Here is a 54,243-nt window from a genome sequence, read left to right as displayed (position 1 = left end):
CAGGGCATTGACTTGCGGTTGCATGCACCGACATTCGGCCTATATCAGGGGACCTCTTTCAGGCAGCCGTTTTCATCCATGCCTTCCATCCTGTCCATTTCCGGGGTCTCCAAGACCTACGCCACCGGTTTTACCGCGCTCAAGGAAGTCAATCTCGACATTCAGCGCGGCGAGATCTTCGCGCTGCTTGGGCCCAATGGCGCCGGCAAGACGACGCTGATCTCGATCGTCTGCGGCATCGTCAACCGCTCGTCGGGCACCGTCACCGTCGACGGCCACGACATCAACAAGGATTATCGCGCCGCGCGCAGCCTGATCGGACTGGTGCCGCAGGAACTGACCATCGACGCCTTCGAGAGCGTCTGGGCGACGGTCAATTACAGCCGTGGCCTGTTCGGAAAGCCGGCCAACCCCGGCTTTGTCGAGAAGGTGCTGCGCGACCTGTCGCTGTGGGACAAGAAAGACGCCAAGGCGATCACCCTGTCGGGCGGCATGAAGCGCCGGCTGATGATCGCCAAGGCGCTGTCACATGAGCCGCGCATCCTGTTCCTCGACGAGCCGACCGCCGGCGTCGACGTCGAGCTGCGCCAGGACATGTGGGCCATGGTGCGCCGGCTGCGCGAGGACGGCGTCACCATCATCCTCACCACGCACTATATCGAGGAAGCCGAGGCGATGGCCGACCGCGTCGGCGTCATCAATCGCGGCGAGATCATCCTGGTCGAGAACAAGGCCGAACTGATGCGCAAGCTCGGCCGCAAGCGGCTGGTGCTGGAGCTGCGCAATCCGCTGACGGCCATTCCCGAGGCGTTCTCGCGCTATGCGCTGGACCTGTCGCCGGATGGCGGGCAGCTGACCTACACCTATGACAACCAGGCCGAGAGGCCCGGCGTCGCCTCGTTGATGCGCGACCTCGAGGCCGGCGGCATCCAGTTCCGCGATATCGACACGCAAAACTCTTCGCTCGAGGAGATTTTCGTCAATCTGGTGAGGAGGGAGCCATGAACCTTCGCGCAGTATGGGCGATCTACCGGATGGAAATGGCGCGCGCTTTCCGCACCGTGCTGCAGAGCATCGTCTCGCCGGTCATCTCGACGTCGCTGTATTTCGTCGTCTTCGGCTCGGCCATCGGCTCACGCATCACCGAGATCGACGGCATCAGCTACGGCGCCTTCATCGTGCCGGGTCTGATCATGCTGTCGCTGTTGACGCAGTCGATCTCCAACGCCTCCTTTGCCATCTATTTTCCGAAATTCGTCGGCTCGATCTACGAGCTTCTGTCGGCGCCGGTCTCCTATCTGGAGATCGTCATCGCCTATGTCGGCGGTGCCGCGACCAAGTCGATCATCCTCGGCCTGATCATCCTGGCCACCGCCTCGCTGTTCGTGCCGCTCACCATCCTGCACCCGTTCTGGATGCTCGCCTTCCTGGTGCTGACGGCGGTGACCTTCAGCCTGTTCGGCTTCATCATCGGCATCTGGGCCAAGAGCTTCGAGCAGCTGCAACTGGTGCCGCTGCTGATCATCACGCCGCTGACCTTCCTCGGCGGCAGCTTCTATTCGATCAACATGCTGCCCGAGATCTGGCGCACGATCACGCTGTTCAATCCGGTCGTCTATCTGATCAGCGGTTTCCGCTGGAGCTTCTACGGCAAGTCCGACGTCTCGGTCGGCGTCAGCCTCGGCATGACGGTCGTCTTCCTGCTGGTCTGCATAACCATCGTCGCCTGGATCTTCAGGACAGGGTATCGGCTGCGCAACTGACGCTGACAGGACCTGGCCACCTCTGCCCCGCTCCGCAGGGAGCGAGGAACCCAAGTTCTGCGAGCACCTCAAATGGCCTTGATCAACCGCAGCAGCCCCAGCATCTCGATATAGGTCCCCTTGCGGAAGGCGATGTAGACCGGCTCTTCCACACCGTGGAAGCGGCGTTTGAACGCCGCCTGGCCCTGCAGGTTGAACCTGCGGCGGTTGACCCAGGGCGAAGAGTAGGCGCGCTGGAAGGCATTGCGCCAGAAATCGCTTTCAGCAAATCCGCTTGGCCCGATATCGAGCATCGGCGACAGGCCGAGCGTGACCACCGAGATGCCCTCTTCGCGAAACCGGTCGACGGCGAATTTGGTCAGGCCGATCTCGGCATGCGGCGAGGCATCGATATGCTTGCGCTTGAAGGCGGTCGTGTAGCCGATGACCCTGCCGTCGCGACACAGCGGGTCGAAGTCGAGCAAAGCGACCAGTTCGCCGTCGGGCCCGTGCAGCACGAAGCGGCGCATGTCGGTGCCGAGATGGTCGGCAAAGTTGCGGTTGAGAAAGCCCATCTCCCAGCGCTTGACGATGCGGTCGCCACGCCAGTTTTCCGAAAGCCGGGCGATCTCGTCGAGATAGATCGTGCGCTTGTCCTCTTCGAATGAAAAGCCCTTCTTCAGCAGCCAGCGCTCGGAGTAGCGCACGGTCTCGTTGCGCTTCCCGGAAAAATCATGCTCCGGCAGGGCGAGGCGGGTGTCGATGCCGAGGCGATTGACCTTGTAGCCCAGTCCGGCCAGCACGCGTGCGGTCTCCTCGCCGATCTGCACGAACCACGGGCTGCCGGCAGTCTCGGCGAAACGTCTGATGTAATCGGCCCGACGTGCCGGAGCCGCTACCGGGTCGCCGAGCGCGAAATGGTGCTTCATCTTGGTGCCGAAGGCGATGTAGCCGTCGGCGTCGCCGAAATAGGAAAGCTTGCCTTGCACGGCGGTGGAATAGGCGAGCGAGAAGTCGCCATAGCGGCGCACCAGTGCCAGCCGTTCGACATGGGTCAGCGCCTGCCGCTCGACCTCGGGCGCGGCGGCCTCAAGGATCTTGTCGAAATAGAACCGCAAGGAGGGCATGGTCGAGATTCCGCGTGCCGCCTACAGCGCCGGCCGTCCAGGACGCGCCGAGGTGCTGTAACACTTTGATTCTGCGCACGACTCGAAAATCGGACTCGATTTCGGGCATGCGCGTGGGGGATAATCGAGACCCGCCAGCCACCCAGAGCCTCGAATCAATCACATTGCCGCGACCTGATTACCGTTGATATCGCGCATATGCCATATAGAGCGCAACCACGGCCCGGCGGATGGCTGGAAATCGCATGGCTCGAAAATCGGCAGCGGTTTGCAATATGGGTCCTGCGCGGGATCAAACGGTTACAGCGTCCTGCGAGCATTGTGGCAGGACGGTCGAATGGGATTCGAGTGAATGACTGATACGACAATCAGATCGGTTGCGGATCTGCCGACCACGGTCGAGCCAGCAATCGTCGTCGGCGCCGGTGCTGCCGGGCTGGCGGTCGCGCACGCCTTGATGAACGCCGGCGTGCCGACGGCGATCCTGGAACAGGAAAGCCGGCTGGCCGAGCCATGGCACCGGCGGCACCAGCAATTGCATCTCAACACCCATCGCGATCTGTCTTCGCTGCCTGGTCTCGCCTTTCCGCCTGGCACGCCTGCCTTTCCGCAAAGGATGGTCGTCATCCGTCACATGAATGATTTCCAGAAGGAGAACCGGCTGCCGGTACAGTTTGGCGTCGCGGTCGAAGAGATCACCTTCATGGGCGATCATTGGGCATTGCGCACCAGCGCCGGACCGCGCTTGGCCCGCAATGTCGTCATCGCCACCGGCCGCGACAGGCAGCCCTTCATTCCTGAATGGAAAGGCATGAAGGATTTCGTCGGGCGCATCATCCATTCGGCGGATTTCGGCGACGCGCAGGACTATGCGGGCCAGAAAGTGCTGGTCGTCGGCGCCGGCAATTCGGGCTTCGACGCGCTCAATCATCTGGCCGGCATAGACACGGCCGCCATCTGGCTGTCGGCCCGCAGCGGCCCCGCCCTGCTGCCCAAGCGGATTGCCAAGATCGCCGTGCACCGGCTTTCGCCGTTCATGGCGCGCCTGCCCTTGCGGGTCGCCGATGCGGTGATGGCGGCAACGCAGCGCCTGGTTTTCGGCGACCTGACCAAATTCGGCCTGCCGCCCGCGCCTGCGGGCGGCGCCAGCCGCCTGACCTCGGACTACACCGCGATCGCCGCCGACGACGGCGCCGTCAGCGCCATCAAGGCCGGCAAGATCACCGTCGTGCCCGGCATACGGGAATTCACCCGTGACGGCGTGATCCTGGCCAATGGCAGCCTGATCGATCCCGACATCGTCATTGCCGCGACAGGCTACCGCACCGGGCTGGAGCCCATGGTAGGCAAGCTTGGCGTGCTCGACGCCAAGGGCGTCCCGCTCTTCAACGGTGGCGAAGCCGATCCCAAATTGCCCGGTCTGTGGTTCACCGGCATGCGGCCAAGCATTCGCGGCTGCTTCGCCAATGCCGGTATCCTGGCCAAGGCGATCGCCAAACGGATTGCAGGGTCGGCCTCGCACCAACCCAGCGCATTACGCTGATTTCGGTTCCAGCCGCCGGAAACCGACGGCTTCCATCAGCATGTCCTCTTCCACCATGCCGGCATTGTGCAGGGCGAGCAGGTTAAGAGCGATTTCCCGCGCTTCGGCGGAATCGGCATGGGCCTCGCGCCGCCGGCAGGCCTCGTCGAACACGCGCTGCAGCTTGGCGATATCGGCTGGCTTGAGCAAGCCACGGTCATAGACGGACTTCGACATGGCGATCTCCTGATAAAGATCTAGGGCGCCACGTTTAAATTGCCAATCTTTCCCGAGGCTTGACCGGCTTCACCCCGTCGCCTCGTCGTCCTGAGGCGGAGCAAGGAGCGAAGCGACGCGGCGCGGACCCCTGGAGCTGCTCCGCAGCCCAAGGGATCCATGCCGCGGCTTCAAGGCACAGCAGCGGTGCAAATTCTGCCCCGCTGCACCCCATGCTGGTGGGCAATCAGACCGCGATCTTGCCGCCGCCCTGTCTGGTGATGGCGACCACCGACGGCCGCACCGGCATGTCGGGCTTGAAGTCGGGCCAGCGCGTCGACAGATCCTCATAGTAGGACGGACGGCCGAAGCCTTCCCAATCCTCGCCGCCGTCGCCCGGATGCTGGACGGCGACGAAGGCGGTCTGGTCGTCGGGCGCAAACAGCGGGCCGCACATTTCGGCGCCGATCGGCACGCGGAAGAACAGTTTCGAGGTCGCCCGCGCCGCCCCTTCCGTGTCGACCGCCCACAAGCCATCGGTGCGGCCGGTGGCTTTCGGGCCCTGGCCGTCGGTCGCGACCCAGAGACGCCCGGCCGAATCGACCGCGCAATTGTCGGGCATGCCGAACCAGCCATTGGCCGTCGTCGCCGTCGAGAAGGTGGCGCCGACATCGGCAACCGCCGGATCGCCGCATTTCAGCAGCACTTCCCACTTGCCCTTGGCGGCAGTGAAATCACCGCCGTCCTCGGCGATCTCGATGATGTGGCCGAAGGCGTTTTCGGCGCGCGGATTGGCGGCGTCGACCTGGTCGGCCTTGCGTTTCGAATTGTTGGTCAGCATGACATAGACCTTGCCGTTGACGGCATTGGGCTGGATGTCTTCGGGGCGGTCCATCTTGGTGGCACCGAGCAGGTCGGCGGCGCGGCGCGTCTCGATCAGCACGTCGGCCTGGCTGGCAAAACCGTTTTCGGCCGTCAGCGGCCCCTGGCCGAAGACGATCGGCAGCCATTCGACCGTGCCATCTTCGGCGAACTTGGCGACATGCAGCGTGCCCTCATCGAGCAGGTCCTTGTTGGCGGCATTGTCGTTGGGATTGAACGCGGCCTTGGTCACGAACTTGTAGACATAGTCGAAGCGCTCGTCGTCACCGAGATAGAAGACGACGCGGCCGTCCCTGGCGACAATCGATTCGGCGCCCTCATGCTTGAAGCGGCCCATGGCGGTGCGCTTCCTCGGCGTCGAGGTCGGGTCATTGACATCGACCTCGACGATCCAGCCGAAGCGGTTGGCCTCATTGGGTTCCTTGGCGAGGTCGAAACGCTCGTAATGCGCCGCCCATTCATAGGCGCCTTCGGGAATGCCGAGACGCTTGTAGTTCGCGGCTTCCTTGTGGCCTTCCGGCAGCTCGCCGGAAAAATAGCCATGGATGTTCTCCTCGGCCATCACATAGGTGCCCCAGGGCGTGACGCCGCCGGCGCAATTGTTGAACGTGCCGAACACCTTGGTGCCGGACGGATCGGCATTGGTCTTGACGCGGTCATGGCCGGCGACCGGACCGGACAGCGCCATTTCGGTGTTGGAGGTGATGCGGCGGTTGAGCTTGCCGTCGCGCACCACCTGCCATTTGCCACTATCCTTGCGGATCTCGACGATGGTGCCGCCATGGGCGGCCATCTCGACATCGACCTGCTCCTTCGAGAGGGGTGCGACTTCTGCCGACTTCTTGCCGTCCTTTTCGACGATCTTCACGATGCCCGGGAACATCAGATGCGGATTGGTGTATTCGTGGTTGACCACCAGCAGGCCATGTTCGGCCGAGCCGTCGATCGGGATGTAGCCGACATAATCGTTGTTGTAGCCGAACTGTTTCGCCTGGGCCTCGGCCGACTGTTTCGTCGGGTCGAAGTCGGGCGAATCGGCAAACAGCGGATCGCCCCAGCGCAGCAAGACATCGGCATCGTAACCCGGCGCGACATGGTGCTTGTCGTCGATGCCGGCCTGGAGTTCGTCGAAAATGAAGGCCGAGCCTTCCGCTGCCCGGGCCTCGTCGGCGCTGATCAGCGCCAGCGGGCTGACGGTGGCGGCGATGGCCGAGACAGCCAGCGAACCCTTGAGGAAGCCGCGACGCGAGAACCGCGCCGCGACGATCTCGCCCATGGTGCGGTTGTCGGAAGCGTTGACGGCCGGGCCGTCGTTTTCCTCGAGCAGGCTGGTGCGGAATCGGGTGTCGGGGGAGCGAAGGTCAGTCATGGTGGCTTGCCTCTGGCTTTTGGATTGGCTGGAGCGTGGGTACCTGTTTGACCCCCTTATAATCGCCGGGTCACATTTTCGTGACATCGGGAAAACCTTTTCAGACACGACAGGCATTGCGCGCAGCCCTGGCTAAGCATTCCCCGGAGACCGTGGAACTGCTCCAGAATTTCGATGAAGGAAATCTTCGGCGGCATGTTTCGCCGCGCATCCCGCAACGCGCTGACATCAGTCGTTTGCAAACAACGGATCAAGGGCCAGCTCGACAAGTCACCTCCGCCGCCCCCGGCGGAGGTGACTTGATGTTCGGCGTCTGCCGTCGTCAGGCGTCGGGAAAGCCAGTCTCCCGTTGAGCGACGGCGGTCGCGGCGCCGTTCATGCGAAGCTAATGTAGCATATGCTTGGGACTTTAGTCCAACCTTGCGCTTGCAATGGTCCTAGTTGACAACCGCAACGGTCGGAGGTCGCTTCCGGGCGCCGCGTCTTTCGGCAATTGTTGGTTGCACTGCAACGTTGGGGTGGGGCGCGCCGGGCTCAGTCGTCGGAGATCAGAATGCACAGATCGGTCACGACCCGTTGTTGCCGGCTGGCGCTCAAATCGGCAGCGGCGCTGGCGTTGACGATCGCGCCCTACCAAATTGTCCTGGACGGCTCCGTTTCCGGCATTCAGACCGCCAGCGCATACGCCGGCAAGGGTGGCAATGGCGGCGGCAACAGTGGCGGTGGAAACGGTAACGGCGGCAGTTCCGGCGGAGGCAATAGCGGGAACAGCGGCAATAGCGGCAACGGAAATGGGAATGGCAATAACGGCAACAACGGCAAATCAGGATCCAATCAGGGTAAGAGCGGCAGCCATGTCAATGCAAAGACCGGTGACAAGGTCGACGTGACCGGCAACAAGATCACGGTCCGGCACCCCGACGGCATAACGGAAAAGCTCGAAAACGGTCGTTTCAGCATGAAGGACGCGCTCGGTCGCACGATCATCGACCGTCAGGCCACGCCGGCCGATGCCAATCGTCTCAAGGCCTTGTGAAGCTGGCCAACAGGCAATGGTCAGCTTTGCACGTCACCTCCGCCGCCCCCCGGCGGAGGTGACCTCGTTTTCGGCGGCGTTCCGGTTTTCGGCGCAATGGCTGCAGTCCCGAGGCGCGACGCGCTTTTGCGCAATCCGGGACGGGAAACCGCTGCGCATTTTCCCCGGACCTGGCCTGGAGCAATTCTAGACTAGGAAGGTCTGTCGCGGTCGCGCCACTCACGCATCATCAAGGCCGCTTCGGTGCGGTTTCGCACATTGAGCTTCGACAGCACCCCTGTCATGTGATGCTTGACGGTCTTCTCCTGCAGCTCAAGCCGCAAGGCGACTTCCTTGTTGCTCAGCCCCTCCGCCACCAGCCGCAGGATTTCCGTCTGCCGCTCGGTGAGCTGCCGCAGCCGTTCCGCCATGCCGTCGGTCGGCTGCTGGGACTGGAGATCCGAAAGCAGCCGGGCCGACAGTGTCGGCGAGAGATAGCTTTCGCCGGCTGCGACATTGCGCAGGATGTCGGCGAGCCCGCGTGACCCGACGCCTTTGAGGACATAGCCATTCACCCCTGCGTTCAGCGCCTTGGTCACATCGGCATTGGCCTCCGAAACGGTCAGCATGACGATCTTCTGGGCGGGATGGCTGGCTAGGATGCTTGCGACCGCGGTCAGCCCGCCGCCCGGCATGGAGATATCGAGCAGCAAGATGTCGGGCCGCACCGTCGCGGCGAGGCGTTCGGCATCCTGCGCCGTGGCGCCCTCGCCAACGATCTCGAAGCCTCCGATCTCCGACAGGCTGCGCGTCACACCTTCGCGAAAGAGGGGATGATCGTCGACAATGGCGATGCGAATGGTCCCAGTCATGCTTGCTCCTCGACCGACAGACGGATCACCAAACGCGTACCTTGCGGCCCGGTCAAGGTTTCGAACTGTCCGCCAATGCTTTCAACCCGCTCCCTGAGGCCGGCGAGCCCGAGGCCCTCGACCCGTGCCGCCGGATCGAAACCCGGCCCACCATCCGACACTTCGACAAAAAGCCTGCCACCTTTCATCCCGGCGCTCACCGCCTGATCCTTGCCCAGCCCGTGGCGATAAGCGTTGTTCAGCCCTTCCTGAACGAAACGATAGATGCTGATCTTCTCGGAAGCGCCCGGTTCTGGCAACTGTCCGGCCAGCGTCAGCGTCACCGACGTTCCCGTCCTCTGCTCGTGCTCCTTGACGGCCAGCCGCAGAATGTCGGTTGCGGCAGCCGTCTCGATCTGCGGCAGCACAAGGCCGGTGCAGATGCCGCGTATTTCGCGCATCGCATCCTCCAGCGTCTTGCGGATCATCGCGACCTCGGTCGAACGGCTTTCGCCCGAATGGCTGTCGCTGGAAAATATCGGACTATCCATGCGCAGTGCCGCCAGGGCCACGAGTTGGGCCGGGCCGTCATGGAGGTCGGCGCCGATGCGGCGCAGATATCTTTCGTTGTGCGCGGTGGCGCGGCGAGAGGCCCGTTGCACGCGCAGTCGCAAGGCGCTGTTTTGCGCCACCAGACCCTGCAGCTCCGACACCTGGCGGCGCAGCGCCCCACGCTGGTCGTCGATGGTGCGGCTGCCGCGCAGGACGATGCCCGACAGGAGCAGGAATGCCGCCAGGGTCGCGCCGGCCACGATCAGCCAGCTCGACCACAGAGCGGACGCCAGGGTAGCCTGGAAATCGTCGGCGATCTCATAGAACTCGGTGACCGCCACCACCTCGCCCGACCAGGGCTCGCGCACGGGATTGTAGATCTCCAGCAATGGCAAGCCGGTAGCCTTCTCCTCGCGTTCATCATCATCGAATGTATTGAATTCAGCGACGACATTACCTTCGAAGGCGGAACGCAGATTGTCGCTCGGAGCGAAGCGGCGGCCAATCAGGGCCGTCTCCTTCGCGTAGAGAACCGTCCCGTCGCGGCGCCAGAGCACGAACGATTCGAGGCGCTTGCCGAGCGCGCCCTGGCCCAGCGTCTCGTCCAGCGCCTGCTTGACGGATTCGCTGAGTTCCTGCTCCTTGCGCAAGTCGGGAAGCAGTGGCGCAATCACGCTGTCGACATAGAGCGCCGTCGTGGCGGCCGAATTGCGGATGACGCCGTCCCTGATTTGCGCCGTCACCCAGGCGCCCACCACCAGCATGACGGCCAGCAGGCCAAAGCCGCCGGCAACGACGAACTGCAGGGCAAGGGAAAGCTCGCTCCAGCGTCGCGTCAAGTTCTGAAGAATACGAATCATGAACCCCTGACCGCCCTTCAATCGACAGGCTGGGCGATTACACACATTGAGCCTCCGTCATGCCATTGCCAAGAGCTTCGTTTGGGAGAGCGCTTGACGTCCCGGCGCGCTTCGGAAACAACGTCCGCGACACACGCGGCTGGAGCCGCTTCGAGAGGGGACGGAGCGTTGAGTTTTTCAGGATTGCTGCAGCTCGGCTTTTCGACGGTCATTTTCCTGCTGGCCGCGACAGCCGCCAAGCAATGGGGCCTGGCGCCGAGCCTTGGCAAGATCGCGCTGACGCTGGCGCTCTATTCGCTGGGCAATTTGATCATGCTGCGGCTGATCCGCGAATTCGGCATGTCGGTGTCGTTCAGCCTGTCTGCCGTCATCCAGCTGGTCTCGGTGAACGTCGTGGCACTGGTCTTCTTCGGCGAGCGCGTCAACGCGCTGCAGGCGACCGGCATCATGCTGGCGATCGCCGCAGTGGCGCTGATCACGCTCGGACCCTATCTGCAAGGCAGGCTGTAACGGGCAAATTGCCGATGAAGAACGCCGCGAACGCTTTGCTCAACCGGGTTGAATTCCCGGTGCTGCTGGCCGGCCTGGCGATCGCCGCCGGCCTGTGGGGCTTCGAGGAGCTGATGGAGATGGCGCGCGCCACCACGCCGCACGCTTTCGACACCGAGATCCTGCTCGCCTTCCGCCAGGCGGGGCGCCCTGACAGCCCAATCGGCCCGCTATGGCTGCAGGGGGCGATGCGCGACATCACAAGCCTTGGCAGCGGCAGCGTGCTGGTGCTGATCGTGACGGCGGTAATCGTCTATCTCCTGCTTATCCGCAGGCCGGCGACCGCCCTTTTCATCTTCGTGGCGGTGGCCGGGGGTCAGGTGCTATCGAGCCTGCTGAAAGCCGGCATCGACCGGCCGCGCCCCGAACTCGTCTCGCATCTCGTCAACGAAACGACGCTGTCTTTTCCGAGCGGCCACGCCATGCTGTCGGCGGTGACCTATCTGACGCTCGGCGCGCTGGCGGCACGCTTCCTGCCCGGTCGAACGACGAAGATCTATGTGCTGTCGCTGGCGGTGCTGACGACGCTGCTGGTTGGCATCAGCCGCATCTATCTCGGTGTGCACTGGCCGTCGGACGTGCTGGCCGGCTGGTGCGCCGGCTTTGTCTGGGCGATGCTTTGCTGGCTCGCTGCCCGCGTGTGGCAGCGATGGCGCGGGCAGCGCCCGGACGGCGACAGCCAGACTGAAGATTAGATCAGCCGGTTGATCAACCCGTGCCCGCAACCCGCCAACAGCAAAACCGCCGACAGCAAGGCTGCCGATGTCATCCAAGCCCTGGAAATCTTCAACTGCTCACCCCGATCGATGCTGAAAAGGGAAGGCTGCGTCGATATCTTCCCGGCAATGACCAGCCTAGCATGCCTGTCTTGACCCCGCCATCCGGTTTCCCGAGAGGGTACATGTTTCATATATACATTATGATGGTTGAAACATCACCATGACTGTACTATACGTTGATACCGCAGACTCAGACGGGGGTTTTGGCCGATGATCACTGCCGCGCAGATGCGCGCCGCAAGGGCGCTGGCCGGCATCGATCAAAAGACGCTCGCCGAGCGCGCCGGGGTCTCGCTTCCGACCATCCAACGCATGGAAGCGAGCGACGGTGTGGTCAGGGGCGTGGTCGATACGCTGATGAAGGTCATCCAGGCACTCGACGAGGCCGGGGTGGAATTGATCGGCGAGAACCAGGCCAGCGAGCGCGGTGGCAGGGGCGTGCGCCTCAAGCAAACCGTGCCGCGCTAAGCCTCTCCCGCAACCCGAGTCGGCACACATAAGTCGCGACGCGACCGCCGACGATCCTGCCGACGATCCCGCCGCCGTCACGGAGCGGAAGGCACATTCATGGACCAGAGCCATCCGGCAAGCCATCATCCGGCAAGGCCGACATTTTCCGAATTGTTCACGCCGAAACTGGTGACGGTCTGGCGCGAAGGTTACCGCCTGCCGCAGTTCAAGGCCGACTTCATGGCCGGCCTGACCGTCGCCATCGTCGCACTGCCGCTATCGATGGCGATCGCCATCGCGTCGGGGGTGACGCCGGAGCGCGGCCTGTTCACCGCCATCGTCGGCGGCTTCATCGTCTCGGCGCTTGGCGGCAGCCGTTTCCAGATCGGCGGACCCGCCGGCGCCTTCATCGTGCTGGTGGCGGCAACGGTTCAGCGCGAAGGTGTCGACGGGCTGCTGCTGGCGACGATGATGGCAGGGGTCTTCCTGCTCGCCATCGGCTACCTCCGTCTCGGCACCTACATCAAATTCATACCCTATCCGGTGACGGTCGGCTTCACCGCCGGCATCTCGATCATCATCTTCTCGGGACAGATCGTCGAACTGTTCGGGCTGAAGCTTGCCGGCAAGGAGCCGGGACCGCTGGTGCCGAAGTTGATCGCGGTCGGTGAGGCGGCCGGCACGCTCAACATCTCGGCGACGCTGGTGGCGGTGCTGACCATCGTTACCATTGTCACGGTGAAGCGCTGGCGGCCGGGCTGGCCGGGCATGCTGATCGCCGTCGGCCTGGCCTCGCTGGTGGTGGCGCTGCTGGCGCTGCCGGCGGAAACGATCGGCACGCGTTACGGCGGCATTCCGCGCAGCCTGCCGTTTCCGGCACTGCCGGCGCTCAGCCTCGACAAGGCGATCGCCGTGTTGCCTGACGGCGTCGCCTTTGCGCTGCTCGGCGCGATCGAATCGCTGCTGTCGGCGGTTGTCGCCGATGGCATGACGGGCCGGCGGCATCGTTCCAACTGCGAACTGGTGGCGCAAGGCTTCGCCAACATCGCGTCCGCCCTGTTCGGCGGCATCTGCGCCACAGGCACCATCGCCCGCACGGCGACCAATGTGCGGGCCGGCGCACATGGGCCGATCTCGGGCATGCTGCATTCGCTGTTCCTGCTCGTCTTCATGCTCGTGGCGGCACCGCTGGCCAGCTACATCCCACTCGCCGCCCTTGCCGGCGTGCTGGCGGTCGTCTGCTGGAACATGTTTGAAAAACAGGCCTTCGCCACCCTGTTGCGCGCTTCGCGCGGCGATGCGCTGGTGCTGATGGCAACCTTCCTGATCGTCGTCTTCCGCGACCTCACCGAAGGGATCGTCGTCGGCTTCGTGCTGGGGTCGATCCTGTTCATCGACCGCATGTCCAAGAGCATTGCGGTCGAGGTCGATCAGCCGCTGGTGCAGGAGGATGTCGCCGACAGCAGCAACGCCTACGATGCCAGCGAGGCGACCGACGCCGACACCGTCGTCTACCGCATCTCGGGCGCCTTCTTCTTCGGCGCCGCGTCGACCGTCGGCACCGTGCTCGACCGCATCGCCGACCAGCGTAAGAACTTCATCCTCGACTGTTCGGCCGTACCCTTCTTCGATTCGACGGCGGCCAATGTCATCGAGGGCGCCGCCCACAAGGCGAAGCGCGCCGGCGTCCGCTTCATCATATCAGGTGCCGCGCCGCAGATCCGGCGCATGCTGATCAACCACGGCGTCAAGCGTCCCCTGGTGACCTATGCCGCCTCGATCCGCGACGCACGTGCGCAGTTGAAAAGCGAAACCTGAGACGCAGTAGCAATCAGGATTTGCCGGTCGGTGGCCACTTTGTCAGCGCAGGACTGCGAACGGTGATATCAGATGTGCCTTTCGTAATTCAGACAATCATGGTCGATGGACCATTCTTACGGACAGCTCACGCAACGTGCGGAGCCTGCTCGAAACACTCGATCAGCAGTTCGGTAAGGACTCTTACCTTCCGTGCCGGATACTGACCTGATGGACGGATGACATATATGCCTGCCGGAGGTGGTGGATGGCGTGTCATCAACGGAACAAGCGCGCCGGAGGCCACATACTCGTCGATGAGGCAATCGGGAAGCCAAGCGATGCCGAGACCTGCCGCCGCGGCGGCAGCGAGGGCTGTGCCGTTGTCGGCCTTGAAGCGCCCCTGCGGTTTAACCGTGGTGATCTTGTCGCCATCCATGAGTTGCCAGGCTTCGGTTCCCTGCATGAGGGCCTGATGGGCGACGAGTTCCCGCGGCGTCTCAGGGGAACCATGCGCTTTAATATAGTCCGGGCTAGCGACGAACTTCCCATGGACCGGCCCGACGCGTCTTGCGATCAGGTTGGAGTCCGGAAGATACCCAACCCGGATTGAACAATCAAAACCCTCCGAGATGAGATCAACGAAGCGATCACTATAGGCGGTATGGATGTGGAGTTGCGGGTGGCGTCGCGCCATTTCCGCGAGCACGGGAGCAAATTGAGTGGGGCCGACGGAAAGCGGCACGGCAACTCGCAGACGGCCGCGAAGATCACCGGCGGGCAGGATCGTTTCCTTGGCCATTTCGATTTCCGCGACGACTTTGGCTGCATGGTCTCGAAACGCAACTCCGGCTTCCGTGAGAGCGGCGCCACGGGTGGTTCGTGCGAGAAGCTGGACGCCAAGCTCCGCTTCAAGCCGGAAAAGCCGCCGACTGACAATCGACTTGGATACGCCGAGCCGGCGCGCGGCGGGCGAAACGCCCCCGGCATCAGCAACTTCCACGAATGTCTGCAGCTCTTCGATATCCAATTCAGCGTTCCCCATTCCGCGACACAGCGGTGCACGAAGAAGCACTACCGTATCATGAATAGGAATGCCAGTTTCCATCCAGGCAATGCGCGGGCGGCGCATACCTCTCAGCAAACCAACCTCACTCACAACAGCACCAAAGGATAATCATGACCTTTCGTAACGGCCTTGCCTCGCTTCTTCGTCCCGAAGACTCCGTGCTCGTTCTGATCGACCACCAGCCTTATCAGCTCGCGAACCTGAACAGCCACGATCCGCAGATGGTAGTCAACAATTCGACGGCTCTGGCGAAGGCCGCTAAGGCCTTCGGCGTCCCCACCATCCTGACCAGCGTGATCGCTGATCGGGGCGGTCTTATCTTCCCCCAGATCACGGATGTGTTCCCCGGCCAGGAGGTGATCGACCGGACTTTCATCAACACCTGGGAGGACCAGAAGGTGGTGGACGCGGTCAAGGCGACGGGCCGCAAGCAGCTGATCATTGCTGGCCTGTGGACCGAGATATGCGTCGCGATGCCGGCGATCCAGGCCCTCGGCGAAGGTTGGGATGTGACGGTCATCACCGATGCCTCGGGCGGCACGTCGGTCGAAGCGCACGAGGTCGCCATCCAACGCATGATCGCTGCCGGCGCGCACATGATGACCTGGCTGGCGCTGGCGTCCGAATGGCAGCGCGACTGGGCCCGGACCGAGCACGCCGCGGAGTTGACGGAAGTGCTCAAGCAGCATGTCGCTGGCAGCGGCATCGCGTTTCTGTGGGAGCAGCAGCTGCTCAACACCCCGGTCCCGAGCGCCGCAGGCTGATCTGAGAAAATGGACGTCTCCTATCCGAACTTCCGGCAACAGTATCTTCGCCGTAAGCTGGCAGGAAAGGGACGGTGCGACAGTTACGAATGTTCAAGACTATGATCTTGGTCTGATCCACTCGCACGCCACGCTGCATAGCGGTCAGTTTATTCGAATGACCGGGACATTTTCGGTCATTCGGCCCGCGGATCGGATCTTCGACGATCGCCCGCAGCGCAACAAGGCGCTGGTCCTCAAGGCGATGACTTCACTGTTCCAGCGTCATGATGCGTCGGCAGTGGAGCGCCTCTACGCGCCAGACTTTCGATTTTTGGCGGAATTGGCAAAGGCGGCCATTGCGCCACGCCATGCAGGACGTTCAAATTTGAGCTTCCGCATTCATGCTCTGTCGAGCGTATCTCTTAGAGCCGCTTAAACCTTCTGCGCCGTAGGTTTTTGCCGTGCTGAATCGCCGTCAGCGACGATGACGACGAAATAGGAGAACGCAAATGGCTCGCAGTCACGTTGAACGTCTTGGAGAGTTCAGGGAAATCCTGGTCGCCACTCGACGCGAAGGAGTCCGTAACGTCCACCATACTCGCGACGCAATGCGGGCAAGTGGCTTTCAGATCGGGGACAGCGACGGCTCCAGCTACGGAGCCGAGCTGAAGGTGCTCCAAGAGGAAATCGAGGCGGTTGATCGCGCCATCGAAGACGAGAAACGGTTGGCCCTAGAGAGCGAGCCTCAATCCCGTCGACCGATTAAGCCGAGGATCGTGAAGGGAACGTAGAGGCACCTAACTTCGCACAATGCGGGTTGGCGGTCCTCGCCGAGGAATGACGGTCCACCTCACGACTGCTGGTGAAGGTTTTGTGGCTCGCCTCCAGGCCACCGGTTACATCTCTCAGTCGAGCTTCAGCGCTGCCACTTCGCCTTCGTTCATCAGCGGCACATAGATTGTCGACTTCCCATCCGTGCCGATGTCGGCGCTGCCCGGCTTGAAATGCGCCACCGATTCCGGCACGCTGCCGGCTTGATAGCGGTAGAGCGTGCCGGTCATGTAGGCGGTGGCGTAGATGGTGTCGCCGATGGCAATGACGCCGTCGAGGTCGGCGAATTTCTGGGCGCCCGGCGGCACCACCTTGCTTGAAAGGTCGACCGACAGCAGGCCGCCCGGCTCCGCCGTGCTGAAGTCGGGCTTGATGCCCTTGCCCCAGGAGGCGACGATCAGCCTGTTGCCGTCGGCGAAGACGCCGTTCGGCGACGCCAGCATCGGGTCCCTGACGAACAGCTCCGGCCGGTCGCCGTCGATGCGATAGATGGCGTCGGCCAGCATATCGGTGACGTAGACCTTGCCGGATTGATCCGATGTCATGTCGTTGAGGAAGACCGCGTTCGGCACCGCGATGCTGGCGACGAGTTTGCCGTTGGCCAGGTCGACGACGCGGACTTTCGTGATGTCGGCGACATAGAGCTTGCCGCCCGCTATCGCCATGCCCTTGGGTGCGTCCATGCCGTCGGTCCAGTGTTGGGTGACCGTCTTGCCGTCAACGGACAGCACGGAGAGATAGCCGTTGCCGTCGGCCTCGCCGGGGTTGCCAACGATGTTGGAGACGATGATGCGGTTATTGGCGGCGTCGAACAGCGCCGATTCCGGCTGTTCGAGGCCAGTGGCGCGCCAGAGTTCGCCGGCCTGGGCGGCAGGCACCGGCGCGCTGCCGATGACGGCGAGAAAGGCTGAGGTGATGAGGGTATTCATGACTGCTCTCCTGTGATGACGCGGCAGAGCTATGATTTTCGATACTTTTCCGAAAGGCTGATTAGCGATAGTATCGAAAGTTGATACGAAACCGCTGGCAAGAGGTGCATCCGATGAACGGTCTGATCTTCGAGGCGCTGAAGCGGACGCTGAAGGCGAAGGGCGTCACCTATCGCGAGCTCGCCGAACGCATGGGCGTTTCCGAACCGACGGTGAAGCGCATCTTCCATGAGAAGAACTGCAAGCTCGATCGGCTGATGGAGATCTGCGCTGCCGCCGGCGTCGAGCTGGAGAACGTGCTCGGCTCGATGAACAGGGGGCCGGGACCGGTCAACCGCATCGCGCCGGAGATCGAGCGCAGGCTTGCAGGGCGGCCGGCGCTGCTGTTCATCTTCGTCATGCTGTCGGAAAAGTTCACACCCGACGGCATCATGCGCTCGCAAGGCCTTAGCGAGGCCTCGATGTTCCTCTATCTGCGCGATCTCGAGGAGCTGGGCCTGGTCGCTCTCGGCCGGGGTCTCACGGCAAGGGTGCTGGTCGAGACGCCTATCCAGTGGAATTTCGAAGGGCCTCTCAGGCCGCTGTTCGAAATGACCAACAAGAATTTCATCGGCTGGGCGATCACCCATATCGACAACGAAGCGACCTTCGTCAGCTTCTCTAGGCGGATGCGGCCGGAGACGGCGGAGATGGTGCGGCGTGAGGCGGAGGATCTCGCCGACCGCGCCAAATTGCTGGCCCATCACGACCAGCACACCACGCCGGAGGATGGGCTGGTCGGCTACAAATTTACGTTTGCCTTTGGCGCGACGCCATTTCCCGCGATCATGCCGATCGGGCCGCATCCGCGAGATGCCGGTGCGTTCGATCGGCCCGCCGCTCCTGCAAAGGGACGCCGCCCGTTACCGGCCTGACACGGCCAATCATCCCGAGCAGGATACGCCGGGCGCTGCGGTTTTTGGTGACCTGAACAGGGAAGCCTCCGCCTGTCCTGCTTCGGTTTTCACCATGATCCTTTGTCCGGACATCTTTGCTCTTCGCAGCCGCGGTTCAAAAATGAAATCACATTCATGATAGAGTTCGCGCACTGATTTGCCAGACTGGAGAGGCGGGTTTGCCGAATGCTTGACACGTCCCCCGTGAAATCGAAGTGATCCCATGCCGACCGCGCCAACACTTGAACTTCGCCGCTATTCGCGCCTGAAAAATTTGCGGGCGCGCGCAGAACGCCAGGGCGCTGCATTGCAGTTCTGGGCCCGTACGGCATCGCTCGCTGTGATCTCCTGCTTCTTTTCATTGATCAGCCGCTGGGATGCTTCGCTGCTCTTCGTGCTGGCGGGCCTCGTGCTGTTCCAGCTCGTCGGCCTGATCCAGTTTCTCTTTGCACGCCGTCGCACGGCGCGATGGTGGATCGGCTATCTCGTCGGCACGCTGGACATCATTCTGTTGACCGTTCTGCTGGTAACGCCCAATCCGTTTTCCCAGGAGGTCGCGCCGGCCGCGATGCAACTGCGCGAGGGCAGCTTCAAATTCCTGCTGATTTTCGTATGCCTTGGCGCGCTGACCCTTTCGACACGATTGGCGCTCTATCTCGGCGCGCTCGCGGCCCTGACATGGGCGATCGGGGTGGGATGGGTGATTTCTCATCCGGGAACCGTCATTCCGGCGACGAACCTCTATTCGCTACCGGTGACAGAGCGACTGAACCTCTATCTCAACCCCCATTTCGTCGATACATTCGCGCAGGCGACCAACGTGTTGGTTGTGCTGATTATCGGCGCGATCATGGCGCTGGTCGTCTATCGTTCCCGACATCTGTCGGAAGACTATGTCAAGGCAGAGCGCGCCCGCGCCAATCTCGCCCGGCATTTTTCGCCCAATGTCGTCGACCAGCTCGCCACCGATGACGAGCCCTTCGGCCCGGTCCGCCGGCAGGATATCGCGGTGCTGTTCGCCGACATCGTCGGCTTCACACACTATTCCGAGGATCATCCGGCCGAAGCTGTGTTCGAACTTCTGCGTCAGTTCCACCGCCGCATGGAACAGGTCGTTTTCGATCATCATGGCACCGTCGATAACTATATCGGCGATTGCATCATGGCGACATTCGGGGTTCCGCAAGCCAGCCATGACGACGCGACTCGGGCCATCCAGTGCGCTGAAGCGATGGTCGCCGCTCTCGAAGACTGGAATGTCCAGCGGGTGTCCAGGGGGTACCCGCCGCTGGACGTTCGGATCGGTGCACAATATGGCGCAGTGGTCATCGGCGCGGTCGGCAGCGAGCGCAATCTGTCTTTCGCGGTGGTGGGCGACACCGTCAACGTCGCCAGCCGTTTGCAGTCGCTCTGCCGTGAGCTTCAGGCGAGTATTTGCTTTGGGTCACGACTGATTGAGGCCGCGAAGGTGGAATCGCCCACGACACAGTTGAATGCGCGCGATCATGGACCGGTGAGCATCCGCGGCCGGGACGAACCGGTCCATGTCTGGGTCGAACACAGATCTATTGCGGTTTCGGCGTGATACAGGCCGCCATGTGAAATGCCTGCACCTCGGCTGGATACCGGTAGGCCTCGCCATAGGGACATGTCCTGACCCAGGCCGAAAGCCATCACGTGTCTGAGGCGATCGCGCCAGCCTTTACAGCTGCGGCCTCTGTGTCTGCCTTGTCGTCCCAGGTCACCGCTCGGTAGTCAAAACCATATTCCAGTGTCGGCTTGACGATGCGGAAATAGGGCGACAGGTCGAAATCGCGCGGCGTGTACAGCGAGTGGTGGCGGATGTGCAGGATTTCCTTGCGCGAATAGTTAGACTGCGCCGAAGCGCGGCCGGGCGCACGGGTGATCTCGGGCAGGATCGGATAGCGGATCTGGCCATAGGCCTCTGCAATCAGTGTCGAGCAGATCGCCCGTGTCGGGTCGCCGGAGCCGAAGGCCAGCATGCGGCGCCGCCAGCGCACCGGCACCGGCGGCGTCGGGAAGAAAAAACGCAGCATATCGAAAATGTTCTTGAGGTCGTATTTCAGGCCGAGCCTGCCGATCATGAAGGCGACGACCTTGTCGCGATCCTCCGGCGCCAGCCCGCTCGCCCGGCAGATGCGGGTGTTGTAGGTGCGGTAGCGCGACAATGGCACGGCGACGCAGCCTTCGCCGATCGTGACCTCGATCAGGCGCGGCCGCTCTGAGCCGTCTGCCGGCGCGGGCAAGGCATCGCCGATATAGAAGGCCGCATGCGACCAGGTCGACTGGGTCAGGTACTTGATCGCCGCCGAGATCTTCTGGTTGCCCTCGATCAGCAGGATGTCGCCGGGCTCAAGCGTGCGGCGCAGCGTCTCGGCATCGGACGGTGTGTAGGGCTCGTAGCCGGATGATTCTTCCTGCAGCCGGCCGGCAAGCCAGCGGCCAAGTCGATCCAGAAGCGTGTCGCCGGGCTCGGTCATGCTCCATGGCGATTAGCATGGGCGGGTAATGAGGGCTAGCGCACGCCCTTACTCTCCCCCGTCCGGATCGAGAGGAAAAGCGCCAAGTCAGCCTACGATGCCGAGGCCTCTTCCGGCGGCGCAGCCAGATCGTCGCGCGCCTTGCGGGCCAGTTTGCGTGTCGAGCGTTTGGGACTGTCGCCGAACAGCTCGGCCGCCTCGGCCAGGCAGCTCTTCTTCAACTGCTTCTCCGACCGTTTCAACAGCTTGGCCAGAAGCTTCGTGTCCTTGGGGGGCCCGAGCGGCTGGTCGTCGGCCTCGAGCAGGGCGCGCATCACCAGTATATCGTGCAGGTCGCCCAGCCGCTCGCCCAGTTCGTCGACCGCCTTGCGCCGGGCCTTGATCGGCGTCGGCCACAGCCTGCCGAGCAGCGACAGATGCATGCCGTGGGTCTTGGCTGCCTTGCGTAAATCGTGGAAATCATTGGCCGCGCCGCGCGATCCGGCCTTGTCCAGCGCCTTCCTGGCACGACGCAGCGTGACGCGGGCGCCTTCGGCAAGCACGTCGGCCGCCTGTTCCGGCTGGTCGGGCAAGGCCAGCGCGTCGATGCGGTGCAGGCCCTCCTCGCAGGCGGCGGTCGCAGCACCGATTGCCGCTTCGAGCCCCGTGCCCTCGTGCAATTCATGCTGGCGCGCGATCAGCCTGTCGCGCGCAGCAGTAAGCCCATCGTCGGCGCTCTCCTTGGGGAAGCTTGCCGCCAGCCGGTCGATGGTTTCGATCAGCGCCGTCGCCTCGCGCGGCCCGGCAAGCAGGCCCGCCACGTTGCGATAGCACTGATTTTCGGTCTCGCAGAATGTTTCGTCACCGGAACGAACAAGGCGCAGCAAGGCGCGCGCACTCTTCAACCGCTTGCGGCATTTGTGCACCGCCTGTTCCGGACGGCTGCGCGCGGCGTCAAGATGGACCAATGCCTTGCCGATTTCCTCGGCAAGGATACGCCTGACCTCGCCGGTCAGCGGCAGGCGCGGATCGATGCGAAAGCTCATGCGGCGATCTCCGGTATCCCCCCGAGGGCGAGCGACGCGTTGTAGAATTTTGACTCGCCGGTGACCTCACGGCCGAGCCAATCAGGCAGCATTTCGTCCGGCACGTCCTCCGGCGTCTCAAGTTCGGCGATCACCAGTCCCGCAAGCGCACCGCCAAAGACATCGACTTCGTAGAGATAGCCACCGTGCCTAACATGGTGACGTGTCTTCTCGATGACACGTCCGATGGCGAAGTCCAGCATCTCCACCGCCTCCGCCAACGGGATCGGGTATTCGAATTCGTCGCGTTCGCGCGCCTTGCTGCCGAATTTGAGCGTAAGCTCGGCGGAAGTGCCATCGCTGATGCGGATGCGCACCGTGCGCCCGGGACCGGCCGCGAGGTAGAACTGCAGGATGCGGATATCCGCCTCGGCCAGCTCCTGCCATGCGGTGCTGGTGACCAGGAATTTTCGTTCGACTTCCTTGCCCATGGCCGCGCACTAAAGCGGTTGCCGCTCCCCATGGCAAGACGGTGACATACACGGATTGACGCTCGTGAATTGACTTTAATCAATCGATTGATTAAAGTCACGAGATGATCAAGCAGCCCGATGCCAAGAATCTTCGCCGCGAAACATCTCCCGCCGAGATGACGCGCGCTGCCCTTGTCCAGGCGGCACTGAAGCTGTTCGGAAGGCAGGGCTTCGACGGCACCTCGACGCGCGAGATCGCCGCCGAGGCGCAAGCCAATATCGGCTCGATTGCCTATCATTTCGGCGGCAAGGAGGGTCTTCGCACGGCGGCCGCCGACTTTATCGTCGAAACCATCCAGACGGTCGCCGGCCCGGCGCTCGGCAATGCGCAGGCGCCCGCGCCGGTCGGTCCTGAGGCAGCGCAGGCGCAGCTCTTCGCGGCGCTGGAGCGAATGGTCGGCTTTGTCGTGGCCAGTCCGCAGGCCGGCGAGATCGTGCAGTTCATCCTGCGCGAACTTTCCCATCCAACGGCGGCCCTCGATCGTATCTATGACGGCGTCTTCGAGCCGAGCCATCGCCGGCTGTGCCAGCTCTGGGAACAGGCAACCGGCGAGCCCGCCGAAAGCGAGGCCGCAAGGCTGACCGTGTTCACGCTGATCGGCCAGGTCATCTATTTCCGTATCGGCCGCGAGGCGGTGATGCGCCGCATGGGCTGGCCCGATATCGGTGCCGCGGAGGCCGCAAAGGTGGTGGCGGTCACTTCGGGCAATCTCAAGGCCATATTGGCCGTCAGAAAAGGGGCAAAGACAAAGGGGCCAAGACCATGAGCTTTCTGTGTTCGCTGCCGCTCGCCGCACAACTCTTCTCGGCCTGTGCCCCGGCAGCACCGCTGGCCGTCGGCTATGTCGAAGGCGACTACGTGCTTCTGGCGCCGATCGAGGTGGCGCAGGTCGAGACCGTGACCGTCAAGCGCGGCGACCGTGTCACGCCCGGCACCACCGTTGTGACGCTCGAGAGCGCCGATGCCAAGATCGCCGTGGCGCAGGCGCAGGCCGGCCTTGCCCAGGCGCAGGCGCAACTGGCCGACCTGCAGATCGGCAAGCGGCCGGAAGAGATCGCGGTGCTGAGGGCCGAGGTCGATATGGCCAGCGCCCAGGCCGCCGACGCCAAGCGCAAATACGACCGCGCCGCCGATCTGTTCAAGCGCGGTGCCGGCACGCAAGCGGATTTCGACACCGCGTCGGCCACGCTCGAAACGGCCAATGCGCAGGTCGGCCAGGCCACCGCCAATCTCGCCGTCGGCGGCCTGCCGGCGCGGCCTGAGACGATCAAGGCCGCCGACAACCAGGTCAAGCAGGCGCAGGCGGCCCTGGAGCAGGCGCAATGGCGGCTGTCGAAGCGTGTGCTGGCAGCGCCTTCTCCGGGCCGCGTCAACGATGTCATCCGCAATCCGGGCGACACGGCTGGCCCGACCGCACCGGTCATTTCGATCCTGCCCGACGGTGCGGTGAAGCTCAGCGTCTATATACCCGAAGCCGCCTTCTCCTCGGTCAAGGTCGGCACCTTGCTCGGCGTCCATTGCGACGGCTGCGGCCCGGATGTGAAGGCGCGGGTCAGCTACGTCTCGCCGGATCCGGAATTCACCCCGCCGGTGATCTATTCGCTCGAGAACCGGCAGAAGCTGGTTTACCTGGTCGAGGCGCGGCCGGAGGGCGATGCCGGCCCGCTGCAACCGGGCCAGATCGTCGATGTCGATCTGGCGGACAGCGTAAGATGAACGCCATCGACGTCCATGACCTGGTCAAGCGTTTTGGCGACAAGACCGTCGTCGACCATGTGACGATGTCGGTCGCCGAAGGCGAGATCGTCGGCTTTCTCGGGCCGAACGGTTCCGGCAAGACCACCACCATCCGCATCATGTGCGGACTGCTGACGCCGGACGAAGGCGAAGGCACGGTGCTCGGCTTCAACATCCGCACCGACAGCCTGCGCATCAAGCGTGAAGTCGGCTACATGACGCAGAAATTCTCGTTCTACGAGGATCTGACGATCGGCGAGAATCTCGAATTCGTGGCGCGGCTCTACCGGCTGAAGCCGGTCGAGGAGCATGTCGCGCGCACGCTGGAGGACCTCGGCCTGACGTCGCGCCGCAACCAGCTCGCCGGCACCTTGTCGGGCGGCTGGAAGCAGCGTCTGGCGCTCGCCGCCTGCATCATGCACAAGCCGAAGCTGCTGCTGCTCGACGAGCCCACGGCCGGCGTCGACCCGAAGGCGCGGCGCGAGTTCTGGGACGAGATCCATCGCCTCGCCAGCGGCGGGCTGACCGTGCTGGTCTCCACCCACTACATGGACGAGGCCGAGCGCTGCCATCGCATCAGCTACATCTCCTATGGCAAGATGCTGGCCACCGGCACCGTCGCCGAAGTGGTGAAAAATGCCGGGCTGACCACGTTTGTGCTGCAAGGTCCACGGCTCGATCAGGTCGCCGAAGCGCTGCAGGGCCGCCCCGGCGTCGACCAGGTGGCGCCGTTCGGCGCGACGCTGCATGTCGTAGGCTCCGACAGGAAGAAGCTCGAAGCCGCACTCGCGGATGTCGAGAGAGAGCACAAGGACGTGAAAGTTTCGCCCGGCGAAACCAGCCTCGAGGACGTCTTCATCCAGTTCATGTCCGGCTCGAAGGACAACATGGCATGAACAGCGTCTTTTCCTTCGCCCGGCTTGGCGCGCTGCTGATCAAGGAATTCATCCAGATGCGGCGCGACCGCATCACCTTCGCCATGATGCTGGGCGTGCCGCTGATACAGTTGGTGCTCTTCGGCTACGCCATCAACAACGACCCGAAAAGCCTGCCGGCAGCACTCGTGGCGACGAGCAACGATCCCTATACGCGGGCCATTGTCGCGGCGCTGCAGACCACCGGCTACTATCGTTTCGACCATGTCGCGCAAAGTGCCGCCGAGGCCGAGTTTCTGATATCGCGGGGCGACGTCGCCTTCGTCGTCACCATCCCCGCCGATTTCGCCAAGAGGGTGGAGAGCGGCAACAACCCGCAGATACTCATCGAGGCCGACGCCACCGACCCGGCGGTGGCCAGCGGCGCCATCTCGACGCTCGGCACCGTCGCCAGTCAGGCGCTGCTGAGGGCGCAAGGCACGCAGGAGGCCGCCGCCGAGGCCGCCAAGGGTCGGCTCGATGTCGTCGTACACCGGCGCTACAATCCCGAAGGCATCTCGCAATACAACATCGTGCCCGGCCTGCTCGGCGTCATCCTGCAGATGACCATGGTGATGATGACCTCGATCGCGCTGACGCGCGAGACCGAACGCGGCACGATGGAAAACCTTCTGGCGATGCCGTCCAGCCCGCTCGAGATCATGATGGGCAAGGTGCTGCCCTACCTGGCGGTCGGCGGCGTGCAGGTGGTGGTGGTGCTGGCGGCGGCGAAGCTTCTGTTCGCCATCCCCTTCACCGGATCGATGTCGCTGCTCCTGACCGCCGTGCTGATCTTCGTGCTGGCGCTGGTGCTGCTCGGCTATACGATTTCGACCATCGCCCGCACGCAGATGCAGGCGCTCCAGCTGACCTTCTTCTTTTTCCTGCCGTCGATCATGCTGTCGGGTTTCATGTTCCCCTATCGCGGCATGCCGGACTGGGCGCAGATCTTCGGCGAGATCTTCCCGCTGACGCATTTCCTGCGCATCACCCGCGCGGTGATGCTGAAGGGCGCGCAATTGCCAGCGGTGGCAACGGAGATCGGCTGGCTGGTGGTGTTCGTGGCTTTGTTTGCCGGCGTAGCATTGGTGCGGTTCAGGCGGACGCTGGATTAGACGCCGCACGACCTCCCCAGTCTTGGTACCAGCCTTTGCGGCGTCGTCATCCTCGGGTCTGCGCTGCGTCGCTTAGCTCCTTGCTACGCCCGTGGATGACGAAGGTAGAAATGCTTTCGCCAATCTCCATGGTTTGTACTGCCACTAACCGTTGAGCGATTTCGGGCCGCTGACGAAGGCGCTCCCCTTGACGTAAAACCGCAGCGGGCGATCGGCATCCTTTGTAATGCCGATCCGGATGCCTTGGGCGATGTCGCCGGTTTGATGCTCGTCGGTTGCCAGCCATAGCGGGCCTTTGCGGCAAAGATCGAGCCCGTCGAGCGAACGATCGATCCGCAACGCCTGGGCGAGCCTTCCCGGTCCCCGCGCCAGGTCGCGCAAGCGGTCGATGCCGCGATTGAGCCGCATGATCGCAATGCCTTCGAGCGGCTCGAGCGCCCTGATCAGCACGCCGGTTCCGACCCCCGGCATCTCGCTCGAGACATTGAGCATGTAGGAGATGCCGTAGGCGAGATAGACATAGGCGTGCCCAGCACCGAGAAACAGCGAACGGTTGCGCGGCGTCTGGCCCCGGTAGCCGTGCCCGGCGGCATCGCCGACGACGTAGGCCTCTGTCTCGACGATGCGGCCGCTGGCGATGCCTTCGGGCAGTTCGCGCACCACGATCTTGCCGATGAGGGTTCGGGCAAGGGATGCTGTATCGTCGGGCAGCTCGGAACGCGTGAGCGGGCGGTAGAGGACCATGCTCAGCGCGGCGACGATTTGGCGGCGGGCGAGGAGTGATCCAAGACGGAGCCTGTCTCCAGATACTCCATATCAGATCCCCTTGGACATCGCCGTCTCAAGCCGCCGCCATGATCCCGGCATAAGTGCCGAAATCGACATTGCCGCCGGACAGCACCACGCCAATGCATTTGCCGGACAGCTCGATCTCGCCCGATGACAGTGCCGCCAGCGCCACGCAGCCGCCGGGCTCGACCACCAGCTTGAGATAGGCCATGGCGTCGCGCACCGCCTGCGCCGCCGCCTGATCCGAGACGGCGATGGCCCCAGTGAGGTTCCTGCGGTTGATCTCGAAGGTGATCAGGCCGGGCTCGGCGGTCAGCAGCGCGTCGCAGATGGAGCTATGGCCGGGCTCGTTCGAAACCCTGGCGCCGGCGGCCAGCGACCGGCGGGTGTCGTCGAAATGCTCGGGCTCCACAGCCCAGACCGCAGTGTCAGGCGAGGCGTCCTTGACGGCTACCGAAATGCCGCTGGTCAGGCCGCCGCCGCCGCAGGGAACGACAACCGCGTCGAGGTCGACGCCAAGCACTTTTGCCTGGCGCATCAATTCGAGGCCGATCGTGCCCTGGCCGGCAATGATGGCCGGGTCGTCGAAAGGCGGCACCAGCACCATGCCTCTTTCCATGTAAGGGCGAACCACGGTCATGCGGTCGTCGCGAAAGCGGTCGAACGGCACCACCTCCGCCCCCATCTTGCGGACGTTGGCGATCTTCATCGCCGGCGCGTCTGAAGGCATGGCGATCACCGCCTTGACGCCGAACATCGCCGCCGACGCCGCGACGCCCTGCGCATGATTGCCCGACGAGAAGGCGACGACGCCTCGGCGGCGCTCCTCCTCGCTGAGCGACGACAGCTTGTTGTAGGCGCCACGGAACTTGAACGAGCCGGTGCGCTGCAGCGTCTCCGGCTTGAACAGGATGCGGCCGCCGAAGCGCTTGTTCAGCTCCTGCGATTCGATCAAGGGGGTTTCAACGATCAGGCCGGAGAGACGCGCGGCGGCAGCACGGATGTCGGCAATGCCGGGAGGTGTGGTGGCGGTCATGTGAGGTCCAGTGGACAGAGGTTTTTCCATGATGCCCGCAAACAGATGTGGCGCACCAATGAAAAAATGTGACCGTTACAAAGTTTGGCGGGGCGGTCGCCAACGGCACGGCTGCACGCTGTCCCGCCGACATCTCACCGCGATTTCCGCACTGCGCTCGAGTGAGCCAGCCGGGGGCTCGCTGCCTGCGGCAGCCCCCCGGTTCGAGCCCTTTGAAAGGTCCGCCGGATCTTTCAATTCGCCTGCGGCGAACCGGCTTCTCACCCCAGCAACGTCCGCTGCCTCTTGCTCCCACCCAGCTTGCGCCAGTTGTTGAACCGGTGGCTGGCGGCGGCAAAGGAGATTTTCATCTGCTGGGCGACCGAGTAGCGCGACTTGCCCTCGTCGAACATGCGGTAGCAGCACTCGACGCCTTCCTCGGTCAGTTTGCCATCCGGCGCCTTGTTGTGCGGATTGGCGGGGTCGAATTTCTCGACCTGCTGTTCGACCAGGCCCTTCAGGCGCTGCAGGTCGGCCTCGATGCTGGCGATGAGATCGAGAACGGGCTTTGGGTCATAGGGATGCGGAGGCTGTTTTGCCGTCATCTGCCGGTTCCTTGTTCTGGTTGGGTCAAATTATATAGGTGAACATTCACTGATAATGAAGGGCCAACCCGGCTTGCGAGCTTCAACAATTCTTGACCGCGGCCGCGCGCGCAATTGACCGGAGGCATATCTCGTCCTAGTTTAGAACTATTCTAAACTAGGGTGAATTCCTCATGCTTTCCCGTGTTTTCGGCTTCGGCCGCCGTCCCTTCGAATCGCTCTCCGAACAGGAGATCCTGGCGCTGGCCATTTCGTCCGAGGAGGATGACGGACGCATCTATCGGGCCTATGCCGACGGCCTGACGGAAAACTTCCCGCAATCGGCAAAAGTGTTCGAGGAGATGGCCGAGGAAGAGGATGGCCATCGCGATGCGCTGATCGCGCTTTTCCGCAAGCGTTTCGGCGAGCGCATTCCGCTGATCCGGCGCGAACATGTGAAGGGCTACTACGAGCGCAAGCCCGACTGGTTGGTGCGGCCGCTCGGCATCGAGCACGTGCGCAGCCAGGCCGAGGCAATGGAACGGCAGGCCTATCTTTTCTATGTCGAGGCGGCCAAGCGCACGGCAGATGCCTCGACGCGAAAACTGCTCGACGATCTGGCGGTGGCCGAACTGGGCCATGAGACCCTGGCGCAGCGGCTGGAGCAGAAACATGTGCCGGGCGAAGTGAAGGATGAAGAGACCGCCGCCGAGCAGCGCCAGTTCATCCTCACCTATGTGCAACCAGGGCTGGCCGGGCTGATGGACGGATCGGTGTCCACTCTGGCGCCGATCTTTGCTGCCGCCTTCGCCACGCATGACACCTGGCAGACGCTGTTGGTCGGGCTTGCCGCCTCGATCGGCGCCGGCATTTCCATGGGCTTCACCGAAGTCGCTTCAGACGACGGCAAGCTGTCGGGCCGCGGCTCGCCGATCAAGCGCGGTCTGACCGTCGGCATCATGACGACGCTGGGCGGTCTCGGACACGCACTCCCCTATCTCATTCCGCATTTCTGGACGGCGACCGGGGTTGCCGCGGTGGTGGTGTTCTTCGAATTGTGGGCAATCGCTTTTGTCCAGAACCGCTACATGCAGACGCCCTTCCTGCGTGCCGCCTTCCAGGTGGTGCTGGGCGGCGCCCTGGTGTTCGCGGCCGGCGTGCTGATCGGGAATGCGTAGTTTCTTCCTTCCCCCGCAAGGAGGGAAGGGGGAGCCTCACCCATTCACCGCCCGACTGTCGGCCGGCGCCTCTTCCCTCTCGGTCAGTCCATAGTCGCGCACCACATGGGCGATGCGCAGACGATAGCCGGCAAAGATGCCGCCACGACCGGCCTTCTGCGCCTGCCGGTGTTCCTCGGTGTTGCGCCAGGCCTTCACGGCTTCCTCGTCGCGCCAGAACGACAGCGACAGGATGCGGTTCGGATCGGCCAGGCTCTGAAAACGCTCGATGGAGAGAAAGCCGTCTATGCCGTCAAGCAGCGGACGCAAATCGGCGGCGATGCTCAGATAGGCATCACGCCGGCCCGCCGCCGGCTCGACCTCGAAGATGACGGCAATCACGGCAGCACCAGTTTCGCGTGCGGGCCCGAGACGTGTTTCAGGAACATGCGGTCCTCCTTCAGGATGAATCTCTCGCGCTTGGCGAACTCGTAGTTTGCCTTGCCGGCGGGATCGGCGGCAAGCCGGGCGCGGTAGGCTTCGTAGGCGGCCAGGCTGTCGATGTTGTAGGCGGCATAGGCGGTCGTCGCCGAGCCCTCATGCGGCGCGTAGTAACCAATCAGATCGGCGCCGCAGCGTGGAATGGCCTGGCCCCAATTGCGCGCATACTCCTCGAAGGCCGCCTTGCCGAACGGGTCGATCTCGTAGCGGATGAAGCAGGTGATGGTCATGGTGGTCTCCTTGGTTGCCGCATCGATAGTTCGAGCGGCGTCGAAACGTCGTGTCGCCTCGTCTGCTAGGACTGCCAGAAGGATTTCGCGCATTCGCGGCGCACGTCTTGCCGTGTAAGGCCAAGGTCGCGCAGCTGATGATCGTCGATCTCGGCAAGGCCGAGACGCTGCAGATGGCGGTCATACCAGCGGGCCAACAGTCGCCAACGCAACCAGATGACGAACGGGAAGAATCGACGGCTGGGGAGCGGGGCTGAGGCGAAAGCGGATCGTGCGGTCATCGTCATCTCCTTGATCTGATCGGAGAATAGTGGTTATCTGACAAGAATGCTTCGATGGGGAACGAACTATGCGCGAAGGACCCGACATCGCCCGCATCGCCAGCCTGGTCGGTGACCCGGCGCGGGCAAACATGCTGAATGCCCTGATGGGCGGCACGGCGCTGACCGCGAGCGAACTGGCGCTCGAGGCCGGCGTTTCGCTGCCAACCGCCAGCTCGCACCTGGGCAAACTGATGGAAGGTGGGCTGCTCACGGTGGCGAGCCAGGGCCGGCATCGCTATTACGGCCTCGCCGGACCGCAGGTGGCCGGCATGATCGAAGCCATCACAGGCGTTGCGGAAGCCGTCGGTCCAAAGCGTGTGCGGCCGGGTCCGCGCGATGGGGCGATGCGCGTGGCGCGCGTCTGCTACGATCACCTCGCCGGCGAGCAGGCGGTGGCGATGCTCGATCGGCTCGTCGCCAAGAACGTACTGGTCCGCGACGAACAGGAGATCAGGCTCGGGCCATCGGCGGCTTCGCATTTCGCTGCCATCGGCATCGACGTTTATACCAAGCCGCGCCGGCCGGTATGCCGCGCTTGCCTCGACTGGAGCGTGCGGCGCTCGCATCTCGCCGGCACACTGGGCGCCGCCATCCTCGACAAGATCCTTGCCGAGAAATGGGCGCGCCGCGAGAAGGACAGCCGCGCGGTGATCTTCTCGCCGCCGGGCAAACAGGCGTTCGAGAAGGTGTTTCTGTCCTGAACGGGCGAAGCGTTAACCCCGCTTCAGAGCCCTGCCCTGCTTAAAGAAATCCGACCACGGATCGGCTTTCGCCAGCTGTTTCAACGTCGTCTTATCGCCGATCGGGAAAGCGTTCGGCGCCAGGCCGGCCTCGATCTCTGGCCAGGTCACCGGCATCGACACGGTGGCGCCCTTCTTGGCGCGTGACGAATAGGGCGCGACCGTCGTCGAGCCCCTGCCGTTGCGCAGATAGTCGACGAAGATCTTTCCCGTGCGCGCTTTTTTCGACAGCGTCGCCGTGTAGCGGTCGGGGGCACCTTGCTCCAGCGCCCTGGCGAAATCATGGGCGAAGCTCTTCACCGCATCCCAATCCGCCGATGGTTTCAGCGGCACCAGCACATGGTAGCCCTTGCCGCCCGAGGTCTTGACGAAGTTCGGCAGCGACAGCTCGTCGAGCTTGCCCCTGATATCGAGTGCCGCCTCGCGGACCGTCTTCACGTCGACCCCTTCATCGGGATCGAGATCGAAGATGATCTGGTCGGGCTTTTCGATCTCATCGATCGTGCACCCCCAGATGTGGATCTCGACCACGCCATACTGGACCAGTGCGGCAACGCCATCGAAATCCCGGATGTACAGGATCTCCTCGCCGTCGGTAGGGTCCTTCATGCGGGCGATCTTGTCGCTCATGCCGGCCGAGGCATGCTTCTGGAAGAAACGCTGGCCACCGACACCGTCCGGCGCCCGCACCAAGCTGAGCGGCCGGTTGACGACAAACTGTTCCATGCGCGGCCACACCTGCGCGTAATGGTCGAGCAGGCCCCGCTTGGATATGTTTTCGTCCGGCCACAGCAGCTTGTCGGGATGCGAGAGTTTTACCGTGGTCGTCATCGATCCGGCGGCTTTGCCACCCGATGCCGGCTTGGCCGTGCTCTTGCCTGTCGTTGGCTTGCCTGTCGACGCTTTGGGCTTTTCCTGCACCACTTCCTCCGCCGGCTTGTCCTCGCGCAATCCCTGGAACGAGGCGTGGCGTATTATACGGTCCGAGGTCCAGCTGCGAAACTCCACTTCGCCGACAAGTTCGGGCTTGACCCAGACCAGGCCCTTGCCCTTCGGCACGGCGGTGGAGAAGGGCGATGATTTTGCCGTCAATGCATCGAGTTTTGCCTTCAGCTCATTGGCGCCCTTGCCGGAGAAACCAGTGCCGACGCGACCGGCATAGTGCAGCTTGCCGCCCTCGTGGAAGCCGACGAGGATCGAGCGCAGTCCGCGCCCGGTCTTGTCCGACGGCAGATAGCCGCCGATGACGAATTCCTGCCGCGCCGTGCATTTCGACTTCACCCAGGTTGGGCCGCGGCCGCTGCGATAGGGGGCATCGGCACGCTTGGAGACGACGCCTTCCAGGCCCATGCGGCAGGCATGCTCCAGCATGATCTTGCCAGGTTCGGAAAAGTGGTCGCTGAAGCGGACGGCGGGATTTTCGGACTGTTCGCCGAGCAACTCCTGCAAGGCCTGCTTGCGCTCGACCAGCGGCTCGCGGCGCAAATCCTGACCATCGAGGCGCATCAGGTCGAACACGTAATAGATGAAGCGATTTGTCCGCTTCGCCGACAGATCCTGCTGCAGCAGCGCGAAAGACGAGACGCCGCTGTCGGCGAGCACGACCACCTCGCCATCGATGATGGCGTCGCTGCACTTCAGCCCGGCCAGTTCCGCGACGATCTCGCCGCCGAATTTCTTCGTCCAGTCGAGGCCGGTGCGGGTCAGCAGCCGCACATCGGTGCCGGCTATCTGCGCCTGCATGCGATAGCCGTCGAACTTCACCTCATGCAGCCAGTCCTTGCCCGGCGGCGCATCGCGCTCCAGCGTGGCCAGCTGCGGCTCGATGAAGTCGAGTTTCTTGGCCCCGGCTTTCATTTTGACGGCGGCCGGCTTGTTGGAATGCCAGACCTTTGGCTTCTCGCCCTTGGCGGTCTTGCCCTCGCCGACCTCTTCGATCGTCAGGCCGGACTTTACCGATTCCGGCGCCTCCTTGAGGATGTCCTCGCCGGGACGCGCGGCAGCATCGTCCGACTTGATCAGCAGCCAATTGTCGCGTTTTTCACCCGCTCGCGGCTTCAGCCGCACCAGGTGCCAGAGGCCGTGCAGCTTGTGCCCCTTGAGCTCGAAGCTGATATGGCCCTTCTTCATCGCCTTGGCCGGGTCGATCTCGGGGGTCCAGGTCCCCTCGTCCCAGACGATGACCGAACCGCCGCCATATTCTCCCTTGGGAATGGTGCCCTCGAACGGCGCATAGTCGATCGGGTGGTCCTCGACATGGACCGCCAGGCGCTTCTCATGCGGATCAAGGCTCGGGCCGCGCGTCACCGCCCAGCTCCACAGCACGCCGTCATGCTCGAGCCGCAGGTCGTAATGCAGCCGCGTCGCGGCGTGCTTGTGGATGACGAAGATGCCGCCTGCGCCGTCCTGCTTGGTCCGGGCGACCTTGCCGGCCGGTTCGGCGGTCTTCTTGAAATCGCGCTTGGAGTGATATTGTTCGAGGCTGGCCATTCGTCCGTGTCCTCAGGCCGATTTGCGTTTGGGCGCGCTGGCTTTCGGCTTGGCGCGTTTGGCCGCCGGCTTGCCTTTCGCCGACGAAGACGTTTTCGATGATCCGGAATCTGACAGGCTCTTCTTCAGCGCGTCGAACAGATTGACGACATTGGAAGGTTTGGGTGCCGCCTTGGCCTTCGGCGCCTTGTGGCCGGCCTTCTTGGCGCGGATCAGCTCCAGCAGCGCCTCCTCGTATTTGTCATCGAATTTCGAAGGGTCGAACTTCGTCTTCTTCTTGTCGATGATCAACTCGGCGAGGTCCGTCATCTCCTGATCGGTCTTTACAGGCTCGATGTCGCCGAACACGGTGTCCGGCTGGCGCACCGTATTGTCGTAGCGCAGGGTCGTCAGCACCATCCCTTTGCCGAGCGGCTCGATGACCACCGGCCGTTCGCGTCGGTAGAGCACGATACGCGCCAGCCCGGCCATCTTCTTGCCCGCCATCGCATCCCGGATGACGGCGAACGCCTCTTCCGACACCTTGTCGGCCGGGGCCACATAATAGGGCGTATCGAGATAGATCTGCTGGATCGAAGCTTTGTCGACGAAACCGTCCAGCGCCATCGTGTGCGAGGATTCGATCTGTACCGCCTCGATCTCGTCCTCCTCGATATGGATGAAATCGCCATCGTCGAGTTCATACCCCTTGACCTCCTCATCCTCCTCCAGCGGCTTGCCGGTTTCGGCATCGACATAGAGGCGCTTCACGGTGTTGCCGGTCTTGCGGTTGAGAATGCGGAACGAAACCCGCTCCGTGTGGGTGACGACATTGGTCAGTTCTACGGCACAGGTGACCAGCGAAAGCTTCAGATAGCCTTTCCAGGCCGGACGCGGCGCCATGATTCTTCCCTTCCAGAACGAGATGAAGGTGAGAACGGACAGACCGCGCTCCAGTTCCGCCACGCGGGCGTTCAGATGCAAAGGTCGTTTCCCGGGCGCCAAGTCGCCAAGCCCCTAAATTTCACGGACGCCGCAAAAGTTGAAACAGAACCGCACGCAGGCGACATTCAAACGAAACATATGTGATGCAAAAGTCACATTGGCCGGAATGCCGACCAACTGCACCGAAAGACCCCGAATCAGCCGCAATCCAGCCACGAAGCGGGGCATTTTCGACCAGATATTAACATCACGTTCACCGACTATTCACGCCTCGACGCTATGATGACCGCAATTCGGAAGGGACATCCGAAAATCGGGACAGGGACAAGGGTAATGAACTTCCTCGCGCACCTCATCGGCTATGCCGCCGCCATCCGCGAATTCGTCGCGCCGACCTATCGGCCCGAGCGCTATTACATGCGCGGCCCCGGCCCGGCCTGCGCCCGTCGCGGCAACTCGCTGGGCGCGCACTGATCATGGCTTTCGAAAATCGCCACGACAGCAGGATCTGCAGGCCGGCCGCCACTACCCGCGCCACCACCTATCGCGCCGAGCGTCCCGCTCTCGCCGACCGGCGGCGTGCGACATCGCCACGGCTTTGATGCCGCCTTCGGCTGGCTTAGTGTCATAGGACACGAGCAGCCGAGGCCAGCGTGACCGACCATTCCCAATCAAGTCCCTCTGAGCCCTTTGATTAAAGCCAGCCGCTGATCGTTTTCGATGGCGTCTGCGTGCTCTGCTCCGGCTTCGTGCGCATGGTGATCAGGCTCGACCGCCAAGGCCGTTTCCGCTTCGCCACCGCGCAGTCGCCCTTCGGTGAAACGCTGTTCCGGAAGCATGGACTGCGCACGGACTCTTACGAAACCAATCTCGTCCTGATCGACGGCGTCGCCTTCACGCGGCTCGACAGCTTCGTCGCCGTCATGGCGGAACTCGGCTGGCCCCTGGCGGGTGGCAAAAGCGCTGTTGCTGCTGCCGCGCCCGCTGCGTGGTTGGCTCTACGATCGCATCGCCAGGAACCGCTACGCTCTGTTCGGCAGGAGGACAGCTGCGAGATCCCCGCACCCGATCTGCGGGAGCGGTTCCTTGGCTAGAAAACGTGGCTCTGGGAAGCAGCGCGTGAAGCGTCTCATCGTCGACGCCGATGGCTTCTGGCTGCCGCATCGTTCATTTGCGTTGCCGATGTGGCTGTGATCGCGGCCCACATCGTTCGAAGCCTCCGAGGAAGCCGCTTCCGCGTTCCCGGCGAGATTTCTCACCCGGCCGATGCGTTATCGCGGCTGGCTTGTGCCGTCCGATCCGCACGGCTCCAGCGCGATCGTATCGCCGGCCGTCTTGCCCAGTTCCCTGCAGTCCTGAACCGAGCACAGTGTCCAGCCGTCACCAGTCGCGCCGGAGGCGGCAAGCACGACGCGTCGCTGCGGGCCGACATCAGGCGCATAGATCCACCAGCCATCCTTCAGCACCGCACCTTCCGGTGGTTCCATGCCGGCGCCCGAACCCTTGATCCGCGCCTCGACCAGCTGCAGGCCGGTAGGCGTGACCTTCCAGTCCTCCTCCCAGCGCGTCCGTTCCACCGAATGCGTCCAGGACAGCGTGAAGGCGGCGACGGAGAGCGTTACCGTCTTGCCGGCGGCCAGGATGCACAGGCTCATGGTCTGACTGAAGCCCGCCGCGCTCGAAAACAGTGCCAGCCGATCCAGGCCAGCGCCAGCACCCAGCCGGCCTCGTCGGTGAGCGGCACCGCGGCGACCAGCAGCACGCCGGCGGCGAAGGCGACGAGCCGTTCCCACAATGCCATGCGGCTGGCGAGGAAACCGACGGCGGCGACACCCCACAGCACGATGCCCATGCACGCTTTTGCGACGATGTAGGCGACCTCGACCGGATAGCCGAACTGGGCAGCGATCGGCCCGGCGTCCTGCAGCATCAGCGCCGGCGTGTAGACGGCCATGAACGGTATGACGAAGCCGGCAATGGCAAGCTTGGTCGCCTGGATGCCGATCTTCAGGCCGCTTTCCCTAGCCATCGGTGCGGCGGCAAACGCTGCCAGCGCCACTGGCGGCGTCAGGTCGGCCATGATGCCGAAATAGAACACGAACATGTGGCTGACCAGCAGCGGCACGCCGAGTTCCAGCAGCGCCGGCCCGGCCAGCGACGAGGTGATGATGTAGTTGGGAATGGTCGGGATGCCCATGCCGAGCACCAGGCAGGTGACCATGGTCAGCACCAGCGACAGGAACAGATTGTCCTCGCCGATCGAGATGATCCAGCCGATGAAGGTCGAGGCGATGCCGGTGAGCGTCAGCGTGCCGATGACGATGCCGACAATGGCGCAGGCAATGCCGACCGGCAGCGCGTTCTTGGCCCCTTCGGCGAGCGAGTCGACACAGATTTGCAACGTCTCGCGGCCGCCCTTGAACGTGAAGCAGGCGACGATCAGCGCGGCGATCACCAGGCCGAGGAGGTTGACGCCGAACTTCATGAACGAGGCGGCGGCAAGCCCGAGCGCGATCCAGAAGACGATGCGGAAGGCGAGCGGCCCGATCGCTGCCGCCAGCGGCGTGCCGAGGATGAGCACGATGGTCAGCGCCAGGCCCATCGTGCCGGCGAAGATCGGCGTATAGCCGGCAAACAGCAGGTAGATGAGCGCTGCCAGCGGCAGCACCAGCGGCCAGTGTTGCCGAACCGCGTCCCACGGATTGGGCAGGTCCGCCTTGGCCATGCCATGCAGGCCGGCCTTGCCGGCTTCCAGATGCACCTGCCAGAAGCAGGCGCCGAAATAGAGCAGCGCCGGGATGATCGCCGCCTTCACCACCTCGGCGTAAGCCACGTTCAGCGTTTCGGCCATGATGAAGGCGACCGCGCCCATCACCGGCGGCATGATCTGGCCGCCCATCGAGGAGGTCGCCTCGACGGCGCCGGCAAAAGCCGAGCGGAAGCCGAAGCGCTTCATCAGCGGGATGGTGAACTGGCCGCTGGCCACCACATTGGCGACGCCAGAGCCGGAAATGGTGCCCATCAGCGCCGACGACAGCACGCAGACCTGCGCCGGGCCGCCGCGCCACGAACCGACCAGGCCGAGCGCGAAATCGTTGAACAGCGCGATCATGCCGGCGCGTTCGAGGAAGGCGGCAAAGACGACGAAGATGAAGATATAGGCGGCCGAGACATAGATCGGCGTGCCGTAGATGCCCTCGGTGCCGTAGGCGAAGGTGTCGACGAGCTGGGCGAAATCATAGCCGCGATGGATGAGCGGCGGCGGCAGATGGTTGCCGACGAAGCAGTAGGCAAGGAAGATGAAGGCGATGATCGCCAGCGGCAGCCCCATCAGCCGCCGCGCGGCCTCGAAGACCAGCACCACCAGCACCGCGCCGACGATCAGGTCCGGTGTGGTCAGGAAGCCGGAGCGCCGGATGAGGTCGGTGTAGAACACCCAATTGTACAGGCCGGTGCCGAAGCCGAGCCCCCCGAGCGTCCAGAAAATGGCCTTGGCCGGCATGCTTTTGGTGCGCAGATTGGCGATCAGGCCGAAGCCGAGCAGCAGCAGGAAGCCGACATGCATGGCCCGCACCACCTGGCTCGGAATGCTGCCATAGGCGGCGACATAAATCTGGAACACGGAAAAGGCGACGGCGATGAGAAAGGCAGCCTTGCCGGCGATGCCGTCGCCGAAACCGGGCGGCAGCCCTTCGACCTGCTCTTCGACGACAGGGAGATGGAAGGTGGTGGATTTGCCGTCGGGTGCTGTTCCAGACGTTGCTTCGCTCATCCGGCGTACTCCAAAGCGAGCAAATTGTGGTGCGAGGGGGTGCTTGGCGAAGACATATCGAATTTGCCGAACTGCTCCCCGCCCTACTTCAGCAGCCCCTTCTCCTTGTAGTACCGCTCCGCACCGGGGTGCAGCGGCACCGGCATGCCGGCGAGCGCCTTGGCCGGGTCGATCGCCTTGGCGGCGGCATGTGCTGCGGCCAGCTGGTCGAGATGGTCGAACATCAGCTTGGTCATCTGATAGGCGGTCTCGTCGGAGACATCGGCGCGGGTGATGAGGAAATTGCCGACTGCGGAGGTCGCGACATCCTCGCTCTGGCCCTCATAGGTGCCCTTGGGAATGACCACGGAAAGATAGGGCGAGCCGATCTTGGCGACGTCCTCGGCGGGAACCGCCACGACATTGATCGGCAGCGAGGTTGCGAGGTCGCGGATCGAGGCGACGCCGAGCCCGGCCGATTGCAGCGTGGCGTCGAGCTGCCGGTTCTTGATCAGCTCGACCGATTCGGCGAAGGGCAGGTATTCGACGCGGCCGAGATCCTCATACTTCAGCCCGGCGGCGGCGAAGATGGCGCGGGCGTTGAGCTCGGTGCCGGACGCCGGTGCGCCGACCGACAGGCTCTTGCCCTTGAGGTCGGCCAGCGTCTTGATGCCGGACTCCTGGCTGGCGACGATCTGGATGTAATTGGGATAGATGGCGGCGATGCCGCGCAATTTGTCGAGCTTGCCCGGGAAACCGGCCTCGGCATTGCCTTCGGCGGCCAGCTTGACGGAATCGCCGAGGGCAAAGGCGATCTCGCCCTTGCCCTGCTGCAACAGATTGAGGTTTTCGACCGAAGCCTTGGTCGCCTGCACTTGGGTGCGGGCGCCTTCGATGCCCTTGCCGTAGATTTCCGACAGCGCCACGCCGAGCGGATAATAGACGCCGGATGTGCCGCCGGTCAGCACATTGATGAATTCCTGCGCGCCTGCCGATACGGTGCCGAGGCCAAGCGACAGCGCCATTGCGCCGACAGCAACAAATTTCGTTCTGAAATGGAACATGGTGATTTCCTCCCTGAAATAGCGGCCGCGTCGCCTCCCTGACGCGAACAGCGGCGAGTTTAGACAGCGAGATGGAAATGCCAACCCGCAATTCCATGCGTTAGACGAATGGTTGAGTGCGGCATGCGCACATGCCCGCTTGCGTGAAATGTCTTCGGAGCCGAAAGATTTTTCCAACGCCTGTCGAAATCGGCCAGGGCCGCGCGACATACGTCCGGCTCGCAACGAAGCGGCCTTCGAAACAACGGGAGAAGACCATGCGCTACATGCTTTTGATCTACGTCAACGAAGTCGCGATGGCGGCCGCACCGACCGATAAGACCTACGAGATCAGCGCTGCCTATGGCGCCTATACCGATGCGTTGAAGAAATCCGGCGCCTGGCTGGCCGGCGACCGACTGAAACCGACTCAGGCGGCCACTTCGGTGCGCATGGCCAATGGCAAGACCAACGTGCTCGATGGCCCTTATGCCGACACCAAGGAGCAGCTCGCCGGTTTCTACATGATCGAGGCCGAGGACGCCGATGCCGCCATCGCCTGGGCGGCGCGCTGTCCCGCCGCCAGCGCCGGCACGGTCGAGCTGCGGCCGATCTGGGAACAGACCATGTGATGGAGAATGGCCCGGAGATCGCGCGGGCGGCGGCGGAAACCGCCGCCCGGCAAAGCTACGGCAAGTTGGTCGCCTGGCTCGCGGCGCGCACCCGCGACGTGGCTGCCGCCGAGGACGCGCTGGCCGACGCCTTTGCCGCGGCACTCGAACGCTGGCCACGAACCGGCGTGCCGGAAAAGCCTGAAGCCTGGCTGCTGGCGGTGGCAAGGCGGCGCCGCGTCGATGCGGTGCGGCGGCGGCTGACCAGCGAGGCCGGCCGCGAGCATCTCAAGCTGATTGCCGAGGAAGCGGAGGCGCGCATGACCGACGAAGACCTGCCCGACGAGAGGCTGCGGCTGATGTTCGCCTGCGCCCATCCGGCGATCGAGGCCAGCGTACGGTCGCCGCTGATCCTGCAGACCGTGCTGGGGTTCGACGCGGCGACGATCGCCTCTGCCTTCCTGGTCTCGCCAGCAACGATGGGCCAGCGCCTGGTGCGTGCCAAGACCCGCATCCGTGAAACCGGCATTCCGTTCCGCGTGCCGGAGCGGGCCGAGCTCGGCGAACGGCTGGACGCGGTGCTGGAAGCGATCTACGCCGCCTTCGCCGAAGGCTGGTCCGATCCGGCGGGCACCGAAACGCGCCGCCGCAATCTGGCGACCGAAGGCATCTGGCTCGGCCGCCTGGTGGCTTCGCTGTTGCCGGAAGAGCCCGAGGCGCTTGGCCTGTTGTCGCTGATGCTGTTTGCCGAGGCGCGCCGCACCGCACGGCGCGATGCGGCCGGCGATTACGTGCCGCTGGCTGAACAGGACTATACGCTCTGGGATCGCGCTTTGGTCGATGAGGCGGAAGCGTTGCTCGGCCACGCCGCCACCATGGGCGTCATCGGCCGTTACCAGCTCGAGGCGGCCGTGCAGTCCGCACATGCGGCACGACGCCTGACCGGCCGCACCGACTGGGTGGCGGTCCGCGAACTCTACGACGCGCTGCTTTCGATCGCGGGATCGCCGGTGGTGGGGATCAACCGCGCGGTGGCGATTGCCGAGGCCGAGGGCGCCGTGGCGGGATTGGCGGCCCTTTACGTGCTGGGCCACGACAAGCGGCTTGATGAGTATCAGCCCTATTGGGCAGTCCGCGCCGGTCTGCTGGCAAGGCTCGGTCAGGTGCCACATGCAATCGAGGCCTATGATCGGGCAATCGGCCTCGAACGCGACCCGGCGGTGCGCCGGTTCCTGCAGGGAAAACGGGCAGTGCTCAGAAATTGACCTCGCCACCGGCCGTTCGTTCAGCCTGGCCACATCTCATGCGATGTGTTGAGCGTCTTCATCAGGGGGTGCCCGCGCAGCTTCGACCACAGACGTTCAATGTTCGGCCATGCCGTCCGCGCGCTGTCGATGTCGGGATGCCAGGCCACCAGCATGACCAGATAGATGTCGGCCAGCGACATCCGGTCACCGACCAGCCAGTCACGGCCCTCGAGCGCGGCATCGAGAACGGCAAAGCCACGGTCCATCTCGGCGACGGCTGCCTGCTTGACCGCCTTGGTGCCGTCGGCATCGGCCGTGTACCGATACGCGTAGTAGAAACGCAGCACCGCCGGATAGAGCACCGACGACATGAAGGCCATCCAGCGCAGGAAGTCGGCGCGGGCAGGCGCGTCGACCGCCGGCGCCAAATTGGCATCGGGATGTCGCTCGGCAAGCAGGATGCAGATCGCCGCCGATTCGGTCATCGAGCTTCCGTCCGGCAAGGTCAGCACCGGCACCTGGTTCAACGGGCTGATGTCGAGGAAGGCCGGATCGGGCCGGTCGGTCTTCGGCACGTCGATCTGCTCGAACGGTGCATTCGCCAGCACCAGCGCCGCCTCGACGACGAAGCCGCCGCTGCCAGGACGGGTATAAAGCTTGTACATGAAATCCTCCCCCGGTCGCGCAAAGCAGGCCGGGGGCGATATGAACCGGAAGCGGTGTCACGCTCAAGCCGCTGACGGCGGCCACGGACGGTTTTTCAGCGGGCCAGCTTGGCCATGAAGAAGCGTCGGATTACGATCCCAACCCTTCGAACAGGATGGTCGACAGATAGCGCTCGGCGAAGGATGGGATGATCACCACAAGGTTCTTGCCCTTGTTCTCCGGCTGCGAGCCGACGACGATGGCCGCCTGCAGGGCGGCGCCCGAAGAGATGCCGACCGGCACGCCTTCGAGGCGGGCGACCAGACGGGCATTGGCGACCGAATCCTCGTTCGACACCTTGACGATCTCGTCATAGATCGTCGTGTCGAGGATTTTGGGCGCAAAGCCGGCGCCGATGCCCTGGATCTTATGGGGGCCGGGCTGGCCGCCCGACAGCACCGGCGAGGAGTCCGGCTCGACAGCGACGACATGCACGGAAGGCTTGCGCTTCTTCAGCACCTGGCCGACGCCGGTGATGGTGCCGCCGGTGCCGATGCCGGCGACGAAGATATCGACCTCGCCATGCGTATCGTTCCAGATTTCCTCGGCCGTCGTGGTGCGATGGATTTCCGGATTGGCCGGGTTCTCGAACTGCTGCGGGATGATCGCATTGGGGATCGTCGCTGCCAGTTCGTCGGCCTTGGCGATGGCGCCCTTCATACCTTTCGGGCCTTCTGTCAGCACCAGCTCGGCGCCGAGCAGCGCCAGCATTTTCCGGCGCTCGATTGACATCGTTTCGGGCATCGTCAGGATCAGCTTGTAGCCCTTGGCGGCAGCGGCGAAGGCAAGCGCAATGCCGGTGTTGCCCGATGTCGGTTCGATCAGCGTGGTCTTACCGGGAGAAATCTTGCCTGACGCTTCCAGCGCCTCGATCATCGCCACGCCGATGCGGTCCTTGACCGAAGCGATCGGATTGAAGAATTCGAGCTTTGCAATGAGATTGGCGACGATGCCTTTTTCCCGAGCGAATTTGTCGAGCCGCACCAGCGGCGTGTCGCCGATCGTGTCGGTGATGGAATCATAGACGCGGCCGCGGCCGCGGCCGGGCACGCGGGCTGATGTGACGGGCTTGTTCATTGGTTTCGCTCCCAGAATTTCAGGCAAGTGGAGGATTTCAGGCAAATGCAGCCGACAGGATAGGGCTTTCAGCCGCGCAACATAGACTGTCGGCCGAAAATATCCGAGTGGGACCTGTGTCGAAAACATCCCTGTCTCGGAAAAGCATTTCCCGCAAAGGCCGGTTTGCGAAATGCTTTGGCCGAAAGCCTCTATTGGCGGGCGGCAATCGCCGCCGCGGCGCCGACCATGAAGCCGGCGGCCGTGCGGTTCAGCGCCTTGAGCGCGCGCGGCGATTTCAGGAACCAGCGCGCCTTGGCGGCCAGCGCCAGATACGGCACCAGCACCACCAGAAGCACGACGACCGTCAGCGCGACGAGAATGCTGTAGTCGGCCAATGTGATGGTCTTCAGGTCGACGATGGTCGGCGTGATCGCGAGGTAGAAGATCATCGTCTTCGGATTGCCGAGCGTGACGGTCAGGCCGGCGGCAAAGCTCGACAGCAAGCCACCCTTGCCTTTTCTGGCCTCGACGGTCTCGGGCGTGATGCCGTTGTTCCAGAAGCGCCAGCCGAGGAAGGCGAGATAGGCGACGCCGGCCCATTTGATGGCCAGGAAAACCATGCCGAAACTCTGGGCGACGAAAGCGAGGCCGAGCACCACGGCGGTCAGATAGGTGATGTCGCCAACCATCAGGCCAAAGGACATCGCCAGCGACGAGCGGAAGCCGGAGCCGAGCGCACGGGCGACCAGCGCGGTGATGCCGGGACCAGGAATCGCGGCGGCGATGCCAAGAGCGGCGCTGTAGGCAAGGAATCCGGTAAGGGTCATCATTGCGGCCTTGCGCGACGCTGCTATCACGGCATCCTATCGCACAAAGTCCGGCGGGCGTGAATTCCCTCAAGCTCGGATTCGATTGCACCACGCCTGTGCGAACTGCGCTCAGGAACGACCGTCGCCATGGGTGACACGCCAGATGGTGCCGTTGCCGTCCTCGGTCACGATCAGTGCGCCGTCGTTCGCCACCGCCACGCCGACCGGCCGGCCCCATACCTCGCCGTCGGAGACGACGAAGCCGGTGGTGAAATCCTCATATTGGCCGGTTGGCTTGCCGTCCTTGAACAGCAGTCTCACCACCTTGTAGCCGGTCCTGTTGCCGCGGTTCCATGAACCATGCAAAGCGACGAAAGCATCGCCCTTGTATTCAGCCGGAAAGCTCTTCCCCTCGTAGAAGGCGATGTTGAGCGGCGCCGAATGCGCCTGCATCAGCACATCGGGAACGGTCGCCTTGCCGGCAAGATCGGGGCGCGCACCCTTGTGGCGCGGATCCTCATTGTCGCCGATGTAGTACCAGGGCCAGCCATAGAAGGCGCCCTCCTTGACCACGGTCGCGTATTCGGGCGGTACATTGTCGCCAAGCGCATCGCGTTCGTTGACGACGCACCACAGCGCGCCGGTCGCCGGCTGCACGGTCATACCCGAGCAGTTGCGCAGGCCGGTGGCGACGATACGGCCGTTCTTGCCGTCCGGGTCGAAGGCCAGCACATCGGCGCGGCCGTCCTCGGATCCCCAGGCTGCACCCAGCGGCTGCGATTTCGCCCAGGCATCGAGTCCGCCTTTCGGCTCCTGGCCCATGTCCTCGGCGACATTCGATCCCGAGCCGACCGACAGATAAAGCGTCTTGCCGTCCGGCGAGAAAGCGATGTCGCGGGTCCAGTGGTGATTGGCCGGGATGTTGTCGACGATGGTTTCTGGATCCCCGGAGGCCTTCAGGTCGCCATTGCGGTAGGCAAAGCGAACGATGCTGTCGCTGTTGGCGACATAGACCCATTGCGGGTCAGCACCCGGCGGATAGAAGGCAATGCCGTAGGGTTGGTTGAGATTGCCGGCAAAGATGCCGTCCTGCGCCGGCTTCGCACTGCCTTCGGCGAGGCGATAGATGCGGACCTGGTTGGCCTCGCTGTCGGCGACGAACAGGTCACCGTTCGGCGCGACGCGCACGACGCGTGGATTGTCGATGCCAGATGCAACCAGCTCGGCCGAGAACCCCGGCGGCAGTTGCAGCTTCGCGTCTGCCGGCATGTCCGCGACGCCGGCGCTGTTCGAGGTCGACCGGGTGGCATAGGGCTTAGGCAGATCGTCCTGTCTGATCAGGCGGCGTGTGCCCGGCTTGTCCGCTCGCCAGTCGCCGAAGGCGGCCGCGCCTTTGAGCACCGACTCGTCCGCCTGCTGGGCGAATGAAGCGGTTGAGAGAAACAGTGCGGCGGAAATTGCGGGGCCGGCAAAACGCATCATTCGGTCCTCCGATGCTGGGCGTGAGAACAGGAACGAGCGGTTTCGTCGATCGTTCCACGGCACAGGACGAGGTGAAGGAAGCTTCCGGTTCCTGGGCTCAGGTCCCGGCGGCGTAGAAATCGTCGTCGAGGCGTTTTTCCAACTCGACGAGATCGGCCGGCAGCGGCAAGCCCATGGCGCGCATTTCCTGTAGTTTTTCACGCAACTGCTCCTGGATCTCGTGCTGATCCTCCGGCTGGTTGACCATCTCCTCCAGCAGGAGGCTGATCCGGGCCTTGAATTCTTCGAGCGCCATAGTCGTCTCCTCGGTTAGATCAGCTCAACGGAGCATGCGCGATATCAGCTGCGCGGTGTAATCCACCATCGGCACGATGCGGGCATAGTTCAGCCGGGTCGGGCCGATGACGCCGAGCGCGCCGACGACGCGGGCGTCCTTGTCGCGATAGGGCGCGACCACCAGCGACGAGCCCGACAGCGAAAACAGCTTGTTTTCCGAGCCGATGAAGATGCGCACGCCCGAGCCTTCCTCGGCGAGGTCGAGCAGCTGGATCAGACCGTCCTGCGTCTCCATGTCCTCGAACAGATGCCGCAGCAGTTCGATGTCGGCCTGGGCGGTGACGTTTTCGAGCAGATTGGCCCGCCCGCGCACGATGAGCCGTGCCGGCAGGCCGCTGTCGGCGCCGGCCCACACCGCCAGCCCCTTCTCGACCAGATCCTGCGACAGCGTGTCGAGTGCGGCCCTGGTCTCTTCCTTGATGCGGGCGATCTCGATCCGCGCCTCGGCCAGCGTGCGGCCGCGTATATGGGCGTTGAGGAAATTCGAGGCCTCGTGCAGTTGCGAGACGGTGATGCCCGCGGGCAGCTCGACGACGCGGTTCTCGACGTCGCCATTCTGCGACACCAGCACCGCCAGTGCCTTGGTCGGTTCGAGCTGGATGAATTCGATATGCTTCAGCGCCACCTCGTTTTTGGCGGCCAGCACCAGGCCGGCGCCGCGCGACATGCCCGACAGCATCTGGCTGGCCTCAGTCAGCATATGCTCCAGCGTTGCGCCCGAGCCGGAAGCCCGCACCTGTGCCTCGATGGCGCGGCGCTCCTCGTCGGAAAGGTCGCCAAGCTCCATGAAGGCGTCAACGAAGAAACGCAGGCCGGCCTGCGTCGGCAGCCGGCCGGCCGAGATGTGCGGCGCGTAGATCAGGCCGAGATGCTCGAGGTCGCTCATGACGTTGCGGATGGTCGCCGGCGACAGCGAGGACGGCAGGATGCGCGACAGGCTGCGCGAGCCCACCGGTTCACCGTCCCTGAGGTAGGAATCGACAATGCGCCGGAAGATGTCGCGGGAACGCATATCGAGCGACTGAAGCGCGGGCGACTGCGAACTCGGATCGACTGCCTTGGTCATACGGCCAAAAACCTCCGGCCCGAGGATATAGACTTACACTGCACCCGCGCAACCCGGTGTCTGTGTCAGATCGTCAGGCCATTTTCCTTTGCGCCACGCGTCCCATGCGGTTACAAGCCGGCCAAGATTCCGAAAAATGACAAGAAAGCAGCCTGAATGCGCCCTTCCAAACGCCAATTCGACGAAATGCGTGCCATCTCCTTCGAGCGCGGCGTCTCCAAGCATGCCGAAGGCTCATGCCTGGTGAAGTTCGGCGACACGCATGTCCTGTGCACGGCCAGCCTCGAAGAAAAAGTGCCGGGCTGGATGCGCAATTCCGGCAAGGGCTGGGTGACGGCGGAATACGGCATGCTGCCGCGCTCGACCGGCGAGCGCATGCGCCGCGAGGCTTCGGCCGGCAAGCAGGGCGGCCGCACGCTGGAAATCCAGCGGCTGATCGGCCGCTCCCTGCGCGCCGTGGTCGATTTGCAGGCGCTGGGCGAGCAGCAGATCACTGTCGACTGCGACGTCATCCAGGCCGATGGCGGCACCCGCACCGCCTCGATCACCGGCGGTTGGGTGGCGCTGTACGACTGCCTGCGCTGGATGGAAGCGCGCCAGATGGCCAGCGTCGCCAAGGTGCTCAAGGACCATGTCGCTGCGATCTCCTGCGGCATCCATGACGGCCAGCCGGTGATCGATCTCGACTATATCGAGGATTCCGCGGCCGGCACCGATGCCAATTTCGTCATGACCGGCAAGGGTGGCATCGTCGAGATCCAGGGCACCGCCGAGGGCGAGCCTTTCTCCGAAGAACAGTTCGCGGAATTGATGGGCCTGGCCAAGAAAGGCATCCAGCGCCTGGTCAGCTTGCAGCAGATGGCAGTGGCTTAGCTGCAGCTTGTAGGACGACAACGTTGGCGATCCTTCACACCCCCCTCTGTCCTGCCGGACATCTCCCCCGCAAGGGGGGAGATCTTTTGTGGTCGCGGGCTTCGCCAATCACCGACGTTACAGGTCATGAGGCAGCGTTGACGCTGCCAATCTCCACCCTTGCGGGGGAGATGCCCGGTAGGGCAGAGGGGGGTGCCTCGTGACGCCCTTGGCAATCCTTGAATCAGCCCTCTACGTCACCGATCTGGCGGCGGCGGAAGAATTCTATGTCGGCATCCTCGGCCTCGACCTGCTCGGCAAGGTTGACGGCAGGCACCTCTTCTTCCGCTGCGGGCCGGGCGTGCTGCTCGTCTTCAATGCCGCAGCGACGAAAGTGCCGCCGGCGCCCGACGCCAGGCTGCCGGTGCCGCCGCACGGTGCAGTAGGCCAGGGTCACCTGTGCTTTGCGGCAACCGCCGATGAAATCGCCGGCTGGAAAGCGCATCTCGCGGCGAAGAGGATCGCCATCGAAAGCGAATTCGAGTGGCCGCAGGGCGGCCGTTCGATCTATATACGCGACCCCTCGGGCAATTCGATCGAATTTGCCGAGCCAAGAATCTGGGGCCTTTGATGCATTCTCTCGATGGCAAGAAGATCGTCGTCGCCAGCCATAATGACGGCAAGCTGCGTGAATTCGCCGATCTGATGGAGCCGTTCGGCTTCGAAGCGAAGTCGGCCAAGGAGTATGGCCTGCCGGAGCCGGATGAGACCGGCACCACCTTCGAGGAGAACGCCTATATCAAGGCGCTGGCCGCCGCCCAGGCGACCGGCCTGCCGGCATTGTCTGACGATTCCGGCCTGTGCGTCGACGCGCTTGATGGCGCGCCTGGCGTCTACACCGCCAACTGGGCCGAGACCCCGGATGGCAGCAGAGATTTCGGCATGGCCATGCAACGCACCGAAGTGGCGTTGCAGGAAGTTGGAGCGGCCTTGCCGCAACAGCGCAAGGGACGCTTCGTCGCCCTCATCTGCCTGGCGTTTCCCGACGGCGAGGCGGAATATTATCGCGGCGAGGCCGAAGGCACGCTGGTCTGGCCGCCGCGCGGCGAACTCGGCTTCGGCTATGATCCTGTGTTCCTGCCCGATGGCTTCGAAAAAACCTTCGGCGAAATGAGCGCTGAGGAAAAGCATGGCTGGAAGCCCGGCCAGGCCACGGCGCTGTCGCATCGCGCGCGTGCCTTCCAGAAATTCGCCAGAGCGAGATTGGGCTCGACATGAGCATGCTGCTCGACCGGGCGCCCGGCTTCGGCGTCTATGTCCACTGGCCGTTCTGCGCGGCCAAATGCCCCTATTGTGATTTCAACAGCCATGTCCGCCACCAGCCGGTCGACCAGGACCGCTTTGCCAGCGCCTTCGAGGCTGAGCTGGCAACGATGCGCGAGCGCACCGGGCCGCGCGAGGTGACCAGCATTTTTCTCGGCGGCGGCACGCCGTCGCTGATGAAGCCCGAAACCGTGGCCAGGGTTCTGGACGCGGTAGCGAAGAACTGGACCGTTCCAGATGGCATCGAGGTGACGCTGGAGGCCAATCCCTCCTCGGTCGAGGCCGAGCGCTTTCGCGGCTATCGGGTGGCCGGGGTCAATCGCGTGTCGCTCGGCGTGCAGGCGCTGAACGACAAGGATCTGCGCTTCCTCGGCCGGCTGCACAATGTCGATGAGGCGCTGCACGCCATCGGGCTCGCGCGCGAGATTTTTCCGCGGCTGTCCTTCGATCTGATCTACGCCCGCCCCGGCCAGACGCCGGAGGCTTGGGCAGCGGAGCTGGAGCAGGCGATCGGCCATGCCGCCGATCATCTGTCGCTCTACCAGCTGACCATCGAGGAAGGCACGCCTTTCCACGCGCTGCATGCGGCGAAGAAATTCATCATTCCCGACAACGACCACGCCGCCGACCTCTATGCGCTGACGCAGGAGATCACCACGGCGCACGGCCTGCCGGCCTACGAGATTTCCAACCACGCCAGACCGGGCGCCGAGAGCCGGCACAACCTCACCTATTGGCGCTATGGCGAGTATGTCGGCGTCGGCCCCGGCGCGCATGGCCGCTTCGTCGAGAACGGCCGCCGCACGGTGACGATCGCCGAGCGGATGCCGGAAACCTGGGCCAACCTGGTCGAGGCCAAGGGCCATGGCGTCACCGGCGGCGAAATCCTGACGCGCTCGGAAGAGGCCGACGAATTCCTGTTGATGGGCCTGCGGCTGGCCGAAGGCATCGACCTCTCCCGCTACGAGGCGTTCTCCGGACGCGGCCTGTCGAGCGCGCGGCTGTCGATGCTGCAGGGAGAGGGGCTGGTGGCGCCGATCGGCAATGCGCGTCTCCGCGCCACGCCGGCCGGCATGATCGTGCTCGATGCCGTGGTAGCGGATCTGGCGCGGTGAGCATGATCCCGAAAAGTGGAAACCGGTTTCCGGACGGGATCATGCTCCAAAGAAAAATTCCTTGAAAAACGTCCTCTTCGTCTGCAGCCAGAACCGTTTGCGCAGCCCGACCGCCGAGCAGGTGTTTTCCAAGCGCCACGACATCGAGGTCGCCTCGGCCGGCACCAACCATGACGCCGACACCCCGCTGTCGCACGAGCTCGTCGCTTGGGCCGACATCATCTTCGTTATGGAAAAGACGCACCGCTCGAAGTTGCAGAAAAAGTTCAAGGCCAGCCTGAAGGCGGCCAAGGTGATCTGCCTCGATATCCCGGATGACTACGAATTCATGGACCCGGAGTTGATTGCGCTTCTGAAAGCGCGGGTTCGCGTTATCTGGACTGAGACCTCGCGAAGGCCATCGGCATGAACCTGACCGTATCCTCCTGGCAATTCTGGGCCCTGCTCTCGGCTGCATTCGCGGCCCTGACGGCGATCTTCGCCAAGGTCGGCATCGAGAACATCAATTCCGATTTCGCCACCTTCATCCGCACGGTCATCATCCTGATCGTGCTCGGTGCCATCCTGCTCGCCAGCGGCCAGTTCCAGTCGCCGGCTACGATCTCGGGAAAGACCTGGGCCTTCCTCGGCCTGTCCGGTCTGGCGACCGGCGCCTCATGGCTCTGCTATTTTCGCGCCCTGAAGATCGGCAACGCGGCGCAGGTGGCGCCGATCGACAAGCTAAGCGTCGTGCTTGTGGCGGTGTTTGGCGCGGCCTTTCTCGGCGAGCGACTCACCGGAGCGAACTGGCTTGGTGTCGCCCTTATTGCGGCGGGCGCGGTGCTGGTCGCCTATCGAGGGTAGTTGCGCGCCGTTGCGGGCGTTCTTTGTTTCAAGACGGGTGATGAAGATATCGAAGCGATTGGGCATCGTCCGGTCAGTGCTCCGTCGTGCTGTCGGGTTTGTTGTCGGAAAGCCTGACGTTCGTAGGCAAGGCGGCCTGCTTGGTCAGGCTGTTCTCGGTCTTGGCAGGCAAGCGCTTGTCCCTGCGTACGGCAACGCGGTTGCGGTCGGCATAGTAGGGCTCGAAAGCGTCCTGTATCTTCAGGCTGTCCATCCTGTCCTCCTCCGGAATCAGGGGGCTAATTTGCCAACGCCGGTTTGGTTCCCCACTGTGGCAAAGGAAAGGCGAATTCCTTACATCGGCGCCAGCTTTGCAAGCCCGCGTCAGCCGTGCCAAACAGGGCTGAATGGAGAAGTCATCAGTGACCGCAGAGACGGGCAAGCGCAGCTATGTGGTCGGGCAGACGGAGATCGCGGCCCGGCCGCTGGAACCAGCGCTCTATCTGGTGGCGACGCCGATCGGCAATCTCGCCGACATCACGCTGCGCGCGCTGGAGACCCTGGCCGCCGCCGACATCGTCGCTTGCGAAGACACGCGGGTGTCGCGCGTGCTGCTCGACCGTTATGGCATCCGCCGCCGAACCACGGCCTACCATGAGCATAATGCCGGCGAGGCCGGGCCGAAGCTGATCGCGGCGCTCCAGGCCGGACAGAGCGTGGCGTTGATCTCCGATGCCGGCACGCCGCTGGTGTCCGATCCCGGCTACCGGCTGGTCGGCGAGGCGCTCGACCACGGCATCCGCGTCGTGCCCATCCCCGGTCCATCGGCGCCGCTCGCGGCGTTGACCGCATCCGGCCTGCCCTCCGACGCCTTCATGTTCGCCGGATTTTTGCCGGTCAAATCAGGACAGCGGCTGACGCGGCTGGAAGCCCTGAAAGCCGTGCCGGCGACGCTGATCTTCTTCGAATCGCCGCGCCGGCTGGCCGAATCCCTCGGTGCCATGGTCGAAGCGCTGGGCGGAGAGCGCAAGGCCGCCATCGGCCGTGAATTGACCAAGACCTTCGAGGAAATGCGCACCGGCACGCTTCAGGCGCTGGCCGACCACTATGCGGCGGCCGATACGCCGAAGGGCGAGATCGTCGTCTGCGTCGGTCCGGCCGAGGCCAGGGCGGACGAGCCCGCCGACATCGACCGCCTGCTTTTGTCGCTTGCCGCCGAGATGCCGGCCTCCAAGGCGGCGGCGGAAGCCGCGAAGATGACCGGCGGCCAGAAACAGGCGCTCTACCGGCGGCTGCTCGAGCTCAAGGATGCTTCCGGAGAGGACGGTGGCTGAACGCCCGGTCGCCAGCCGCCAAAAAGCCTATCGGCGCGGTCATCGCGGCGAATGGCTGGCGGCTGCAGCGCTGATTCTGAAAGGCTATCGCATTCTCGCCCGCCGCCATCGCACGCGCTTCGGCGAGATCGACCTGATCGCGCGGCGCGGCGACCTGGTGCTGTTCGTCGAGGTCAAGGCGCGGCGCACGCTGATGGAAGCCATGGAGGCGATCGGCCACGAATCGGAACGTCGAATAGAAGGCGCAGCCGACATCTGGCTGTCGCGCCAAGCGGACTACGGCAGGCTGTCGATGCGCTTCGACATGGTCGCGGTGGTGCCCTGGCGTTGGCCGGTGCATGTCGAGAACGCGTTTTATGGAAGGAATTGAGGAGAAACGTTGCTCGCCCTTCGCATGCTCAGGGCGTTCGTCGTTCGGAAAGCCAAGCAATTGGCTTTCCGTCCGCTTCGCGGACCACTCCTCACCCCCAGATCATCAAGGCCACCAGACCAACGCCGCCGACCACCAGCCGCCACCAGCCGAACAGCGAATAGCCGTTGCGCGAGACGTAGTCGAGCAGGAAGCGCACGACTATAAGCGCCGTGACGAAGGCGGCGACGAAGCCTACGGCGATGATCGGCAGGTCGGCACTGCTCAGCACGTTGCGGTTCTTGAACAGGTCGAAGGCGAAGGCGCCGACCATGGTCGGGATCGCAAGGAAGAAGGAAAATTCAGCGGCCGCGCGCTTGTCGACGCCCAAAAGCAGCGCGCCGACGATGGTCGAGCCCGAACGCGATGTGCCGGGAATGAGCGACAGGCACTGGAAAAGCCCGATCTGCAGGTAAAGCCTGGTCGGGAACCGCTCGACGTCGCGGTAGACCGGCTTGAGATTCATGCGGTCGACCACCAGCAGCACGACGCCGCCGATGATCAGCATGATGCAGATCAGCCTTGGCGATTCGAACAGCACCGTCTTGATGAAATCATGCGCCAGCGCGCCGATGATCGCCGCCGGCAGGAAGGCGATCAGAATGCCGATGACGAAATGCCGCGTCAGCCGGTCATGCGGCAGGTCGAGCAGCATCTTCCACAGACGGCGGAAATAAACGCTGAGGATCGCCAGGATGGCACCGAGCTGGATCAGGATCTCGAAGGCCTTGCCGGTCGAATGGAAGCCGAGGAAATGGCCGGCGAGCAGGATATGGCCGGTCGACGACACCGGGATGAACTCGGTCAGCCCCTCCAGCAGGCCGAGCAGCAGGGCTTCGACGATGGTCTGGCTTTCCATGGCTACCTCGGCATTGGCGTGACGGCTAGAGCATGATGCCGAAAAGTGTGAAGCGGTTTTCGGACGACATCATGCTCTATCTCTAGACAAACGGCTTGCTTGTCATGGCGTTGAAGTCCCCCTATAGGTCGCAACACCCTGACGGCCCGCTAACCGGGCGGCCAAGACTTACCGGTGCGCCCTGCGATTCGCCAGTGCGCTTTATCATCGCGGAACCATGCTGACGCTTTTCCACCATCCCATGTTCGCCACCTGTCGCTTCGTCCGCCTCGCTTTCGGCGAGTATGGCGAGGAGTTGGCCTTGATCGAGGAAAAGCCGTGGACCCGGCGCAAGGAGTTCCTGGCGCTGAACCCGGCCGGCACGCTGCCGATCCTGCTGGCCGAGGGCGACGTGCCGATCGTCGGCGCGACCGTCATCGCCGAGTATCTCGATGAAACGCGCGGCGTCCTGAAGCGCGACAAGCGGCTGTTCGCCGAGGACCCGATGCAACGCGCCGAAATCCGCCGGCTGATCGACTGGTACCTCAACAAGGCCGAAAGCGAAGTCACCCGCCATCTGGTGCGCGAGCGCGTGCTGAAGCCGGTCATGCCGGAAACGGCGGGCGGCGGCTCGCCCCATTCGGGCGGGGTCCGGGCCGCCC

Annotated in this window: 61 protein-coding genes and 1 pseudogene; 33 read left to right on the top strand and 29 right to left on the bottom strand. The window is 63.7% G+C overall.

Features of this window, described 5'->3' with window-relative positions; genetic code table 11:
• Positions 1-78 precede the first annotated feature (78 nt).
• Together EOA16_RS29235 and EOA16_RS29230 are read left to right on the top strand one after the other, a co-directional pair.
• Entirely contained in the window at positions 79-1,005 is a 927-nt protein-coding gene (locus EOA16_RS29235; protein WP_127261249.1) for an ABC transporter ATP-binding protein, read from the top strand.
• Positions 1,002-1,763, top strand: a complete 762-nt coding sequence (locus tag EOA16_RS29230; RefSeq protein WP_127261248.1) for an ABC transporter permease — start codon at positions 1,002-1,004, stop codon at positions 1,761-1,763. The genes EOA16_RS29235 and EOA16_RS29230 overlap by 4 nt, the downstream gene beginning before the upstream one ends.
• A 68-nt stretch (positions 1,764-1,831) precedes the next feature.
• On the opposite strand, the gene EOA16_RS29225 is transcribed toward EOA16_RS29230, so the two are convergent.
• Entirely contained in the window at positions 1,832-2,869 is a 1,038-nt protein-coding gene (locus EOA16_RS29225) for a phosphatidylglycerol lysyltransferase domain-containing protein (RefSeq protein ID WP_127261247.1), read from the bottom strand.
• A gap of 352 nt (positions 2,870-3,221) precedes the next feature.
• Between EOA16_RS29225 and EOA16_RS29220 the strand changes: the two genes are divergently transcribed.
• On the top strand, positions 3,222-4,412 hold the full coding sequence (locus EOA16_RS29220; RefSeq protein ID WP_127261246.1) for an NAD(P)/FAD-dependent oxidoreductase: 1,191 nt from the start codon (positions 3,222-3,224) through the stop codon (positions 4,410-4,412).
• On the opposite strand, the gene EOA16_RS29215 is transcribed toward EOA16_RS29220, so the two are convergent.
• On the bottom strand, positions 4,404-4,628 hold the full coding sequence (locus EOA16_RS29215) for a hypothetical protein (protein WP_127261245.1): 225 nt from the start codon (positions 4,626-4,628) through the stop codon (positions 4,404-4,406). The genes EOA16_RS29220 and EOA16_RS29215 overlap by 9 nt on opposite strands.
• Before the next feature lie 226 nt (positions 4,629-4,854).
• Positions 4,855-6,858 carry a PhoX family phosphatase gene (locus EOA16_RS29210; RefSeq protein ID WP_127261244.1) on the bottom strand — a complete coding sequence of 668 codons (2,004 nt, stop codon included), beginning with the start codon at positions 6,856-6,858 and terminating at the stop codon, positions 4,855-4,857.
• A 553-nt stretch (positions 6,859-7,411) separates the two neighbouring features.
• On the opposite strand from EOA16_RS29210, the gene EOA16_RS29205 reads away from it, so the two are divergent.
• Positions 7,412-7,894, top strand: coding sequence for a hypothetical protein (locus EOA16_RS29205; RefSeq protein WP_127261243.1), 483 nt, complete (start codon positions 7,412-7,414; stop codon positions 7,892-7,894).
• A gap of 191 nt (positions 7,895-8,085) precedes the next feature.
• Here EOA16_RS29205 and EOA16_RS29200 read toward each other — a convergent pair whose 3' ends face one another.
• Both EOA16_RS29200 and EOA16_RS29195 read right to left on the bottom strand, forming a co-directional pair.
• On the bottom strand, positions 8,086-8,745 hold the full coding sequence (locus EOA16_RS29200; RefSeq protein ID WP_127261242.1) for a response regulator transcription factor: 660 nt from the start codon (positions 8,743-8,745) through the stop codon (positions 8,086-8,088).
• Positions 8,742-10,136, bottom strand: a complete 1,395-nt coding sequence (locus EOA16_RS29195; protein WP_127261241.1) for a sensor histidine kinase — start codon at positions 10,134-10,136, stop codon at positions 8,742-8,744. Before EOA16_RS29195 ends, EOA16_RS29200 begins: the two co-directional genes overlap by 4 nt.
• Before the next feature lie 168 nt (positions 10,137-10,304).
• On the opposite strand from EOA16_RS29195, the gene EOA16_RS29190 reads away from it, so the two are divergent.
• From EOA16_RS29190 to EOA16_RS29175, 4 genes are all read left to right on the top strand, one after another.
• Positions 10,305-10,646: a hypothetical protein gene (locus EOA16_RS29190; RefSeq protein ID WP_013528672.1), complete on the top strand. Its 342-nt coding sequence runs from the start codon at positions 10,305-10,307 to the stop codon at positions 10,644-10,646.
• Between the two features lie 14 nt (positions 10,647-10,660).
• Positions 10,661-11,380, top strand: a complete 720-nt coding sequence (locus EOA16_RS29185; protein ID WP_127261240.1) for a phosphatase PAP2 family protein — start codon at positions 10,661-10,663, stop codon at positions 11,378-11,380.
• Positions 11,381-11,674: 294 nt separating this feature from the next.
• Positions 11,675-11,932: a helix-turn-helix transcriptional regulator gene (locus EOA16_RS29180; RefSeq protein ID WP_027040307.1), complete on the top strand. Its 258-nt coding sequence runs from the start codon at positions 11,675-11,677 to the stop codon at positions 11,930-11,932.
• 99 nt (positions 11,933-12,031) lie between these two features.
• Positions 12,032-13,732, top strand: coding sequence for a SulP family inorganic anion transporter (locus tag EOA16_RS29175; RefSeq protein WP_127261239.1), 1,701 nt, complete (start codon positions 12,032-12,034; stop codon positions 13,730-13,732).
• A 127-nt stretch (positions 13,733-13,859) separates the two neighbouring features.
• Here the strand turns inward: EOA16_RS29175 and EOA16_RS29170 are convergent, their stop codons facing one another.
• Complete coding sequence (locus tag EOA16_RS29170; RefSeq protein WP_127261238.1) at positions 13,860-14,741, bottom strand: LysR family transcriptional regulator; 882 nt, start codon at positions 14,739-14,741, stop codon at positions 13,860-13,862.
• Positions 14,742-14,890: 149 nt separating this feature from the next.
• Here EOA16_RS29170 and EOA16_RS29165 point away from each other — a divergent pair, with 149 nt between their 5' ends.
• The 3 genes from EOA16_RS29165 (at position 14,891) to EOA16_RS29155 (ending at position 16,317) form a co-directional block, all read left to right on the top strand.
• Positions 14,891-15,544: a hydrolase gene (locus EOA16_RS29165; protein ID WP_127261237.1), complete on the top strand. Its 654-nt coding sequence runs from the start codon at positions 14,891-14,893 to the stop codon at positions 15,542-15,544.
• Positions 15,545-15,701: 157 nt separating this feature from the next.
• Positions 15,702-15,962 carry a hypothetical protein gene (locus tag EOA16_RS29160; RefSeq protein WP_127261236.1) on the top strand — a complete coding sequence of 87 codons (261 nt, stop codon included), beginning with the start codon at positions 15,702-15,704 and terminating at the stop codon, positions 15,960-15,962.
• Positions 15,963-16,035: 73 nt separating this feature from the next.
• Complete coding sequence (locus EOA16_RS29155; protein WP_127261235.1) at positions 16,036-16,317, top strand: hypothetical protein; 282 nt, start codon at positions 16,036-16,038, stop codon at positions 16,315-16,317.
• Positions 16,318-16,431: 114 nt separating this feature from the next.
• Here the strand turns inward: EOA16_RS29155 and EOA16_RS29150 are convergent, their stop codons facing one another.
• Positions 16,432-17,286: an ATP/GTP-binding protein gene (locus tag EOA16_RS29150; protein ID WP_127261234.1), complete on the bottom strand. Its 855-nt coding sequence runs from the start codon at positions 17,284-17,286 to the stop codon at positions 16,432-16,434.
• Between the two features lie 113 nt (positions 17,287-17,399).
• On the opposite strand from EOA16_RS29150, the gene EOA16_RS29145 reads away from it, so the two are divergent.
• Both EOA16_RS29145 and EOA16_RS29140 read left to right on the top strand, forming a co-directional pair.
• Positions 17,400-18,200 carry a helix-turn-helix transcriptional regulator gene (locus tag EOA16_RS29145; protein ID WP_127261233.1) on the top strand — a complete coding sequence of 267 codons (801 nt, stop codon included), beginning with the start codon at positions 17,400-17,402 and terminating at the stop codon, positions 18,198-18,200.
• Between the two features lie 244 nt (positions 18,201-18,444).
• Complete coding sequence (locus EOA16_RS29140) at positions 18,445-19,806, top strand: adenylate/guanylate cyclase domain-containing protein (protein WP_127261232.1); 1,362 nt, start codon at positions 18,445-18,447, stop codon at positions 19,804-19,806.
• 88 nt (positions 19,807-19,894) lie between these two features.
• Here the strand turns inward: EOA16_RS29140 and EOA16_RS29135 are convergent, their stop codons facing one another.
• From EOA16_RS29135 to EOA16_RS29125, 3 genes are all read right to left on the bottom strand, one after another.
• Positions 19,895-20,722 carry a YiiX/YebB-like N1pC/P60 family cysteine hydrolase gene (locus EOA16_RS29135; protein ID WP_127261231.1) on the bottom strand — a complete coding sequence of 276 codons (828 nt, stop codon included), beginning with the start codon at positions 20,720-20,722 and terminating at the stop codon, positions 19,895-19,897.
• Positions 20,723-20,814: 92 nt separating this feature from the next.
• Complete coding sequence (locus EOA16_RS29130; protein WP_127261230.1) at positions 20,815-21,747, bottom strand: CHAD domain-containing protein; 933 nt, start codon at positions 21,745-21,747, stop codon at positions 20,815-20,817.
• Positions 21,744-22,217, bottom strand: coding sequence for a CYTH domain-containing protein (locus EOA16_RS29125; protein ID WP_127261229.1), 474 nt, complete (start codon positions 22,215-22,217; stop codon positions 21,744-21,746). The genes EOA16_RS29130 and EOA16_RS29125 overlap by 4 nt, the downstream gene beginning before the upstream one ends.
• 104 nt (positions 22,218-22,321) lie before the next feature.
• On the opposite strand from EOA16_RS29125, the gene EOA16_RS29120 reads away from it, so the two are divergent.
• From EOA16_RS29120 to EOA16_RS29105, 4 genes are read left to right on the top strand one after another with little or no spacing between them, the layout of a single operon-like run.
• Complete coding sequence (locus EOA16_RS29120) at positions 22,322-23,026, top strand: CerR family C-terminal domain-containing protein (RefSeq protein ID WP_127261228.1); 705 nt, start codon at positions 22,322-22,324, stop codon at positions 23,024-23,026.
• Complete coding sequence (locus EOA16_RS29115) at positions 23,023-23,976, top strand: HlyD family efflux transporter periplasmic adaptor subunit (RefSeq protein WP_127261227.1); 954 nt, start codon at positions 23,023-23,025, stop codon at positions 23,974-23,976. Before EOA16_RS29120 ends, EOA16_RS29115 begins: the two co-directional genes overlap by 4 nt.
• Positions 23,973-24,893: an ABC transporter ATP-binding protein gene (locus tag EOA16_RS29110; RefSeq protein WP_127261226.1), complete on the top strand. Its 921-nt coding sequence runs from the start codon at positions 23,973-23,975 to the stop codon at positions 24,891-24,893. The genes EOA16_RS29115 and EOA16_RS29110 overlap by 4 nt, the downstream gene beginning before the upstream one ends.
• Positions 24,890-26,026, top strand: a complete 1,137-nt coding sequence (locus tag EOA16_RS29105; protein WP_127261225.1) for an ABC transporter permease — start codon at positions 24,890-24,892, stop codon at positions 26,024-26,026. The genes EOA16_RS29110 and EOA16_RS29105 overlap by 4 nt, the downstream gene beginning before the upstream one ends.
• A 144-nt stretch (positions 26,027-26,170) precedes the next feature.
• Here EOA16_RS29105 and EOA16_RS29100 read toward each other — a convergent pair whose 3' ends face one another.
• From EOA16_RS29100 to EOA16_RS29090, 3 genes are all read right to left on the bottom strand, one after another.
• A complete protein-coding gene (locus EOA16_RS29100) occupies positions 26,171-26,770 on the bottom strand; it encodes a DNA-3-methyladenine glycosylase (RefSeq protein ID WP_127261224.1) in 600 nt (199 codons plus the stop codon).
• Positions 26,771-26,867: 97 nt separating this feature from the next.
• The gene (locus EOA16_RS29095; protein WP_127261223.1) at positions 26,868-27,851 is read right to left on the bottom strand and encodes a threonine/serine dehydratase; all 984 of its coding nucleotides are present in this window, start codon (positions 27,849-27,851) and stop codon (positions 26,868-26,870) included.
• 260 nt (positions 27,852-28,111) lie between these two features.
• Positions 28,112-28,435, bottom strand: coding sequence for a hypothetical protein (locus EOA16_RS29090; protein ID WP_024502197.1), 324 nt, complete (start codon positions 28,433-28,435; stop codon positions 28,112-28,114).
• Between the two features lie 173 nt (positions 28,436-28,608).
• Between EOA16_RS29090 and mbfA the strand changes: the two genes are divergently transcribed.
• Positions 28,609-29,592 carry an iron exporter MbfA gene (gene mbfA, locus EOA16_RS29085; protein ID WP_127261222.1) on the top strand — a complete coding sequence of 328 codons (984 nt, stop codon included), beginning with the start codon at positions 28,609-28,611 and terminating at the stop codon, positions 29,590-29,592.
• Between the two features lie 36 nt (positions 29,593-29,628).
• Here the strand turns inward: mbfA and EOA16_RS29080 are convergent, their stop codons facing one another.
• The 3 genes from EOA16_RS29080 to EOA16_RS29070 form a co-directional block, all read right to left on the bottom strand.
• Complete coding sequence (locus EOA16_RS29080) at positions 29,629-29,973, bottom strand: antibiotic biosynthesis monooxygenase (protein ID WP_127261221.1); 345 nt, start codon at positions 29,971-29,973, stop codon at positions 29,629-29,631.
• On the bottom strand, positions 29,970-30,302 hold the full coding sequence (locus EOA16_RS29075) for an NIPSNAP family protein (RefSeq protein WP_127261220.1): 333 nt from the start codon (positions 30,300-30,302) through the stop codon (positions 29,970-29,972). The genes EOA16_RS29080 and EOA16_RS29075 overlap by 4 nt, the downstream gene beginning before the upstream one ends.
• Positions 30,303-30,367: 65 nt before the next feature.
• Entirely contained in the window at positions 30,368-30,583 is a 216-nt protein-coding gene (locus EOA16_RS29070; protein WP_127261219.1) for a DUF1127 domain-containing protein, read from the bottom strand.
• A 68-nt stretch (positions 30,584-30,651) separates the two neighbouring features.
• On the opposite strand from EOA16_RS29070, the gene EOA16_RS29065 reads away from it, so the two are divergent.
• The gene (locus tag EOA16_RS29065) at positions 30,652-31,326 is read left to right on the top strand and encodes a winged helix-turn-helix domain-containing protein (protein WP_127261218.1); all 675 of its coding nucleotides are present in this window, start codon (positions 30,652-30,654) and stop codon (positions 31,324-31,326) included.
• Positions 31,327-31,338: 12 nt separating this feature from the next.
• Here EOA16_RS29065 and ligD read toward each other — a convergent pair whose 3' ends face one another.
• Together ligD and EOA16_RS29055 are read right to left on the bottom strand one after the other, a co-directional pair.
• Positions 31,339-33,855 (bottom strand): DNA ligase D, encoded by a 2,517-nt coding sequence (ligD, locus tag EOA16_RS29060; protein WP_127261217.1) that lies wholly within the window; start codon positions 33,853-33,855, stop codon positions 31,339-31,341.
• Between the two features lie 12 nt (positions 33,856-33,867).
• Positions 33,868-34,737, bottom strand: a complete 870-nt coding sequence (locus tag EOA16_RS29055; protein ID WP_127261258.1) for a Ku protein — start codon at positions 34,735-34,737, stop codon at positions 33,868-33,870.
• A 375-nt stretch (positions 34,738-35,112) separates the two neighbouring features.
• Between EOA16_RS29055 and EOA16_RS29050 the strand changes: the two genes are divergently transcribed.
• From EOA16_RS29050 to EOA16_RS33385, 3 genes and pseudogenes are all read left to right on the top strand, one after another.
• The gene (locus tag EOA16_RS29050; RefSeq protein ID WP_013528645.1) at positions 35,113-35,253 is read left to right on the top strand and encodes a hypothetical protein; all 141 of its coding nucleotides are present in this window, start codon (positions 35,113-35,115) and stop codon (positions 35,251-35,253) included.
• A gap of 233 nt (positions 35,254-35,486) precedes the next feature.
• Positions 35,487-35,714 (top strand): annotated as a pseudogene (locus EOA16_RS33600) (DUF393 domain-containing protein); the annotation flags it as partial.
• Positions 35,715-35,730: 16 nt separating this feature from the next.
• Positions 35,731-35,973, top strand: coding sequence for a hypothetical protein (locus tag EOA16_RS33385; RefSeq protein ID WP_245456046.1), 243 nt, complete (start codon positions 35,731-35,733; stop codon positions 35,971-35,973).
• Between the two features lie 77 nt (positions 35,974-36,050).
• On the opposite strand, the gene EOA16_RS29040 is transcribed toward EOA16_RS33385, so the two are convergent.
• The 3 genes from EOA16_RS29040 to EOA16_RS29030 all read right to left on the bottom strand — a co-directional run bounded on the left by EOA16_RS29040 (position 36,051) and on the right by EOA16_RS29030 (position 39,594).
• On the bottom strand, positions 36,051-36,434 hold the full coding sequence (locus EOA16_RS29040; protein ID WP_127261216.1) for a DUF1850 domain-containing protein: 384 nt from the start codon (positions 36,432-36,434) through the stop codon (positions 36,051-36,053).
• Entirely contained in the window at positions 36,431-38,551 is a 2,121-nt protein-coding gene (locus EOA16_RS29035) for a TRAP transporter permease (RefSeq protein ID WP_127261215.1), read from the bottom strand. Before EOA16_RS29035 ends, EOA16_RS29040 begins: the two co-directional genes overlap by 4 nt.
• 83 nt (positions 38,552-38,634) lie before the next feature.
• Positions 38,635-39,594: a TAXI family TRAP transporter solute-binding subunit gene (locus EOA16_RS29030; protein ID WP_127261214.1), complete on the bottom strand. Its 960-nt coding sequence runs from the start codon at positions 39,592-39,594 to the stop codon at positions 38,635-38,637.
• A gap of 257 nt (positions 39,595-39,851) precedes the next feature.
• Between EOA16_RS29030 and EOA16_RS29025 the strand changes: the two genes are divergently transcribed.
• Positions 39,852-40,205 carry a YciI family protein gene (locus EOA16_RS29025; protein WP_127261213.1) on the top strand — a complete coding sequence of 118 codons (354 nt, stop codon included), beginning with the start codon at positions 39,852-39,854 and terminating at the stop codon, positions 40,203-40,205.
• Positions 40,205-41,449, top strand: a complete 1,245-nt coding sequence (locus EOA16_RS29020; RefSeq protein ID WP_127261257.1) for an RNA polymerase sigma factor — start codon at positions 40,205-40,207, stop codon at positions 41,447-41,449. The genes EOA16_RS29025 and EOA16_RS29020 overlap by 1 nt, the downstream gene beginning before the upstream one ends.
• 20 nt (positions 41,450-41,469) lie before the next feature.
• Here the strand turns inward: EOA16_RS29020 and EOA16_RS29015 are convergent, their stop codons facing one another.
• The 6 genes from EOA16_RS29015 to hrcA form a co-directional block, all read right to left on the bottom strand.
• Positions 41,470-42,096, bottom strand: a complete 627-nt coding sequence (locus EOA16_RS29015; RefSeq protein ID WP_127261212.1) for a glutathione S-transferase family protein — start codon at positions 42,094-42,096, stop codon at positions 41,470-41,472.
• A 130-nt stretch (positions 42,097-42,226) separates the two neighbouring features.
• On the bottom strand, positions 42,227-43,213 hold the full coding sequence (gene cysK / locus EOA16_RS29010) for a cysteine synthase A (RefSeq protein ID WP_127261211.1): 987 nt from the start codon (positions 43,211-43,213) through the stop codon (positions 42,227-42,229).
• Between the two features lie 191 nt (positions 43,214-43,404).
• Positions 43,405-44,022, bottom strand: coding sequence for a LysE family translocator (locus EOA16_RS29005; protein ID WP_127261210.1), 618 nt, complete (start codon positions 44,020-44,022; stop codon positions 43,405-43,407).
• 111 nt (positions 44,023-44,133) lie between these two features.
• Entirely contained in the window at positions 44,134-45,486 is a 1,353-nt protein-coding gene (locus tag EOA16_RS29000; protein ID WP_127261209.1) for a sorbosone dehydrogenase family protein, read from the bottom strand.
• Between the two features lie 97 nt (positions 45,487-45,583).
• On the bottom strand, positions 45,584-45,781 hold the full coding sequence (locus tag EOA16_RS28995; RefSeq protein ID WP_023814156.1) for a hypothetical protein: 198 nt from the start codon (positions 45,779-45,781) through the stop codon (positions 45,584-45,586).
• A gap of 24 nt (positions 45,782-45,805) precedes the next feature.
• Positions 45,806-46,888, bottom strand: a complete 1,083-nt coding sequence (gene hrcA, locus EOA16_RS28990) for a heat-inducible transcriptional repressor HrcA (protein ID WP_127261208.1) — start codon at positions 46,886-46,888, stop codon at positions 45,806-45,808.
• A gap of 156 nt (positions 46,889-47,044) precedes the next feature.
• On the opposite strand from hrcA, the gene rph reads away from it, so the two are divergent.
• From rph to EOA16_RS28955, 6 genes are all read left to right on the top strand, one after another.
• Positions 47,045-47,761: a ribonuclease PH gene (gene rph, locus EOA16_RS28985; protein ID WP_127261207.1), complete on the top strand. Its 717-nt coding sequence runs from the start codon at positions 47,045-47,047 to the stop codon at positions 47,759-47,761.
• A 199-nt stretch (positions 47,762-47,960) separates the two neighbouring features.
• On the top strand, positions 47,961-48,371 hold the full coding sequence (locus tag EOA16_RS28975) for a VOC family protein (RefSeq protein WP_127261205.1): 411 nt from the start codon (positions 47,961-47,963) through the stop codon (positions 48,369-48,371).
• Entirely contained in the window at positions 48,371-49,018 is a 648-nt protein-coding gene (gene rdgB, locus EOA16_RS28970) for an RdgB/HAM1 family non-canonical purine NTP pyrophosphatase (RefSeq protein WP_127261204.1), read from the top strand. Before EOA16_RS28975 ends, rdgB begins: the two co-directional genes overlap by 1 nt.
• A complete protein-coding gene (gene hemW, locus EOA16_RS28965) occupies positions 49,015-50,178 on the top strand; it encodes a radical SAM family heme chaperone HemW (RefSeq protein WP_127261203.1) in 1,164 nt (387 codons plus the stop codon). The genes rdgB and hemW overlap by 4 nt, the downstream gene beginning before the upstream one ends.
• A 61-nt stretch (positions 50,179-50,239) precedes the next feature.
• Complete coding sequence (locus EOA16_RS28960) at positions 50,240-50,587, top strand: low molecular weight protein tyrosine phosphatase family protein (protein ID WP_127261202.1); 348 nt, start codon at positions 50,240-50,242, stop codon at positions 50,585-50,587.
• Complete coding sequence (locus EOA16_RS28955; protein ID WP_127261201.1) at positions 50,584-51,021, top strand: EamA family transporter; 438 nt, start codon at positions 50,584-50,586, stop codon at positions 51,019-51,021. Before EOA16_RS28960 ends, EOA16_RS28955 begins: the two co-directional genes overlap by 4 nt.
• Positions 51,022-51,094: 73 nt before the next feature.
• Here EOA16_RS28955 and EOA16_RS28950 read toward each other — a convergent pair whose 3' ends face one another.
• Entirely contained in the window at positions 51,095-51,274 is a 180-nt protein-coding gene (locus EOA16_RS28950) for a hypothetical protein (RefSeq protein WP_127261200.1), read from the bottom strand.
• Between the two features lie 133 nt (positions 51,275-51,407).
• Here EOA16_RS28950 and rsmI point away from each other — a divergent pair, with 133 nt between their 5' ends.
• Both rsmI and EOA16_RS28940 read left to right on the top strand, forming a co-directional pair.
• Positions 51,408-52,334 (top strand): 16S rRNA (cytidine(1402)-2'-O)-methyltransferase, encoded by a 927-nt coding sequence (rsmI, locus tag EOA16_RS28945; protein WP_127261199.1) that lies wholly within the window; start codon positions 51,408-51,410, stop codon positions 52,332-52,334.
• Positions 52,327-52,704 (top strand): YraN family protein, encoded by a 378-nt coding sequence (locus EOA16_RS28940; RefSeq protein WP_164754425.1) that lies wholly within the window; start codon positions 52,327-52,329, stop codon positions 52,702-52,704. Before rsmI ends, EOA16_RS28940 begins: the two co-directional genes overlap by 8 nt.
• Before the next feature lie 91 nt (positions 52,705-52,795).
• Here EOA16_RS28940 and EOA16_RS28935 read toward each other — a convergent pair whose 3' ends face one another.
• Entirely contained in the window at positions 52,796-53,602 is an 807-nt protein-coding gene (locus EOA16_RS28935; protein WP_127261197.1) for an undecaprenyl-diphosphate phosphatase, read from the bottom strand.
• Between the two features lie 217 nt (positions 53,603-53,819).
• Here EOA16_RS28935 and EOA16_RS28930 point away from each other — a divergent pair.
• The coding region (locus tag EOA16_RS28930; protein WP_164754424.1) for a glutathione S-transferase family protein at positions 53,820-54,243 on the top strand (424 nt) is incomplete at its 3' end.

The sequence above is a fragment of the Mesorhizobium sp. M7A.F.Ca.US.008.03.1.1 genome, from assembly GCF_003997495.1.
Classification (GTDB): domain Bacteria; phylum Pseudomonadota; class Alphaproteobacteria; order Rhizobiales; family Rhizobiaceae; genus Mesorhizobium.
Note: the sequence above shows the minus strand (reverse complement) of the source record. Positions and strands in the feature narration are given on the sequence as shown.

Coding starts and splice junctions, on each gene's coding strand:
- EOA16_RS29235 (WP_127261249.1), top strand. CDS start 79: ATGCCTTCCATCCTGTCCATTTCCGGGGTCTCCAAGACCTACGCCACC.
- EOA16_RS29230 (WP_127261248.1), top strand. CDS start 1,002: ATGAACCTTCGCGCAGTATGGGCGATCTACCGGATGGAAATGGCGCGC.
- EOA16_RS29225 (WP_127261247.1), bottom strand. CDS start 2,869: ATGCCCTCCTTGCGGTTCTATTTCGACAAGATCCTTGAGGCCGCCGCG.
- EOA16_RS29220 (WP_127261246.1), top strand. CDS start 3,222: ATGACTGATACGACAATCAGATCGGTTGCGGATCTGCCGACCACGGTC.
- EOA16_RS29215 (WP_127261245.1), bottom strand. CDS start 4,628: ATGTCGAAGTCCGTCTATGACCGTGGCTTGCTCAAGCCAGCCGATATC.
- EOA16_RS29210 (WP_127261244.1), bottom strand. CDS start 6,858: ATGACTGACCTTCGCTCCCCCGACACCCGATTCCGCACCAGCCTGCTC.
- EOA16_RS29205 (WP_127261243.1), top strand. CDS start 7,412: ATGCACAGATCGGTCACGACCCGTTGTTGCCGGCTGGCGCTCAAATCG.
- EOA16_RS29200 (WP_127261242.1), bottom strand. CDS start 8,745: ATGACTGGGACCATTCGCATCGCCATTGTCGACGATCATCCCCTCTTT.
- EOA16_RS29195 (WP_127261241.1), bottom strand. CDS start 10,136: ATGATTCGTATTCTTCAGAACTTGACGCGACGCTGGAGCGAGCTTTCC.
- EOA16_RS29185 (WP_127261240.1), top strand. CDS start 10,661: ATGAAGAACGCCGCGAACGCTTTGCTCAACCGGGTTGAATTCCCGGTG.
- EOA16_RS29180 (WP_027040307.1), top strand. CDS start 11,675: ATGATCACTGCCGCGCAGATGCGCGCCGCAAGGGCGCTGGCCGGCATC.
- EOA16_RS29175 (WP_127261239.1), top strand. CDS start 12,032: ATGGACCAGAGCCATCCGGCAAGCCATCATCCGGCAAGGCCGACATTT.
- EOA16_RS29165 (WP_127261237.1), top strand. CDS start 14,891: ATGACCTTTCGTAACGGCCTTGCCTCGCTTCTTCGTCCCGAAGACTCC.
- EOA16_RS29160 (WP_127261236.1), top strand. CDS start 15,702: ATGACCGGGACATTTTCGGTCATTCGGCCCGCGGATCGGATCTTCGAC.
- EOA16_RS29155 (WP_127261235.1), top strand. CDS start 16,036: ATGGCTCGCAGTCACGTTGAACGTCTTGGAGAGTTCAGGGAAATCCTG.
- EOA16_RS29150 (WP_127261234.1), bottom strand. CDS start 17,286: ATGAATACCCTCATCACCTCAGCCTTTCTCGCCGTCATCGGCAGCGCG.
- EOA16_RS29145 (WP_127261233.1), top strand. CDS start 17,400: ATGAACGGTCTGATCTTCGAGGCGCTGAAGCGGACGCTGAAGGCGAAG.
- EOA16_RS29140 (WP_127261232.1), top strand. CDS start 18,445: ATGCCGACCGCGCCAACACTTGAACTTCGCCGCTATTCGCGCCTGAAA.
- EOA16_RS29135 (WP_127261231.1), bottom strand. CDS start 20,722: ATGACCGAGCCCGGCGACACGCTTCTGGATCGACTTGGCCGCTGGCTT.
- EOA16_RS29130 (WP_127261230.1), bottom strand. CDS start 21,747: ATGAGCTTTCGCATCGATCCGCGCCTGCCGCTGACCGGCGAGGTCAGG.
- EOA16_RS29125 (WP_127261229.1), bottom strand. CDS start 22,217: ATGGGCAAGGAAGTCGAACGAAAATTCCTGGTCACCAGCACCGCATGG.
- EOA16_RS29120 (WP_127261228.1), top strand. CDS start 22,322: ATGATCAAGCAGCCCGATGCCAAGAATCTTCGCCGCGAAACATCTCCC.
- EOA16_RS29115 (WP_127261227.1), top strand. CDS start 23,023: ATGAGCTTTCTGTGTTCGCTGCCGCTCGCCGCACAACTCTTCTCGGCC.
- EOA16_RS29110 (WP_127261226.1), top strand. CDS start 23,973: ATGAACGCCATCGACGTCCATGACCTGGTCAAGCGTTTTGGCGACAAG.
- EOA16_RS29105 (WP_127261225.1), top strand. CDS start 24,890: ATGAACAGCGTCTTTTCCTTCGCCCGGCTTGGCGCGCTGCTGATCAAG.
- EOA16_RS29100 (WP_127261224.1), bottom strand. CDS start 26,770: ATGGTCCTCTACCGCCCGCTCACGCGTTCCGAGCTGCCCGACGATACA.
- EOA16_RS29095 (WP_127261223.1), bottom strand. CDS start 27,851: ATGACCGCCACCACACCTCCCGGCATTGCCGACATCCGTGCTGCCGCC.
- EOA16_RS29090 (WP_024502197.1), bottom strand. CDS start 28,435: ATGACGGCAAAACAGCCTCCGCATCCCTATGACCCAAAGCCCGTTCTC.
- mbfA (WP_127261222.1), top strand. CDS start 28,609: ATGCTTTCCCGTGTTTTCGGCTTCGGCCGCCGTCCCTTCGAATCGCTC.
- EOA16_RS29075 (WP_127261220.1), bottom strand. CDS start 30,302: ATGACCATCACCTGCTTCATCCGCTACGAGATCGACCCGTTCGGCAAG.
- EOA16_RS29070 (WP_127261219.1), bottom strand. CDS start 30,583: ATGACCGCACGATCCGCTTTCGCCTCAGCCCCGCTCCCCAGCCGTCGA.
- EOA16_RS29065 (WP_127261218.1), top strand. CDS start 30,652: ATGCGCGAAGGACCCGACATCGCCCGCATCGCCAGCCTGGTCGGTGAC.
- ligD (WP_127261217.1), bottom strand. CDS start 33,855: ATGGCCAGCCTCGAACAATATCACTCCAAGCGCGATTTCAAGAAGACC.
- EOA16_RS29055 (WP_127261258.1), bottom strand. CDS start 34,737: ATGGCGCCGCGTCCGGCCTGGAAAGGCTATCTGAAGCTTTCGCTGGTC.
- EOA16_RS29050 (WP_013528645.1), top strand. CDS start 35,113: ATGAACTTCCTCGCGCACCTCATCGGCTATGCCGCCGCCATCCGCGAA.
- EOA16_RS29040 (WP_127261216.1), bottom strand. CDS start 36,434: ATGAGCCTGTGCATCCTGGCCGCCGGCAAGACGGTAACGCTCTCCGTC.
- EOA16_RS29035 (WP_127261215.1), bottom strand. CDS start 38,551: ATGAGCGAAGCAACGTCTGGAACAGCACCCGACGGCAAATCCACCACC.
- EOA16_RS29030 (WP_127261214.1), bottom strand. CDS start 39,594: ATGTTCCATTTCAGAACGAAATTTGTTGCTGTCGGCGCAATGGCGCTG.
- EOA16_RS29025 (WP_127261213.1), top strand. CDS start 39,852: ATGCGCTACATGCTTTTGATCTACGTCAACGAAGTCGCGATGGCGGCC.
- EOA16_RS29020 (WP_127261257.1), top strand. CDS start 40,205: ATGGAGAATGGCCCGGAGATCGCGCGGGCGGCGGCGGAAACCGCCGCC.
- EOA16_RS29015 (WP_127261212.1), bottom strand. CDS start 42,096: ATGTACAAGCTTTATACCCGTCCTGGCAGCGGCGGCTTCGTCGTCGAG.
- cysK (WP_127261211.1), bottom strand. CDS start 43,213: ATGAACAAGCCCGTCACATCAGCCCGCGTGCCCGGCCGCGGCCGCGGC.
- EOA16_RS29005 (WP_127261210.1), bottom strand. CDS start 44,022: ATGACCCTTACCGGATTCCTTGCCTACAGCGCCGCTCTTGGCATCGCC.
- EOA16_RS29000 (WP_127261209.1), bottom strand. CDS start 45,486: ATGATGCGTTTTGCCGGCCCCGCAATTTCCGCCGCACTGTTTCTCTCA.
- EOA16_RS28995 (WP_023814156.1), bottom strand. CDS start 45,781: ATGGCGCTCGAAGAATTCAAGGCCCGGATCAGCCTCCTGCTGGAGGAG.
- hrcA (WP_127261208.1), bottom strand. CDS start 46,888: ATGACCAAGGCAGTCGATCCGAGTTCGCAGTCGCCCGCGCTTCAGTCG.
- rph (WP_127261207.1), top strand. CDS start 47,045: ATGCGCCCTTCCAAACGCCAATTCGACGAAATGCGTGCCATCTCCTTC.
- rdgB (WP_127261204.1), top strand. CDS start 48,371: ATGCATTCTCTCGATGGCAAGAAGATCGTCGTCGCCAGCCATAATGAC.
- hemW (WP_127261203.1), top strand. CDS start 49,015: ATGAGCATGCTGCTCGACCGGGCGCCCGGCTTCGGCGTCTATGTCCAC.
- EOA16_RS28955 (WP_127261201.1), top strand. CDS start 50,584: ATGAACCTGACCGTATCCTCCTGGCAATTCTGGGCCCTGCTCTCGGCT.
- EOA16_RS28950 (WP_127261200.1), bottom strand. CDS start 51,274: ATGGACAGCCTGAAGATACAGGACGCTTTCGAGCCCTACTATGCCGAC.
- rsmI (WP_127261199.1), top strand. CDS start 51,408: ATGGAGAAGTCATCAGTGACCGCAGAGACGGGCAAGCGCAGCTATGTG.
- EOA16_RS28935 (WP_127261197.1), bottom strand. CDS start 53,602: ATGGAAAGCCAGACCATCGTCGAAGCCCTGCTGCTCGGCCTGCTGGAG.